This is a genomic window from Weizmannia acidilactici (assembly GCF_008974185.1).
Lineage (GTDB): Bacteria > Bacillota > Bacilli > Bacillales > Bacillaceae_C > Weizmannia > Weizmannia acidilactici.
The window spans coordinates 1-57328 of the sequence record NZ_BKZP01000010.1 but is presented as its reverse complement, the minus strand read 5'-3'; the positions used below and the strand labels follow the sequence as shown (position 1 = coordinate 57328).

The 57328-nt window shown below is 46.4% G+C and carries 56 protein-coding genes, 2 tRNA genes, 3 pseudogenes and 1 riboswitch (1 of these 62 cut by a window edge); of the genes and pseudogenes, 39 read left to right on the top strand and 22 right to left on the bottom strand.

Translation table 11 applies throughout. From position 1 onward, the window contains the following. From BpJC4_RS06275 to prpB, 6 genes are all read left to right on the top strand, one after another. Positions 1-345, top strand: the final stretch of a protein-coding gene (locus tag BpJC4_RS06275; RefSeq protein WP_151681265.1) for a PTS mannose/fructose/sorbose transporter subunit IIC. It extends 465 nt beyond the left edge of the window; only the last 345 of its 810 coding nucleotides appear in the window; the start codon falls outside the window, past its left edge; the stop codon is at positions 343-345. A 19-nt stretch (positions 346-364) separates the two neighbouring features. Next, positions 365-1276, top strand: a complete 912-nt coding sequence (locus BpJC4_RS06270; RefSeq protein WP_151681264.1) for a PTS system mannose/fructose/sorbose family transporter subunit IID — start codon at positions 365-367, stop codon at positions 1274-1276. A 218-nt stretch (positions 1277-1494) separates the two neighbouring features. Beyond that, entirely contained in the window at positions 1495-1875 is a 381-nt protein-coding gene (locus BpJC4_RS06265) for a DUF956 family protein (protein WP_151681263.1), read from the top strand. A 300-nt stretch (positions 1876-2175) separates the two neighbouring features. Continuing rightward, entirely contained in the window at positions 2176-3297 is a 1122-nt protein-coding gene (mmgD, locus tag BpJC4_RS06260; protein ID WP_151681262.1) for a citrate synthase, read from the top strand. A 26-nt stretch (positions 3298-3323) separates the two neighbouring features. Then, positions 3324-4772 carry a 2-methylcitrate dehydratase gene (prpD, locus tag BpJC4_RS06255; RefSeq protein WP_151697660.1) on the top strand — a complete coding sequence of 483 codons (1449 nt, stop codon included), beginning with the start codon at positions 3324-3326 and terminating at the stop codon, positions 4770-4772. A gap of 15 nt (positions 4773-4787) precedes the next feature. Beyond that, positions 4788-5702, top strand: a complete 915-nt coding sequence (gene prpB / locus BpJC4_RS06250) for a methylisocitrate lyase (protein ID WP_151681260.1) — start codon at positions 4788-4790, stop codon at positions 5700-5702. Positions 5703-5714: 12 nt separating this feature from the next. Here the strand turns inward: prpB and BpJC4_RS17075 are convergent. Both BpJC4_RS17075 and BpJC4_RS17070 read right to left on the bottom strand, forming a co-directional pair. Then, a pseudogene (locus BpJC4_RS17075) lies at positions 5715-5984 on the bottom strand (YsnF/AvaK domain-containing protein); the annotation flags it as partial. A 105-nt stretch (positions 5985-6089) separates the two neighbouring features. Further along, positions 6090-6233, bottom strand: a complete 144-nt coding sequence (locus BpJC4_RS17070) for a general stress protein (protein ID WP_172967534.1) — start codon at positions 6231-6233, stop codon at positions 6090-6092. A gap of 117 nt (positions 6234-6350) precedes the next feature. On the opposite strand from BpJC4_RS17070, the gene BpJC4_RS06240 reads away from it, so the two are divergent. The 6 genes from BpJC4_RS06240 (at position 6351) to BpJC4_RS06215 (ending at position 11635) form a co-directional block, all read left to right on the top strand. Further along, complete coding sequence (locus tag BpJC4_RS06240; RefSeq protein ID WP_151681258.1) at positions 6351-7841, top strand: amidase; 1491 nt, start codon at positions 6351-6353, stop codon at positions 7839-7841. Positions 7842-7923: 82 nt separating this feature from the next. Then, entirely contained in the window at positions 7924-8556 is a 633-nt protein-coding gene (locus tag BpJC4_RS06235) for an RraA family protein (protein ID WP_151681257.1), read from the top strand. 87 nt (positions 8557-8643) lie between these two features. After that, positions 8644-8747, top strand: a riboswitch (TPP riboswitch). A 75-nt stretch (positions 8748-8822) separates the two neighbouring features. After that, positions 8823-9146 carry an MTH1187 family thiamine-binding protein gene (locus BpJC4_RS06230; protein WP_151681256.1) on the top strand — a complete coding sequence of 108 codons (324 nt, stop codon included), beginning with the start codon at positions 8823-8825 and terminating at the stop codon, positions 9144-9146. Then, entirely contained in the window at positions 9097-9894 is a 798-nt protein-coding gene (locus BpJC4_RS06225; RefSeq protein WP_151681255.1) for an ABC transporter permease, read from the top strand. Before BpJC4_RS06230 ends, BpJC4_RS06225 begins: the two co-directional genes overlap by 50 nt. Continuing rightward, the gene (locus tag BpJC4_RS06220) at positions 9891-10889 is read left to right on the top strand and encodes an ABC transporter substrate-binding protein (RefSeq protein WP_151681254.1); all 999 of its coding nucleotides are present in this window, start codon (positions 9891-9893) and stop codon (positions 10887-10889) included. Before BpJC4_RS06225 ends, BpJC4_RS06220 begins: the two co-directional genes overlap by 4 nt. Next, positions 10886-11635: an ABC transporter ATP-binding protein gene (locus BpJC4_RS06215; RefSeq protein ID WP_151681253.1), complete on the top strand. Its 750-nt coding sequence runs from the start codon at positions 10886-10888 to the stop codon at positions 11633-11635. Before BpJC4_RS06220 ends, BpJC4_RS06215 begins: the two co-directional genes overlap by 4 nt. A gap of 71 nt (positions 11636-11706) precedes the next feature. Here BpJC4_RS06215 and thrB read toward each other — a convergent pair whose 3' ends face one another. The 5 genes from thrB to BpJC4_RS06190 all read right to left on the bottom strand — a co-directional run bounded on the left by thrB (position 11707) and on the right by BpJC4_RS06190 (position 16456). Continuing rightward, positions 11707-12627 (bottom strand): homoserine kinase, encoded by a 921-nt coding sequence (gene thrB / locus BpJC4_RS06210; protein WP_151697659.1) that lies wholly within the window; start codon positions 12625-12627, stop codon positions 11707-11709. Continuing rightward, complete coding sequence (thrC, locus tag BpJC4_RS06205) at positions 12624-13688, bottom strand: threonine synthase (protein ID WP_151681251.1); 1065 nt, start codon at positions 13686-13688, stop codon at positions 12624-12626. The genes thrB and thrC overlap by 4 nt, the downstream gene beginning before the upstream one ends. A gap of 3 nt (positions 13689-13691) precedes the next feature. Further along, the gene (locus BpJC4_RS06200; protein ID WP_151681250.1) at positions 13692-14987 is read right to left on the bottom strand and encodes a homoserine dehydrogenase; all 1296 of its coding nucleotides are present in this window, start codon (positions 14985-14987) and stop codon (positions 13692-13694) included. Between the two features lie 116 nt (positions 14988-15103). Next, positions 15104-15883: an arginase family protein gene (locus BpJC4_RS06195; RefSeq protein WP_151681249.1), complete on the bottom strand. Its 780-nt coding sequence runs from the start codon at positions 15881-15883 to the stop codon at positions 15104-15106. A 153-nt stretch (positions 15884-16036) separates the two neighbouring features. Beyond that, positions 16037-16456, bottom strand: a complete 420-nt coding sequence (locus BpJC4_RS06190) for a DUF4064 domain-containing protein (protein WP_151681248.1) — start codon at positions 16454-16456, stop codon at positions 16037-16039. Between the two features lie 148 nt (positions 16457-16604). Here BpJC4_RS06190 and BpJC4_RS06185 point away from each other — a divergent pair, with 148 nt between their 5' ends. The 11 genes from BpJC4_RS06185 (at position 16605) to BpJC4_RS06135 (ending at position 29349) form a co-directional block, all read left to right on the top strand. Beyond that, complete coding sequence (locus BpJC4_RS06185) at positions 16605-18059, top strand: NAD(P)H-hydrate dehydratase (RefSeq protein WP_151697658.1); 1455 nt, start codon at positions 16605-16607, stop codon at positions 18057-18059. Positions 18060-18124: 65 nt separating this feature from the next. Further along, positions 18125-19009, top strand: coding sequence for a UTP--glucose-1-phosphate uridylyltransferase GalU (gene galU / locus BpJC4_RS06180; protein WP_151681246.1), 885 nt, complete (start codon positions 18125-18127; stop codon positions 19007-19009). A 191-nt stretch (positions 19010-19200) separates the two neighbouring features. After that, the gene (locus tag BpJC4_RS06175; RefSeq protein WP_151681245.1) at positions 19201-20316 is read left to right on the top strand and encodes an AbrB family transcriptional regulator; all 1116 of its coding nucleotides are present in this window, start codon (positions 19201-19203) and stop codon (positions 20314-20316) included. 8 nt (positions 20317-20324) lie between these two features. Then, the gene (locus BpJC4_RS06170; RefSeq protein WP_151681273.1) at positions 20325-20597 is read left to right on the top strand and encodes a YhdT family protein; all 273 of its coding nucleotides are present in this window, start codon (positions 20325-20327) and stop codon (positions 20595-20597) included. After that, positions 20594-22042, top strand: a complete 1449-nt coding sequence (panF, locus tag BpJC4_RS06165; protein WP_151697657.1) for a sodium/pantothenate symporter — start codon at positions 20594-20596, stop codon at positions 22040-22042. The genes BpJC4_RS06170 and panF overlap by 4 nt, the downstream gene beginning before the upstream one ends. Before the next feature lie 102 nt (positions 22043-22144). Then, positions 22145-22217 (top strand) — tRNA-Lys (locus BpJC4_RS06160). Between the two features lie 353 nt (positions 22218-22570). Beyond that, on the top strand, positions 22571-23512 hold the full coding sequence (locus tag BpJC4_RS06155; RefSeq protein ID WP_151681243.1) for a magnesium transporter CorA family protein: 942 nt from the start codon (positions 22571-22573) through the stop codon (positions 23510-23512). Between the two features lie 387 nt (positions 23513-23899). Beyond that, positions 23900-26512, top strand: a complete 2613-nt coding sequence (gene adhE, locus BpJC4_RS06150; protein WP_151681242.1) for a bifunctional acetaldehyde-CoA/alcohol dehydrogenase — start codon at positions 23900-23902, stop codon at positions 26510-26512. 122 nt (positions 26513-26634) lie between these two features. Further along, a complete protein-coding gene (locus tag BpJC4_RS06145) occupies positions 26635-27741 on the top strand; it encodes a DEAD/DEAH box helicase (protein WP_151681241.1) in 1107 nt (368 codons plus the stop codon). 78 nt (positions 27742-27819) lie between these two features. Next, complete coding sequence (locus tag BpJC4_RS06140) at positions 27820-28848, top strand: IS1595 family transposase (RefSeq protein ID WP_151697656.1); 1029 nt, start codon at positions 27820-27822, stop codon at positions 28846-28848. Positions 28849-28911: 63 nt separating this feature from the next. Continuing rightward, positions 28912-29349: an HIT family protein gene (locus BpJC4_RS06135; protein ID WP_151697655.1), complete on the top strand. Its 438-nt coding sequence runs from the start codon at positions 28912-28914 to the stop codon at positions 29347-29349. Positions 29350-29792: 443 nt separating this feature from the next. Here the strand turns inward: BpJC4_RS06135 and BpJC4_RS06130 are convergent. Both BpJC4_RS06130 and BpJC4_RS06125 read right to left on the bottom strand, forming a co-directional pair. Next, positions 29793-30550, bottom strand: a pseudogene (locus tag BpJC4_RS06130) (creatininase family protein). A 572-nt stretch (positions 30551-31122) separates the two neighbouring features. Then, the gene (locus BpJC4_RS06125) at positions 31123-31566 is read right to left on the bottom strand and encodes a C40 family peptidase (protein ID WP_151680800.1); all 444 of its coding nucleotides are present in this window, start codon (positions 31564-31566) and stop codon (positions 31123-31125) included. Positions 31567-31849: 283 nt separating this feature from the next. Between BpJC4_RS06125 and map the strand changes: the two genes are divergently transcribed. Beyond that, positions 31850-32593: a type I methionyl aminopeptidase gene (map, locus tag BpJC4_RS06120; protein ID WP_151680799.1), complete on the top strand. Its 744-nt coding sequence runs from the start codon at positions 31850-31852 to the stop codon at positions 32591-32593. Here the strand turns inward: map and BpJC4_RS06115 are convergent. Next, positions 32574-33155, bottom strand: coding sequence for a biotin transporter BioY (locus BpJC4_RS06115; protein ID WP_151697654.1), 582 nt, complete (start codon positions 33153-33155; stop codon positions 32574-32576). The two genes, map and BpJC4_RS06115, sit on opposite strands and share 20 nt — an antisense overlap. A gap of 327 nt (positions 33156-33482) precedes the next feature. Between BpJC4_RS06115 and BpJC4_RS06110 the strand changes: the two genes are divergently transcribed. From BpJC4_RS06110 to BpJC4_RS06095, 4 genes are all read left to right on the top strand, one after another. After that, the gene (locus BpJC4_RS06110; protein WP_151680797.1) at positions 33483-33869 is read left to right on the top strand and encodes a MerR family transcriptional regulator; all 387 of its coding nucleotides are present in this window, start codon (positions 33483-33485) and stop codon (positions 33867-33869) included. After that, positions 33866-35389, top strand: a complete 1524-nt coding sequence (locus BpJC4_RS06105) for a class I adenylate-forming enzyme family protein (RefSeq protein ID WP_151697653.1) — start codon at positions 33866-33868, stop codon at positions 35387-35389. The genes BpJC4_RS06110 and BpJC4_RS06105 overlap by 4 nt, the downstream gene beginning before the upstream one ends. Continuing rightward, complete coding sequence (locus BpJC4_RS06100) at positions 35373-37022, top strand: acyl-CoA dehydrogenase family protein (protein WP_151697652.1); 1650 nt, start codon at positions 35373-35375, stop codon at positions 37020-37022. The genes BpJC4_RS06105 and BpJC4_RS06100 overlap by 17 nt, the downstream gene beginning before the upstream one ends. Positions 37023-37093: 71 nt before the next feature. Further along, positions 37094-38020 (top strand): SDR family oxidoreductase, encoded by a 927-nt coding sequence (locus tag BpJC4_RS06095; protein ID WP_151680794.1) that lies wholly within the window; start codon positions 37094-37096, stop codon positions 38018-38020. A 137-nt stretch (positions 38021-38157) separates the two neighbouring features. Here BpJC4_RS06095 and BpJC4_RS06090 read toward each other — a convergent pair whose 3' ends face one another. Continuing rightward, the gene (locus tag BpJC4_RS06090; RefSeq protein WP_151680793.1) at positions 38158-38988 is read right to left on the bottom strand and encodes an AAC(3) family N-acetyltransferase; all 831 of its coding nucleotides are present in this window, start codon (positions 38986-38988) and stop codon (positions 38158-38160) included. A gap of 106 nt (positions 38989-39094) precedes the next feature. Between BpJC4_RS06090 and BpJC4_RS06085 the strand changes: the two genes are divergently transcribed. Together BpJC4_RS06085 and BpJC4_RS06080 are read left to right on the top strand one after the other, a co-directional pair. Continuing rightward, entirely contained in the window at positions 39095-40423 is a 1329-nt protein-coding gene (locus BpJC4_RS06085; RefSeq protein WP_151680792.1) for a polysaccharide biosynthesis protein, read from the top strand. Positions 40424-40484: 61 nt separating this feature from the next. Next, a complete protein-coding gene (locus BpJC4_RS06080; protein ID WP_151697651.1) occupies positions 40485-41210 on the top strand; it encodes an MBL fold metallo-hydrolase in 726 nt (241 codons plus the stop codon). A gap of 27 nt (positions 41211-41237) precedes the next feature. Here BpJC4_RS06080 and BpJC4_RS16895 read toward each other — a convergent pair whose 3' ends face one another. Together BpJC4_RS16895 and BpJC4_RS06070 are read right to left on the bottom strand one after the other, a co-directional pair. Continuing rightward, on the bottom strand, positions 41238-42365 hold the full coding sequence (locus BpJC4_RS16895; RefSeq protein ID WP_151680790.1) for a thermonuclease family protein: 1128 nt from the start codon (positions 42363-42365) through the stop codon (positions 41238-41240). A 117-nt stretch (positions 42366-42482) separates the two neighbouring features. Then, positions 42483-42555: transfer RNA gene (locus BpJC4_RS06070), tRNA-Arg, on the bottom strand. 370 nt (positions 42556-42925) lie between these two features. On the opposite strand from BpJC4_RS06070, the gene BpJC4_RS06065 reads away from it, so the two are divergent. Both BpJC4_RS06065 and BpJC4_RS06060 read left to right on the top strand, forming a co-directional pair. Next, a complete protein-coding gene (locus BpJC4_RS06065) occupies positions 42926-43105 on the top strand; it encodes a hypothetical protein (protein WP_151680789.1) in 180 nt (59 codons plus the stop codon). Between the two features lie 88 nt (positions 43106-43193). Beyond that, positions 43194-43883, top strand: a complete 690-nt coding sequence (locus BpJC4_RS06060) for an N-acetylmuramoyl-L-alanine amidase family protein (RefSeq protein WP_151680788.1) — start codon at positions 43194-43196, stop codon at positions 43881-43883. Between the two features lie 66 nt (positions 43884-43949). On the opposite strand, the gene BpJC4_RS06055 is transcribed toward BpJC4_RS06060, so the two are convergent. The 3 genes from BpJC4_RS06055 to BpJC4_RS06045 all read right to left on the bottom strand — a co-directional run bounded on the left by BpJC4_RS06055 (position 43950) and on the right by BpJC4_RS06045 (position 45612). Further along, positions 43950-44294 carry a FlxA-like family protein gene (locus BpJC4_RS06055; RefSeq protein WP_151680787.1) on the bottom strand — a complete coding sequence of 115 codons (345 nt, stop codon included), beginning with the start codon at positions 44292-44294 and terminating at the stop codon, positions 43950-43952. 242 nt (positions 44295-44536) lie between these two features. Next, positions 44537-44893, bottom strand: coding sequence for a response regulator (locus BpJC4_RS06050; protein WP_151697650.1), 357 nt, complete (start codon positions 44891-44893; stop codon positions 44537-44539). A gap of 155 nt (positions 44894-45048) precedes the next feature. Then, positions 45049-45612 carry a beta-class carbonic anhydrase gene (locus BpJC4_RS06045; protein ID WP_151680785.1) on the bottom strand — a complete coding sequence of 188 codons (564 nt, stop codon included), beginning with the start codon at positions 45610-45612 and terminating at the stop codon, positions 45049-45051. A gap of 161 nt (positions 45613-45773) precedes the next feature. Between BpJC4_RS06045 and BpJC4_RS06040 the strand changes: the two genes are divergently transcribed. From BpJC4_RS06040 to floT, 6 genes are all read left to right on the top strand, one after another. Then, a complete protein-coding gene (locus BpJC4_RS06040) occupies positions 45774-46427 on the top strand; it encodes a class I SAM-dependent DNA methyltransferase (RefSeq protein WP_151680784.1) in 654 nt (217 codons plus the stop codon). Continuing rightward, on the top strand, positions 46420-46893 hold the full coding sequence (locus tag BpJC4_RS06035) for an S-ribosylhomocysteine lyase (RefSeq protein ID WP_151680783.1): 474 nt from the start codon (positions 46420-46422) through the stop codon (positions 46891-46893). Before BpJC4_RS06040 ends, BpJC4_RS06035 begins: the two co-directional genes overlap by 8 nt. Positions 46894-46907: 14 nt before the next feature. Continuing rightward, positions 46908-47825 (top strand): PLP-dependent cysteine synthase family protein, encoded by a 918-nt coding sequence (locus BpJC4_RS06030; RefSeq protein ID WP_151680782.1) that lies wholly within the window; start codon positions 46908-46910, stop codon positions 47823-47825. A 106-nt stretch (positions 47826-47931) separates the two neighbouring features. After that, complete coding sequence (locus BpJC4_RS06025) at positions 47932-49062, top strand: bifunctional cystathionine gamma-lyase/homocysteine desulfhydrase (RefSeq protein ID WP_151680781.1); 1131 nt, start codon at positions 47932-47934, stop codon at positions 49060-49062. 367 nt (positions 49063-49429) lie between these two features. Next, a complete protein-coding gene (locus tag BpJC4_RS06020; protein ID WP_172968300.1) occupies positions 49430-49984 on the top strand; it encodes an NfeD family membrane protein in 555 nt (184 codons plus the stop codon). 12 nt (positions 49985-49996) lie between these two features. Further along, positions 49997-51517, top strand: a complete 1521-nt coding sequence (gene floT / locus BpJC4_RS06015; RefSeq protein ID WP_151680779.1) for a flotillin lipid rafts scaffold protein FloT — start codon at positions 49997-49999, stop codon at positions 51515-51517. A gap of 30 nt (positions 51518-51547) precedes the next feature. Here floT and BpJC4_RS06010 read toward each other — a convergent pair whose 3' ends face one another. The 5 genes from BpJC4_RS06010 to BpJC4_RS05990 all read right to left on the bottom strand — a co-directional run bounded on the left by BpJC4_RS06010 (position 51548) and on the right by BpJC4_RS05990 (position 56188). Continuing rightward, positions 51548-51769 carry a hypothetical protein gene (locus tag BpJC4_RS06010; protein ID WP_151680778.1) on the bottom strand — a complete coding sequence of 74 codons (222 nt, stop codon included), beginning with the start codon at positions 51767-51769 and terminating at the stop codon, positions 51548-51550. A gap of 296 nt (positions 51770-52065) precedes the next feature. Beyond that, positions 52066-53076 (bottom strand): rod-share determining protein MreBH, encoded by a 1011-nt coding sequence (mreBH, locus tag BpJC4_RS06005; RefSeq protein WP_151697649.1) that lies wholly within the window; start codon positions 53074-53076, stop codon positions 52066-52068. 278 nt (positions 53077-53354) lie between these two features. After that, on the bottom strand, positions 53355-53870 hold the full coding sequence (locus BpJC4_RS06000) for an acyl-CoA thioesterase (protein WP_172968346.1): 516 nt from the start codon (positions 53868-53870) through the stop codon (positions 53355-53357). Between the two features lie 174 nt (positions 53871-54044). Continuing rightward, complete coding sequence (locus BpJC4_RS05995; protein ID WP_151697648.1) at positions 54045-54806, bottom strand: TraR/DksA C4-type zinc finger protein; 762 nt, start codon at positions 54804-54806, stop codon at positions 54045-54047. A 125-nt stretch (positions 54807-54931) separates the two neighbouring features. Further along, positions 54932-56188, bottom strand: coding sequence for an MDR family MFS transporter (locus tag BpJC4_RS05990; RefSeq protein WP_151697647.1), 1257 nt, complete (start codon positions 56186-56188; stop codon positions 54932-54934). Between the two features lie 194 nt (positions 56189-56382). Between BpJC4_RS05990 and BpJC4_RS05985 the strand changes: the two genes are divergently transcribed. Further along, positions 56383-56748, top strand: a complete 366-nt coding sequence (locus BpJC4_RS05985; RefSeq protein ID WP_151680774.1) for a DUF488 domain-containing protein — start codon at positions 56383-56385, stop codon at positions 56746-56748. Between the two features lie 14 nt (positions 56749-56762). Here the strand turns inward: BpJC4_RS05985 and BpJC4_RS05980 are convergent. Beyond that, positions 56763-57190, bottom strand: a pseudogene (locus BpJC4_RS05980) (Rrf2 family transcriptional regulator). Positions 57191-57328 lie beyond the last annotated feature (138 nt).

The window sequence follows — 57328 nt, the reverse complement described above, 5'->3', positions numbered from 1 at the left end:
ATTCCGGCTGCATTAATTCTGGCGATTGGTGCAGGACCGGTTAGAGGCTTGCTTGAAGCAATGCCAACCTGGCTGACAGACGGTTTATCCATCGGCGGGGGCATGGTCGTAGCCGTTGGTTATGCAATGGTTATTAACATGATGGCGACACGGGAAGTATGGCCGTTCTTCATTATTGGTTTTGTATTAGCGACTGTTTCTTCGATCACACTTATCGGTCTTGGCGGTATCGGTATCGCACTCGCTCTCATCTATTTAGCGCTTTCGAAACAAGGCGGTTCAGGTAATGGCGGCGGAAACGCAAACATCGGCGATCCGTTAGGCGATATTATTGACAATTACTAAGAAGGAGGCGGACAGGAAAATGGCTCAAGAATTAAAATTATCTAGAAGAGATCGTATTTCTGTATGGTGGCGTTCAACTTTCATCCAAGGTTCCTGGAACTATGAACGTATGCAAAACGGCGGCTGGGCATATACAATGATTCCTGCCATCAAAAAATTATATAAAACAAAAGAAGATCGTGCTGCTGCACTGCAACGTCACCTGGAGTTCTTTAATACTCACCCTTACGTTGCTTCACCGATTATTGGTGTAACGCTGGCACTTGAAGAAGAACGTGCTAATGGGGCACCGGTTGACGATGTAGCCATTCAAGGGGTTAAAGTCGGTATGATGGGGCCTTTGGCTGGTATCGGGGACCCGGTTTTCTGGTTCACAGTTAAACCAATCCTTGGTGCGTTAGCAGCTTCTCTTGCAATTACCGGTAACATCCTTGGCCCGATCATCTACTTTGTTGCTTGGAATATTATCCGTATGGCATTCATGTGGTATACACAGGAATTTGGTTACAAAGCCGGTTCCAGAATTACGGAAGACTTGTCCGGCGGAATACTTCAGGATATTACAAAAGGTGCATCTATTCTTGGTATGTTCATTCTGGGTTCATTGGTTAACCGCTGGGTATCGATAAAATTCACGCCAATTGTATCTAAAGTTAAACTCGATAAAGGCGCGTATATTGACTGGGATAATTTACCTTCCGGAGCACAGGGAATTAAATCCGCGCTGGAACAACAAGCTGCCGGACTTTCATTGGATTCCACGAAGGTAACAACTTTACAAGACAACTTGGACAGCTTAATTCCTGGCCTGGCTGCACTGCTGTTAACACTTCTTTGCATGTGGTTGCTGAAAAAGAAAGTATCTCCGATTATCATGATTCTCGGGTTGTTCGTGGTTGGTATCGTCTTCCACTTAATCCACTTGATGTAACAAAAAATGCCTGGGCTTTTGCCCGGGCTTTTTCAAAATCAAATAATAATGGATGGTGGAAACCGGCTTGTAAATATGTCCTGAAAACACGGTACGAAGCGAATTATGATGAATACGGTATTAGCGGCTGCCCAGCACTTTTTCCGGTATCTTTTGCTTAAAGCATTAACCCGCTTTATAATAAATAATGATTAAAGGTAAGAAATGGAGTAGATCAAATGGTCCAATCAATCAACACAAAAGTCGATTTAGTCACGAATGCAACCTCACATATGGGACTTGCAGATTATGGTAAGATCATGATTGGAGATAAAGGATTTGAATTCTACAATGACCGTGATGCACGAAAATTTATTCAAATTCCGTGGGAAGAAGTGGATTACGTGATCGCATCCGTCATGTTCAGAGGAAAATGGATTCCCCGTTTTGCGATTAAAACGAAGCGAAACGGGATGTTTACTTTTTCTTCCAGGGATCCAAAAAAAGTTTTAAGAGCGATTCGTGAATACGTTGACCCAAATCATATGGTTAAATCATTAAGTTTCTTTCAGGTTGTGAAACGCGGCTTGAAGCATCTGTTTAAATTTAAAAAGAAATAGTTTTTTATATGAAGACAGGTTGAAACTTGTCTTTTTTTATCTGCCTGAGACGGCATGTTTGTCGTGGAACCAGATAATAAACGCCGGCTGTTTTTATCCGGTACTGGAACGGGTCCGCTGCCCCTGTCAGCGGTTTTTTGACCTGGAAAAAGCGGATGCAGCCCCCGGAACGTTGTAATTTTGCAAATGTTATGATATGTTTTTTATGAAAGGCATCAGGGATTTTGGCAACAGCGCATCTTTTTTTGTACCAAACTGTAAGTGCTTACAGTTTGACAAATTGTTGAACGGAGGATGGATATGGGAAATACAATGCAATTTGTCCCGGGGCTTGAAGGTGTTGTCGCTGTTGAAACGGGAATCTCTTTTCTCGACACGGTCGAAAGTGAGATTGTTTTAAAGGGGTATGACTTAATCGAATTGTCAAAGTCAAAAGGCTATTTAGACATCGTGCATTTGCTTATGGAAGGCTCGCTTCCGAATGAAGCCGAGAAAAAAGCGCTGGAAGAAAGTTTGAAGAAAAACTATCACGTTCCGGAAGCCGTGATGGAAATGATAAAGCTGCTGCCGGAATCCACTCATCCAATGGACGCACTCCGCACAGGGGTTTCAGCACTTTCCGGTTATGATAAAGATATTTTGGATCGCTCCCATGAGTCGAATTTAAACCGTGCGTACCATTTGCTCGGAAACGTCCCGAATATCGTCGCAAACAGCTACCATATTTTAAACGGCGAAGAAACGGTCGAGCCGCGGCAGGATTTGTCGTACAGCGCAAACTTTTTGTACATGATCACCGGGAAAGTCCCGTCCGAAATGGAAGAAAGGATTTTTGACCGCTCCCTTGTCCTGTACAGCGAGCATGAACTGCCAAATTCCACCTTTACGGCAAGGGTCATTGCATCCACGCTTTCCGACTTGTACGGCGCATTAACAGGCGCAGTGGCTTCGCTAAAGGGGCATCTGCACGGCGGTGCCAACGAAGCAGTCATGGAAATGCTGAAGGAAGCTGGCACGGTGGAAAAATTTGAAGAATTGCTGTATACAAAACTGAAAAACAAGGAAAAAGTCATGGGCTTCGGCCACCGTGTGTACATGAAAAAGATGGATCCGCGCGCCCTCATGATGAAAGAAGCGTTAAAAGAACTAAGTGAGGCGAAAGGGGACAATACGCTCTTTGAAATGTGCGAGGTCGGCGAAAAAATCATGGCGCAGGAAAAAGGGCTTTTCCCTAATTTGGATTACTACGCCGCGCCTGTTTATTGGATGCTCGGCATTCCGATCCCGCTTTATACACCGATTTTCTTCAGTTCAAGGACAGCCGGACTAAGTGCGCACGTGATGGAGCAGCACGAAAACAACCGCTTGTTCCGCCCACGTGTAAACTATAGAGGCCCACGCGGTTTGCATCCAAACGACTAAACATGCAGGAAAGGGGAAAACAAAAAATGGCCGGTACAACAGCAGCAAATGAAAAAGTTGATAAAAGAGATGCATTGGTTGAAGAAATTGCACGTTATGTTTATGAAACGGAGATTACAAGTCCGGAAGCTTTTGAGACAGCGCGTTACGGGCTTTTGGACACGCTCGGCTGCGGTATCCTTGCCCTCCAGTTCCCGGAATGCGTAAAAATGCTCGGGCCGGTTGTGCCGGGAACGATTGTGCCGAACGGGACGCATGTGCCGGGTACTTCCTACGTGCTCGATCCAGTGCAGGGCGCGTTCAATATCGGCTGCATGATCCGCTGGCTCGATTATAATGATACTTGGCTTGCCGCGGAATGGGGCCATCCTTCCGATAACTTGGGCGGCGTCCTCGCAGTCGCGGATTATGTAAGCCGGACACGCGTGGCAAACGGGAAAGATCCACTAAAGATGCGCGATGTGCTCGAAGCTATGATTAAAGCCCATGAGATCCAGGGTGTGCTGGCTTTGGAAAACAGCTTAAACCGCATCGGGCTTGACCATGTATTATTTGTTAAAGTGGCAACGGCCGCTGTCACGGCAAAAATGCTCGGCGGGGGACTGGAAGAAATTATGAACGCCGTTTCCCATGCCTGGATTGATAATGCGCCTCTCCGCACATACCGTCATGCGCCGAATACCGGTTCACGCAAATCATGGGCAGCTGGTGATGCGACGAGCAGGGGCGTTGCACTTGCCCTCATCGCCATGAAAGGGGAAATGGGCTATAACACGCCGTTGTCCGCACCGGGCTGGGGCTTCCAGGATGTCCTCTTTAAAGGGAAAGAATTGACACTGGCACGGCCGCTCGGCTCCTATGTCATGGAAAATGTTTTATTCAAAGTATCGTATCCTGCCGAGTTCCATGCGCAGACAGCTGCGGAAGCTGCGGTAAAGCTCCATCCGCTGGTCGCCGAAAGGCTGGATGACATCCAGAGCATTACGATCACGACGCATGAGTCCGCGATCCGCATCATTGACAAAACAGGTCCGTTACGTAACCCTGCCGACCGCGACCACTGCATCCAGTATGTTACGGCTGTCGGTTTGATCAAAGGCAATATTACGGCCGATGACTATGAAGACGATGCAGCGAAAGACCCGCGCATCGATGCACTAAGGGAAAAAATGAGCGTAGTGGAAAACAAACAGTACAGCATCGACTACCTCGATCCGAACAAGCGCTCAATCGCCAATGCAGTGCAAGTCTTTTTCAAAGACGGCACGAGCACGGAAAAAGTCGAGGTTGAATATCCGCTCGGCCACCGCTTCAGAAGGGAAGAAGCGATCCCGAAAATCATCTGCAAGTTTTCGAATAACCTGGCGACCCATTATTCGGCCAAGCAGCAGGAACGGATCAAAGCAGCTTGCCTGCAGGGGGAAACGCTTGAAAAGATGAACGTGAATGAGTTTGTCAATCTATTTACCTTGTAGAAAGGGTGTTGCACCATGGTTTGGATTGTCAATCAGCCGTCTTCGCAGGAGGTGCTTGCAAAGCGGTTTAAAGAGCTGATGCAGGCGCCGGGCATTTTGCAAATCCCGGGCACACATGATGCAATGGCAGCATTGGTTGCGAAAAATACGGGTTTTGAGGCGCTTTACCTGTCCGGCGCCGCTTATACCGCCAGCAAAGGGATCCCGGATCTCGGCATGATCACATCGAGTGAAATGGCGGAGCGCGCGCGTGATATTGTGCGCGCGGCCGATCTCCCGGTGCTTGTCGATATTGACACCGGGTTTGGAGGTGTGCTGAATGTTGCCCGGACAGCGCGTGAAATGGTTGAAGTGGGGGTTGCGGCCGTGCAAATCGAAGACCAGCAGCTGCCTAAAAAATGCGGCCATTTGAACGGGAAACAGCTTGTTGAAGCGTCGGAAATGTGCGAAAAGATCAGGGCGCTGAAAGAAGTGGCTCCGACGCTTGTTGTCGTTGCCCGTACGGACGCAAGGGGTGTGGAAGGCGTGGAACAGGCTTTGGAGCGTGCAAATGCCTATGTAGAAGCAGGGGCGGATGCGATCTTCCCCGAAGCATTGCAATCTGCCGATGAATTCCGGATGTTTGTGGAAAAAATCAAAGCCCCACTTCTCGCGAATATGACAGAATTTGGCAGAACCCCGTATTACACCGCGGAAGAATTCGCGGATATGGGCTATGCGATGGTCATTTATCCGGTCACATCGCTGCGCGTCGCCGCAAAAGCATATGAACGGGTATTTGAAAAGATCAAAAACGAAGGCACGCAAAAAAATGCCCTTTCCGATATGCAGACAAGGAAAGAACTGTACGGCATCATTTCTTATGATGAGTTTGAAGCGCTCGACCGGTCGATTGCCAAGACGATTCTTCCGGTCACACCGGATAAATGAACATAAACCAGCCTAGAAAGGTTCTCCTTTCCGGGCTGGTTTTGCTGCTTTAATATTACCCGTTTGTCTTTTGTCCACTTTGCCTGTCCCTTTTTGCCTGACGTGGGCTTCCTCTTTTTTCACCGTTTCAGATATATGTTCAGTATCTTCGACAGTGCGTTTACCGATGACGATTTCTTCTGTTTTCCCCGGTTTTTTGGTCACTTCTACCCGTTCTTCTACGATCGGCACTTTAATCGTTTCCGAACCGTCAACAGCTACATCTGTTTTTCCATCTTCCAATAGTAATCAGTGGTAAAGAAATCTTTGATTTATCCCAAAGCGAACCGTTTTGTTCTTTTTGGAGTGTCGCCGAATGATCAACATTGCGCCGGTCCGGTTTTCTAGTTAACCAGTATCATTTCCATTCGTAATGACTGAAATATTGGAATTGCTGTAGCCTTTTGTGGTTAACCGGTCCACTGCATCAATCGTATCCTGCAGAGTTGGGGAAATGCCGACAACTTTTTTGATACGTCTATCTTTCTCCATTGAGATGATATTGGACTTTTACTCGGTAGAAATAGGAGTAACCAGGTTTCATAGACTTTGACAGGAACAGAAAATTCGGCAAATATAGAAATGAAAGCGAAAAATGGAGGGAAAACCATGGAAGAATCAGTCTACCTTTCCCAAGATGCCGTTGGGCTGGCCCAACTGATCAAGCGGAAAGAAGTGGATGCAAAAGAAGTGCTGGAAGCGGCAATCGACCGTATTGAAAAAACAAACCAGGGCTTGAATGCCGTAATCCGGACGCGTTATGAAAAAGCAAGGGCGGAAGCAGAACAGATCAATTTGGATCAACAGCCGTTTGCCGGAGTACCGGTGTTATTAAAGGATATTTCGCAGGCGGTAAAAGATGAACCCCTTGCATCCGGCTCGAAATTGCTGCAAGGAAACCTCGCCAGGGAAGATTCCTATTTTACGGCAACATTAAGAGAAGCAGGTTTTTTGATCCTCGGCCATACGAATGTGCCGGAATTCGGGCTGAAAAATATTACGGAACCCGAGTTGTACGGGCCGGCAAGAAATCCGTGGAACCCCGGGCATTCGCCGGGCGGATCAAGCGGGGGCGGGGCGGCTGCCGTCGCATCAGGAATGGTGCCGGTCGCAGGTGGAAATGATGGCGGCGGTTCCATCCGCATCCCGGCTTCTTTTACGAGTTTAATAGGATTAAAACCGACGAGGGGGCGGACGCCGGTCGGGCCGGGAAGGGGACGGCAATGGCAGGGTGCCGCGGTTGATTTTGTGCTTACACGGACGGTCAGGGACAGCGCAGCGCTTCTTGACGTACTGCAAACGTTCCAGCCGGAAGCCGCATTCCAAACACCGCTTTTTTCGGGCAGTTATTTACAAGAAATCGAACGCAGCGGCGTGAAGAAGTACCGGATCGCCTTCTCCGTTGAATCCCCGGTCGGAACACCCGTCAGCCGCGAAGCAAAGCAGGCTGTCTATGAAACGGCCAAATGGCTTGAAACGCAGGGGCATGAAGTGGAAGAAGCGGAAAACGGTGTGGACGGCAGGCGGCTGATGGAAAACTATTATTTGATGAACTGCGGGGAAATGGCCGCTGAAATGATAGACTTGGAAAAAGCAATGGGGCGCCTGCTTACAGAAAAAGACATGGAAATCGTTTCATGGGTGCTGTATCAAGCCGGAAAAAATGTAACAGCCGCCGAATATGCACGCAGCCTTGCCGAATGGGACACAGCCGCAGCACAAATGGCCGAATTCCATCAAACATACGATCTTTTTATGACGCCGGCCACCGCTTTTTCGGCACCGAAAATCGGGGAACTGACGCAAACTTGGGAGGAAAGGGAAAAACTGCTCCGGGTTACCGACCTGCCGAAAGAAAAACAGCAGGCCCTTGTCTATGAAATGTTTGAGCCGAGCCTGACATTTTCCCCGTTTACACAGTTGGCGAATTTAACCGGACAGCCGGCTGTCAGCGTGCCTGTCCATTTAACGGCAGACGGACTTCCGATTGGTGTCCAGTTGATTGCTCCAAAAGGAAATGAGCACTGGCTGTTTGATGTGTCCTGTGCGATTGAACAGTCCGAACTTTGGGTTGGGACGCAAGAAAATCTGAATTTTTGAAACCGATGCCAAAACAATATTTTCAAAGGTGTTTTTTCGCGGTACAATATAGTAAGAATAATCAAACAAAGGGAGCATGAACATGGAGATGATGATTGAACAGTTTTTACATTTGCCGACAACCTGCATATCCGATGCGATGAATGGAATGAACAACCTCGATCCGGAGATCAAGCCTTTAAACGATGGTTTTAGATTAGCCGGCCGGGCTTTTACAGTGAAAATGCCGGTCGGGGATAATCTTGCGGTGATTCAGGCAATACGGGAAGCAAAACCGGGGGATGTGCTGGTGATTGATTCAAAAGGCGATTTATACCGGGCGATTGCCGGTGATTTTGTTCTCGGGATGGCGAAAACGCTCGGCATCCAAGGTGTTGTCGTTGACGGCGTGATCCGCGATATTAAAGGAGTTTTGGCGTTGGATTTTCCGGTCTTTGCAAAAGGTACAACCGTTGCAGCCGGCGGAAAGGCGGGAAACGGCAAAGTGAATGTCCCAATCTCTTGCGGCGGCGTACCGGTACGCCCCGGGGATATCATTGTCGGGGATGCGGACGGGGTTGTTGTCGTGCCCCGGGAGAAAGAAGAAGAAGTCTATCAAAAAGCGGCGAATAAGCTGAGAAAAGACGAAGAGCGGGAAGCAAAGGTAAGCGGCAACCGCGAAGAGATTTTGAAATACTTGGACAAGATGCTGCAAAAAGCAGGGAAAACGGTGTAAACAATTTTTTGTTGTGCAACCGGGATTTCATGTTACAATAATAAACAGAAGGATTTGGTCCGCATTGATGATGAACAGAGCCGAATAGGAAAAGAGCAGGGGAGCCGGTTTGGCTGAGAGGATGCGGTTTGGCATCGACCCTTTAACCTGATCTGGATAATACCAGCGTAGGGAGCCATATAAAGAATCATGTTTTGGGAATGACTGGCTTTCTTGCGCACGCAATGAAAGCCTTTTTTATTTATTGACCAAAGGAGGAGAAAATCATGGGAAAATCAAAGCAAGTAACCGTTTCGTTTTCGGTGGTTCCGCATATCAAAACCGATGACTTATATGGTGTCGTCGACCGCGCGATTGAAGTGGTCCAAAAATCCGGCGTGCGTTATGAAGTCGGCGCGATGGAAACCACGATGGAGGGCGATTTGGACGAACTGCTTGAAATCATTAAAAAAGCGCAGGATGCCTGCATCGAAGCCGGGGCCATTGATGTGGTCACCTCGATCAAGATCCATTACCGCCCAAGCACCGGGGTGACGATTGATGAAAAAATTGCAAAGTACCGCACACAAGCGCCGCAGCCCGTTCGTTAACGCTTGCCTCACTGCTGCCTGGCTCGTCTTTCTGCTTTTTTTATGGCAGGCGGTTACGACAGGGTTTCATGTTAGTGAATGGATGCTGCCGAAGCCGACGGAGGTGTGGCAGGAAATGGCAGGCATGAAAGGGATGATTTGGCCCAATATTTGGCAAACTTTAAAAGAAGTACTGATCGGGCTAACCTTTTCCATTGCCATCGGTGCGGCCATTGCTGTCTTGATGGACATGGTTCCCATTTTCCGGGCGTTCATCCAGCCGCTGCTCGTGGTCTCGCAAACGGTACCGATTGTGGCGATTGCACCACTTCTCATCGTCTGGTTTGGTTTCGGCCTGCGCCCAAAAGTGATCGTTGTGATTTTGGTCTGCTTCTTTCCGCTGGCGTTAAGCATTTTGGAAGGGTTCCAAACCGTGGACAAGGATCTGATCAAACTTTTAAAGACGATGCATGCGACAAAATGGCAAGTGTACCGGAAAGTCAAATTTCCGGCTGTGCTTCCCTATTTTTATTCCGGCTTAAAAATCGCCGTTACATATAGTGTGATGGGCGCCATTATCGGCGAGTGGCTCGGCGCAAGCGAAGGGCTCGGCGTCATGCTGACAAGGGCAACGAAATCTTTTATGACCGCCCGCCTGTTTGCCATCTCGGCCATCATTGTAGCACTGACATTTCTTTTATATGGCGCCGTTGAAACGCTGCAAAGATTATCTGCGCCATGGTTTTACAGAAAGGAAGACGATCAATGAAAAAAATTTGGATTGTGCTATCTGCTGTTATGCTGCTTCTTGCGGCGGGATGCTCCGGCAGCGGGAAGAAAAGCAGCAGCAAAAAAGCGCTGCAAAAAGTGACGGTTGTACTGGACTGGTACCCGAACACAAATCATACCGGCCTGTATGTGGCCAAAACGAAAAACTACTATAAAAAACAAGGCTTGAATGTAAAAATCATCCAGCCCGGCGACAATATTACCGCTGAACAAATGGTTGCATCCGGCAAAGCCGATTTCGGGATCAGCTACCAGGAAAATGTGACAACAGCCCGGGTGGAAGGTATTCCGATTGTTTCGATTGCCGCCATTATCCAGCACAACACATCGGGTTTTGCTTCCCTGAAAAAGGACAATATCACCTCGCCGAAAGATTTTGAGGGGAAACGTTACGGGGGATGGGGCTCCCCATCTGAAGAAGCTGTGATTAAAACAGTCATGGAAAAATACGGTGCCGACTACAGCAAAGTCAAAAACATCGTGCTCGGGCAGACGGATTTTTTCAAATCGATCGGGCGTGAAGCCGATTTTGAATGGATTTATTACGGCTGGGACGGCATCCAGGCAGAGCGTGAAGGGAAAAAATTGAACATTATCCTGGTGAAAGATTTGGATCCTGCACTTGATTATTACAGCCCTGTCATTATTACAAGCGAAAAGCTGGCGAAAGATGATAAAAAACTTGTCAAATCTTTTATGAAAGCTACTGCGCAAGGATATGAGTTTTCGATTAAGCATCCGGAGCAGGCGGCCGATATTTTTATCAAAGACGTGCCGGATACAAATAAAGGCCTGATCCGTGCAAGCCAAAAATGGCTGAGCACAAAATACCAGGATGATGCGAAGGAATGGGGGGTTCAGAAGGAAGAAGTGTGGAGCAGGTATATGAACTTCCTTTATAAACATAAGGTCATCAAGAAAAAAATTGACATCAAAGCTGCCTACACAAATGAATTTCTTCCTGGACAGCCATGATGTACTTGCAAATTGACGGCGTTTCGAAAACGTTTGGGGGAAATAAAGTATTATCCGATATCCGCGCCGACATCCGGGAAGGCGAGTTTTGCGCATTTGTCGGCCCGAGCGGCTGCGGGAAAAGCACCTTGCTGAATATCATTGCCGGCATCGAAAAGGCGGACAGCGGGGAAGTGAGGCTCTGCAGCCGGCCGTCAGCTGTTCAGGATGCGATTAGTTTTATGCCACAGCAGGATTTGCTTTTGCCATGGCGGACCGCACTGCAAAATATCGTCCTTCCGCTGGAAATGAAGGGTATGCCGAAACGGGATCGTATTTCCAGGGGAAGGGATGTGCTTCGGCAATTCGGGCTGGAAGATTATGCGGACCACTATCCTTCTTCTTTATCCGGAGGCATGCGGCAGCGGATCAGTTTTTTGCGGACGTATTTGTGTGAAAAGCCGCTCATGCTGCTGGACGAGCCGTTCGGAAAGCTTGATGCTTTTACGAAAATGGATGTCCACCGCTGGCTTCTCGATTCATGGGAGAAAGGGAACCAGACAATCTTAATGGTGACCCATGATTTGGATGAAGCGATTTTGTTATCGGACCGCGTCTTTGTGATGTCGCAGCAGCCATCGTCAATTATCCACGAGCTGAAAGTGAACCTGCCGCGGCCGCGCAAACTGGACATGCTCGCTTCAGAAGAATTGAAAAAAGATAAGGATGAACTGTTAAGTGAACTTGCTTCCTTTTTAGGAAGGTGACAAGAATAAGCGGAACTGGCAATGTCGAATGATGAAAAAAGGTGTTGATGCTTGGGCATCAACACCTTTTTTTAATGATTCAGCATATTGAATGCCGCAAATTTTTCGACGACAAGGCCTGTATGGTCAATTTTGGCTGCTTCTACTGACATATGGGGAAAATGCGCCTGAAGCGTTTCCGCCATTGCTTCTGCACGACCGAACGGCACCAACGAAATGATCGTCGGGCCGGCGCCGCTGATCACAGTGCCGTATGCGCCGAGCGATTTGGCCAACTGCCGGATTTCCATAAATTCCGGAATTAATTTGATCCTGTACGGTTCATGAAAACGGTCCTGCTCCATCATTTTGCCGGCCAGTTCATACTGCCCGCCGATGAGTGCGGCGATGAAAAGATTGCTGGCTGCGCTCCCCTTTACAGCTTCTTTCCTAACATAAAATTCAGGGAGCACTTTCCGCGCGTCTTCTGTTTTCAGTTCATAATCCGGGATAAACAGCAGCAAATCGGCCATAATGTCAAAAAATGGTACAACTTCGAATCGTCCGTCCCCATGCTCCGCCGAGACAATCAGCCCGCCAAATAACGACGCAGCAACATTATCGGGATGCCCCTCAATCTTGGAAGCGAGATCCAGTTTCTCCTGCGGGGAAAGGCCGAGATTTCCGGCGTAGTTGGCCAGTTCTATTCCGGCGACCACAGCCGAGGCGCTGCTTCCGAGCCCGCGGGCGAGAGGGATTTCGCTGTCTACAACCACTCTGCACGGGGCAAGAGAAGCGTGATGCAAATCAGCGGTTTGCCGTGCAATTTTTAAGATAAAAGGATCACCGTCTGCCGGCAGCGGCGGCAAAAGCGGCGAAACCTGCTCAAAAACCCATTCATCATGATCATATACTTCGAGCGTCAAAAAGCGGTTAAGCGCCATCCCGACAGAGTCAAATCCGGGCCCGAGGTTTGCCGTGCTGGCGGGCACGCGGATTGTCAACCTGTTCATACATGGATCACATTTGAAAGATAGTCCATCACGGCTTTTTCATTAGCCGGCAGCACGGCAGGCCGGACATTTACTTGTGACATGGCAGTTTGCGGATCTTTTAATCCGTTTCCGGTGAGGACGGCAACAACCTTGCTTCCTTTTTTGATCTGTCCCGTTTTCACCTGCTTGATCACACCGGCGATTGAAGCGCATGAACCGGGTTCGGCGAAAATCCCTTCATTGCGGGCAAGCAGCTGGAAAGCTTCCAAAATTTCCGGGTCTGAAACCGAATCGATGTCACCGTTGGATTCATCGCGGGCAGTAACAGCCAATTTCCAGCTTGCCGGATTGCCGATGCGGATTGCCGTTGCAACGGTTTCCGGATTTTCGATGACGCGGTTTTGGACAATCGCCGCGGCGCCCTCCGCCTCAAAGCCGTGCATTTCCGGCAACCCTGTCCGGAACTTTTCATGGAATTCTTTAAACCCTTTCCAATAAGCACTGATGTTTCCGGCATTTCCGACCGGGATCGCAAGCACATCCGGCGCCGAACCGAGCTGTTCGCAAATTTCGAATGCGGCCGTTTTTTGGCCTTCCAAACGGTAAGGGTTGACGGAGTTTACAAGCGTGACCGGCGATGTTTCGCTCACCTTCCTTACGATTTTCAGCGCTTGGTCAAAATTGCCTTCAATTTCTACAATTTCCGCTCCGTACATCACTGCCTGGGCTAGTTTGCCGAGTGCGATTTTTCCGCTCGGAATGACGATAATCGCGCGGATCCCCGCTTTGGCCGCGTATGCAGCAGCAGAAGCCGAGGTATTTCCGGTTGAAGCGCAAATCACCGATTTGCTGCCGTTTTCGATCGCTTTGGCGACGGCCACCACCATACCGCGGTCTTTAAAAGATCCGGTCGGGTTTAAGCCTTCAAATTTTCCGTACAGTTCCACGCCGAGTTTTTCCGAGAGGCGCGCAAATGGAATGAGCGGTGTATTTCCTTCATATAAAGTCAGTTCCGGTGTCTTGTCTGTTACGGGTAAAAATGCTTCATACTGTATTAATAATCCTGGCCATTGATTCATATTTTACGCCTCTCCTTCAACAAGGTAATAGCTGTTCACTTCTTTAACGACAGGCATTTCGTTTAATTGCAGCAGTACTTTTTGGAAACGGTCAAGCGAAACTTTATGGGTTACAATGATGATTTCCGCAAGTTCATCCCGTTTATCAGGCGTCTGCAAAATCCGTTTAAAACTGATGTCCAATGCACTGAACGCAGAGGTAATTTTTGAAAAAGCGCCGACCTGATCCTTTAAATGCAAGCGGATATAAAACTGACCGTAGCGCTGATCGAGCGGCATCAATTTCCGTTCAAAGCGCGGGCCCCGCAAATTCCTGCCGTTCACACCGAGCTGCATGTTTTTAATGGCGGCGACCACATCGCTCACCACAGCTGTTGCAGTTGGCATGCTTCCGGCGCCCGGACCGTAAAACATCGCCTCTCCGATTGCTTCCCCGTTGATATAGACGGCGTTGAATTCATTTTTGACTGAAGCGAGCGGATGATTTTGGGCTACAAAAGTCGGCTGCACGCAGACTTCGATTTGCTCATCCTGGCACTCCGCCACACCGATCAGCTTCATCGTATAACCGAGCGTTTTCCCGTAATGCAAATCTTCCGATGATAGATTCGTAATCCCTCCCACCTCCACATCTTCCAGTTTTACATTTGTATAGAATGCAAGCCTTGCCAAAATCGCCATTTTCCTCGCCGCATCGAGTCCTTCCACATCCGCGGTCGGGTCGGCTTCGGCAAATCCAAGCGCCTGCGCATCTCTTAGCGCTTCTTCGTACGAAACACCTTCATCCATCATTTTCGTCAAAATGAAATTCGTTGTTCCATTGACAATGCCCATTACTTTTTGGATCCGGTCGGAAACAAGTCCGTCAGTCAGTCCCCGGATAATCGGGATCCCGCCGCCGACGCTCGCTTCATACAGTAGGTCGCATTGGTTTTTCCAGGCAAGTTCCTGGAGTTCCGGGCCGTATAAAGCGATTAAATCTTTATTGGCGGTGACAACATGCTTTTTATTTTCCAGCGCCTTTATAATGTATTGGCGAGCTTCGTTGACGCCACCCATCACTTCGACCACTACATCAATTTCCGGATCATTCAATATGTCATCGGGATTTAAGGTAATCGAGGCGGGATCAATTTCTATATCGCGGTCTTTTTCGATGTCGCGCACCAATATGCGTTTCACCTTCACTTCATATCCAAGCTGATGGACTAGTTCTTCCTGATGCTGGCGGATTAGTTTGACGACGCCGCAGCCGACGGTCCCTAAGCCGAGCAAGCCGATTGAAACGTCCGTTTTCATTTGATCACACCTCTTTATGTATTTTTGAAGAGAACAAATGTCTTTGTATAGTAGACATTAAAACATGATTAAAGAGGAAGATCAAGACTTTCTTTTTAAAAAAGTAGGAAAAATTTTTATGCACCAACAACGTGTCGGGGTTCCGCCTGCAGGCACAGTGCCAATATTTCTGCGTTGACCGCATCATTTTTACGGATGATGCCGGAAGCATGCGGCAAAAAGCGTTCGGCTGGTGAGACTGGGGTTTCCCCGCATATATCAATGCCGAAAACCTGTTTTTCTTCGAGAATAGCTGCTATATACGAAAATAGTTCCTGCTTGTCCATTACGCCCTGGTCCCAGTTTGTTTCGGCAAAATCCGGATCAAGGACATCTTTATCAATGCTGATGTAGGTCATATCGGTATGGATGGCTGATAAAACCAAATTACGGTCTTCATGATGCTGTTTCGTAAAAGGGAAAATTTGGACGGAATACGGAGGGCGAAAGTGTGCTTGAATCGAAGTCGGTCCGATCATGACCACTTTTTCAAGAAGCGGGTTGGTTTTCAGGGCGTAAGAGACCCAAGACCCGCATGAGAGCATTTTTTGTTCAAAACCGTTATCCATGTCGGGATGATTGTCGAACAGCACAAGGGTGAAAGGCTTTGGCGCCTCTTTTAAAAGCAGAGAAGAAACATAGTGGTAGTTGCCGCTGCCGAGAAAAGTAATGCCCCTTTGCGTACGGCGTTTCAGTGCGGCTTCAATTTTGCGGAGGGAATCTTCTTCGCAAAAAAGATTCGTATGGTGCAAGTTTTTTAGATTAATGGTTTCATGTGTAAAAGACTGGACTGTTTTCTGGTCGTCGTACGTTTCATCAAATGCCAAAATCGTTACACCTTTATGCAATAAACCCATCTTTCTCCATCTCCTTTAAGAATAATCGATCGGCTGCAAACAGGTTTCCTTGATGGCGGAATATTGAAACGATATTTGTTTCTATTCTATCATATTTGCCGGGGAATATGGAAAAAAGCCTTTCCCCTTTAAGAAAGAAAGGCTTATGTCCCGTTAATCAATTGCTTTCGGCACTTTTCGTACAAGGCTCATAGTGCCGGCGATCAGATAAAGCAATGCCGGAAGCCAGCCGATCCCGATGGAAAAAAAGAACATGAGCAAAGCCCCGATAATCAGCAAAATGCCTGCCAGTTTTGGGCCTTTATTGCCCCTTAGTTTTACAGCTGCAACAATGCCGAGCACCATGCCGATGGCAAGGATTACCGCAAGGCCCCAGCCGAGTGCCTGGAACGTATCCAATGCTTTTTGAACGTCGGCTTGCTGCAAAGCGGGTTCGTTATTGATTTCCTTTTGAAATTGGTTTACAAAATCCTGGTTTTTCAGCACAGCCGCGACAAAAATCACCATCAGCGCGGCAAGCCCGTTTAAGATCGCCCCAATCACACTCAGCACGATTTCACCGGTCCGTTTCATTCATTGCACCCCTTTTCTAAAATCTTATCAAAAGCATTCCTTCAAATACATACGTACAAAACAAGAAAAGGATTCTAAAATCGCAAATTTTATGTTCCTGCGCGCTGCCAGTGTTACAATAAAACTATCGGGATGGAGGTGTGTACTGATGTATATTTATACAAGCAGGGAACTCAAAGAGGCGGATCAATTGGCTGCTTCTTTAGGAATGGAAACGTTTGCGTTGATGGAAAATGCCGGGAGCGGCTTGTACCGGGAACTCGCCCCGTTGCTTTCGAAAGAGGAAGACGTTGCCATCCTTTCCGGCGAAGGAAACAACGGCGGCGACGGGATCGTGCTTGCTCGTTATTTAAAGCTGAACGGATACAAAGCGGACTTGATTTTTCCGTTAGGGCTGCCGCAAACAAAAGAAGCTTCACAGCATTTTTCCTATTTTAAAGCGTGCGGCTTTGAAGAGACCCCTTTTGGCCAAGGAAAAAAATACGACTGGATCATTGACGGGCTGCTCGGCGTCGGTGTGAAGCTTCCGTTAAGGGGGGAGCTAAAGGATGTCACAAAATGGATCAATGCGCAAGGTGCGAAAGTTGTGGCGATTGATGTGCCGACGGGTGCGGCGAGCGATACGGGCGAGGCGGATGAACACGCGGTTCGTGCGGATTACACATTTTCGCTACACGGGTTTAAGCCGTCAAGTTTTTTATTCCCTTCTTCCGATTATTTTGGGGAGACCCGGGTTATTGATATCGGTTTGCCGCAGACTTCCACATGGAAGGTGTGGACGGAAGAGGATGTTGCCCGCACGCTGCCGAAACGGGACGGCAATGTACATAAAGGTACATACGGCACAGGGCTTTTGGTTGCCGGGAGCGATGATATGCCGGGCAGCGCGGCACTGGCTGCAATCGGCGCCATGCGGATGGGCATTGGAAAGCTGTCGGTATTTACGGAAAGCGGCGCCAAAAATGTAATCGCCGCGCTCGTACCGGAAGCAACTTATATTCAAAGGGATTTTTCAAAGAAAATCGGAGACCTTGGCCAAAAATTTGCCGGGATTGCCATCGGTCCGGGGATTGAACCGAATGAGGCGTTTGAAGCCTTTATTGCTGCTGCATTTCAAGAACCGTTGCCGGTCGTGCTTGATGCAGGGGCGTTAAGCAAAAGGACGTACCCGAAAAGGACGGCACCAGTGATTGTAACGCCGCACCCGGGAGAATTTTCGCGTATGATAGATATACCTTCTAAAACCATTGCGGCCGACCGGATCCGGCTTGCTTCAGCTTATGCACGGGAACAGGGCGTTGTTGTCGTATTGAAAGGACAGTACACGGTTATTGCTTTTCCGGACGGCAGCGGCATTGTAAACCCGACCGGCAACGGCAGCCTGGCAAAAGGTGGAAGCGGAGATACACTGACAGGCATGCTCTTGGCAAATATATGTACGCATGATAACATCAAAGAAGCGGTTGCGAATGCCGTTTACATACACGGCGCCTGCGCAGACCTTTGGATCCGGGAAAACGGCGCTGCAACGCTCACAGCACATGATTTTTCCCAACTGCTCCCAAGAGTCATGCATAAATTGGAAAAGCTTTGCGTAAATTAGTCTGAAAAAGAGAAGCGCCACCCCATTCGAAAGTGGGGATTGTTTAACAAAGAGGTGATAGAAATATGCAGAAAATCAAAAAGGCGATTATCCCGGCAGCCGGTTTAGGCACACGTTTTCTGCCTGCAACAAAGGCGATGCCGAAAGAAATGCTTCCGATTGTCGACAAGCCTACGATCCAATATATTGTGGAAGAGGCAATAGACTCGGGCATTGAAGACATCATCATCGTAACCGGGAAAGGAAAACGGGCGATTGAAGATCATTTTGACCATGCTTTTGAATTGGAAGATAATTTGATTGCAAAAGAAAAATTCGATCTGCTTGAAAAAGTGCGTCAGCCTGCCGAAGTGGATATCCATTATATCCGGCAAAAAGAACCTAAAGGGCTGGGGCATGCCATTTGGTGTGCGCGCAAATTTATCGGGAATGAACCGTTTGCGGTGCTGCTTGGCGACGATATCATTCAGGCCGAACCGCCTTGTTTAAAACAAATGATAGATGTATTTGAAGAAGTCCAGTCAAGTGTGATTGCGGTCATGGAAGTGCCAAGGGAAGAAACGGACCGCTACGGCATCATTGACCCGCTCGGCCAAAAGGGTCGTTTGTACGACGTGAAAGGCTTTGTCGAAAAGCCGAAAGTGGAAGAGGCACCGTCCAATGTGGCGATTATCGGGCGCTATATTTTAACGCCGGAAGTCTTTAATTTCCTAGAACTGCAGCAGGTCGGCTCCGGGGGCGAAATTCAGCTAACCGATGCCATTGAAAAACTGAATGGCATCCAAAAAGTGTATGCTTATGCATATGATGGGAAGCGCTACGATGTCGGAGAAAAGTTCGGCTTTATCAAATCAACGATTGAAATGGCGCTCACCCGCGACGATCTGCGGGATGAACTGCTCAAGTATCTCGAAGATTTACAGTTGAAAATCAAAAACCATCTTATATAAAGGCTATGGATTGTTATCCGCCGCTCATCCTGCGGTTTTCCCGGTAACCGATCGGCGCCTGTTTTCGGCAGTGCCAGCATCTGCCGAAAACAGGCGCTTTTTTGATTTTACATGTCCAATTTTGGTTAGAATTGAAAAAATCGCCAACAAGTTTTAAGATGAAAACAGAAATAGAATGAAAGAGTGATGGAATGAAATCGCTGTATTTCAACGGGGAACATCTGGCGGCAAGGATCCTTTTCACGCTTGCCTGGTCACTTATAGGCGGTTATTTGTTCAGCCTTATCCATCTGCCGCTTCCGTGGTTGCTTGGATCTTTGGCCGCCGTCATGGCCGGTTCGCGGATCGGAAAGGTGAGGCTGTACTGGCCGCAACAGTTGCGTAATGCAGGGCTTATTATTGTAGGCTATACGATCGGGCTGTCTTTTACGAAGCAGGCGATCAAGGAAATGGTGCTGCAGCTGCCGCTCATGCTTTCCGTTACGGTGCTTTTGCTGCTTGCGAGCGCCGCTTTTGCCTGGGTGGTGTCGAAAGCGACCGGAATCAACTATCCGACGATTTTAACCGGCAGCATACCGGGCGGCTTATCACAAATGGTCACATTGGCGGAAGAAATGAAAGGCATTGACCTGACCGTGGTGACCTTTATCCAGGTGACAAGGCTGCTCATGATTGTGTTTTGCATCCCGCTCCTTGTGTTTAGCCCGCTTTTTCATGGCCCGGGCACAGGGGAAGCCGTTCGGCATACAGCTGGCAGCTGGCATGACCTGTCCCCGAATATTTTCCTTTTTGCCGTTATGTGCACCGTCTTCGGTATGCTCGGGAAAAAATTGAAACTGCCGACACCTTTCCTGCTCGGGCCGATTCTTGCCACCTGCCTGCTGAATCTCGCCGGGGTCGGTGGAAGCCGTTTGCCGCAATTGTTCATTGATATTTCACAAATCTTAATGGGCGCTTACCTCGGATTGATGATGAAACCGGAACAATTGAAAAATAAAGCAAGGGTCAGTTCCCTCTCTATCTTAACGGGCGCCGGGTTAATCACGGCTTCATTTTTTCTCGGATTTATTCTTGTAAAATTATACGGAGCGTCAGTGGTAACAAGTTTCCTGAGCGTTGCGCCAGGGGGGATGGACCAGATGGGGCTTTTGGCGCAGGAAGTCCATGCGAATCTATCGGTTGTTTCATCCTATCAAATGTTCCGGATTTTCTTCATTTTAACAGCGGTGCCGCCCGTATTAAGGTGGCTGTTTAAGCGCAGGCTACCGGCGGCTAAACAAGTAAATGGAAAGGAAGGCACACCTTGAAAAAAAGACTGGAAACAGAAGATAAAAGATTTAAACAGGCGCACAAGGAGGCTCTAATCGGCGTCGGGCTTGTCGTGTTTAATTTTTTATGGTGGTACGGTTTTGCTTACGGGCTCGGTTCGCGCCCCGTAAAATCGTTCCATTATGTGTTTGGGATGCCCGCATGGTTTTTTTACAGCTGCATTGCCGGATACATCGTTGTCACGCTGCTTGTCATCGTACTGGTCAAATTCTTTTTCCGTGACATTCCTTTTGATGGCGAAAAGGGGGGCGAGCCATGAATTGGCCGGTCATTACCCCATTGCTTATTTTTCTTATTACCATTTTTGCCGTTGGTTTCTGGGCCAATCAATACGTCATCAAAACACACTCCTTTGTACAGGAGTATTTTCTCGGGGAACGGCAGCTAGGTGGTTTTATCCTCGCAATGACAATGGTGGCAACGTACGGAAGCGCGAGCAGTTTCATCGGCGGACCGGGCGTGGCATACACGCAGGGGCTCGGCTGGGTGCTGCTAGCCATGGCGCAACTTTCAACAGGCTATTTCGTCCTGATGGTGCTCGGGAAAAAATTTGCTATCATGGCGCGTAAATACGAAGCGGTCACGTTGATTGATTTTTTAAAAGGGCGTTACCAGAGCGATGCGGTTGTTATTTTATCGGCTTTAAGCATCATCATTTTCCTTTTTTCGTCCATGACGGCGCAGTGGATCGGCGGCGCGCGGCTCGTTGAATCGCTGACCGGTATGTCGTATACGGCATCCCTGTTGATTTTTGCCGCTTCGGTCACTTTATTTGTGATTGTCGGCGGATTCAGGGCTGTCGCGGTTACCGATGCGGTCCAGGGCGTTGTGATGTTTACGGGGACATTGATTTTACTCGTGGCTACGGTCAAAGCGGGCGGCGGCATGGACCATATCATGACCAAGCTAGCCGCGCAAAATCCGGATTTGATTACCCCGTTCGGTGTTGGCCATGGGCTCAAGCCTGTATACGTATCGTCCTTTTGGATTTTGGTCGGAGTCGGTGTGGCCGGTTTGCCGCAAATTACGGTGCGCGCAATGTCTTATAAAAATTCACAGGCGATGCACAGGGCAATTATCATTGGAACCATTGTCGTCGGCTTCATCATGCTCGGCATGCATTTAATCGGTGTTATGGCGCGTGCCGTCATGCCCGGCGTGAAAATACCGGATACGGTGATGCCGCTTTTGTCCATGAAGGTGCTGCCGCCATTTTTTGCCGGTATTGTCCTCGCCGCCCCGATGGCTGCCATTATGTCGACTGTTGATGCCCTACTGATTTTGGTCAGCTCCGCGCTTGTGAAGGATATTTATTTAAATTATGTGAAACGAAACGCTTCCATCAAACATATCAAGGCGGCCAGTTTCGGCGTGACCGCGGCGATGGGGATCATTGTTGTACTGCTCTCCCTCAGCCCGCCGAACCTGATTGTGTGGCTCAATTTGTTTTCCTTCGGCGGATTGGAATCCGTATTTATTTGGCCGGTGATATTCGGGCTGTATTGGAAGAAAGGCAACAAATACGGCGCCGTTGCTTCCATGGTGCTTGGCATGGGCTCTTATATTTTGTTTGACCGGCTCCATCCGAACCCGTTCGGCATGCATACGGTCGTGCTGCCGATTTTGATTTCATGCGCAGGATTTATCGCGGCAAGCCTCTTGTTCAGACATAAAGCAGCCGCCATTCCGGTAAAAACGGAGTGAGCCTTAAATAGTGAAAACCCATTTCACACCTGTTGGCGGGCAGGAAAAATTTTATTCTTGCCCGCATCCAGAAATTGTGCTAATATATCTATTGTCATCAGCGGGACATTAGCTCAGTTGGGAGAGCAGCTGACTCTTAATCAGCGGGTCGTGGGTTCGAGCCCCTCATGTCCCATAGCAAAGCAATATAATCGGCATGATGTGCGGTTATATTGCTTTTTTTATACTTAAAAAAACTTTTCCTGGACGTGGAGTACGAAAAATTGTCCAGCAAAAAAATAACGGGCGGACATATTCACGCATACTATATTGTGGTATAATAAGGTGGTTGCGGAAATCGGCCGCAAATCATCATACAAGGAAAAAAGGAGATGATAACTTATGGATTCAGACGCGCATCCGAGGTCGTACATGAAACATACGCAAGAGGAAGTCTTCATACTGACCTCATCAAATCCAAAAGGTTATCAATCTCTGGAAGAGTAAAGTATGCATGAGCTTCCTCAAAATACAAGAGGAGGTGGCTGCATGTTAAATATATATTTAACGAATGAAAGCGGCAAACTGCAAGAAATAGACACCTTGTCAAAAGGGTGCTGGATGAACCTTGTGAATCCGACAGAAGAAGAAATCAATTGGGTCGTACAACAAACCAATATTCCGGTTGATTTTATTAAAGACCCTTTGGATGTTGACGAACGCTCACGTATTGAAAAAGAAGACGATGATATTTTAATCATTGTCGGCCTTCCTGTAAAGGTAAAAGACGATGTGGACTCCGCGCTGTATGATACCATTCCGCTCGGGATTATCGTCACGCCTTTTTATTTCATTACCGTTTGCCTGCAGGAAAATCCGATAATCGGAAAATTTATCCACAGGCGGGTACGGGGATTTTACTCCTACATGAAAACGAGATTTACCCTTCAAATCCTTTATGAAATTGCAAGCTATTATTTGAATTACTTGAAATATATTGACCGCCGATCGAGCCTGATCGAACGCGAACTGCACGAGTCGATGCGGAATGAAGAACTTTTTGAACTTCTGAGCCTCGAAAAAACGCTCGTTTATTTTACCACTTCTCTGAAAGCCAACAAAATTGTGATGGAAAAAATGACGCGGCAGCATTTCTTGAAAGTGTATGAAGATGATATGGATCTGCTGGATGATGTCATGATTGAGGTCAAACAGGCGATTGAAATGTGTGAAGTGCACAGCAACATTTTAAGCGGCATGATGGATGCGTATGCGTCAGTCATTTCCAATAACGTGAACGCTGTAATGAAATTTTTGACAACCTTCACGATTATCCTGTCACTGCCGACGATGGTTTCCAGTTTTTTCGGCATGAACTTGCAAGGCATGCCATGGCATTCAAGTGCGCACGGTTTCTGGATGGCTTTCCTGACCTCATTGATACTTTCCTGTGTAACGGCTGTCATTTTTTGGAAGAAAAAATATTTTTGAAACAGTTAGCTGTGGGGAGATGTTTTTGCATAAAATTCATCTCCTTTTTTATTTTTCATTGTGAATGCGCATTTTTCACAAGTGAGATCTTTGTATATATGTGCATATTTATTCATCAAAAATGAAAGCACTTACAACAGTGAAATAATAAAAACATTTATTTTAATTGAACCTAAGCAGCAAAGCAATATTTTTTGAAAAAGGATTATTAATCTTTTATTCATTTGTCACAAATCAGACACAGTTATATTATGTGAAATCGTTTATAATGGAGTCAAGAGGAAGAGATGCCTCACAACACATATTTGTGAACTCATTCACAATTATATTTTTTTGGTTTTGCATGTGAAAATTTTCACAAAACCTTTTTGAATGGAGGCCACGATCATGGCGGATGATGAAAAAGTTGTAGACAAATCAGCTCAAATTACGGAAATGGTGGATTCGCTCGTAGCCAAAGGGCAAAAAGCGCTGCGCGAATTTATGGAGTTAAGCCAAGAACAAGTGGATCACATTGTGAAACAAATGGCACTGGCAGGTTTGGAACAGCATATGGTGCTGGCAAAAATGGCAGTCGAAGAGACGAAACGCGGCGTCTACGAAGATAAAATTACGAAAAACCTATTTGCGACGGAATATATTTACCACAACATCAAATACAACAAAACCGTCGGCATTATTGAAGAAAATGAAAATGAAGAAATTGTAAAAATCGCTGAACCGGTCGGCGTCATTGCAGGGGTTACACCGGTTACCAACCCGACTTCAACAACAATGTTTAAAGCTTTGATTTCGATTAAAACAAGAAATCCGATCATTTTTGCGTTCCATCCGTCCGCGCAAAAATCAAGCAGCTATGCGGCGAAAGTGATGCTCGATGCAGCTGTTAAAGCGGGGGCGCCGGAAAACTGCATCCAATGGATCGAAAAACCGGCCATTGAAGCCACACAGCAATTAATGAACCATCCGGGCATCTCGCTCATTCTTGCAACGGGCGGATCGGGCATGGTGAAATCCGCGTACTCGAGCGGCAAACCGGCTCTCGGCGTCGGACCCGGCAACGTTCCTTGCTATATTGAAAAAACCGCAGATATTCAAAGGGCCGTCAACGACTTAATATTATCTAAAACGTTTGACAACGGCATGATCTGCGCATCCGAACAAGCGGTTATTATTGACAAAGAAATTTACGATCAAGTGAAGAATGAATTGATCGCAAACAAATGCTATTTCTTAAACGAAAGCGAAAAGAAAAAAGTCGAAAAAACCGTGATCAACGAAAAAACGCAATCGGTGAACGGCGCGATTGTCGGCAAACCGGCCTATGAAATCGCAAAAATGGCGGGAATCGATGTTCCGGAAGATACAAAAATTTTAATTGCGGAACTCTCCGGCGTTGGTCCTGACTATCCGCTTTCAAGGGAAAAACTGAGTCCGGTTCTTGCCTGCTTCAAAGCAAACAGCACGAAACAAGGTTTTGAATTTGCGGAAGCGATGCTGGAATTCGGCGGCCTTGGCCACTCAGCCGTCATCCATTCGCAAAATGATGAAGTGATCAAACAATACGGTTTAAGGATGAAAGCCGGCCGCATTATCGTAAACTCTCCGTCTTCCCAAGGGGCAATCGGCGACATTTACAACGCCTACATGCCTTCTTTGACACTGGGCTGCGGCACATTCGGCGGTAACTCTGTTTCTACAAACGTCGGCGTCATCAACCTGTATAACGTAAAAACAATGGCAAAACGGAGAGTCAATATGCAATGGTTTAAAATTCCGCCACGCGTCTATTTTGAAAAGAATTCGGTACAGTACCTGGAAAAAATGCCTGACATCTCGAGCGCTTTTATCGTCACCGACCCGGATATGGTAAAGCTTGGCTATGTCGATAAAGTATTGTACTATTTAAGAAAACGCCCGGACTATGTCCACTGTGAAATTTTCTCTGAAGTAGAGCCGGATCCTTCCATTGAAACGGTACGCAAAGGCGCAGCGGCGATGGAAAGCTTCCAGCCGGACGTAATTATTGCGCTGGGCGGCGGTTCTGCGATGGACGCGGCCAAAGGCATGTGGCTGTTCTATGAACATCCGGAAGTCGACTTCAATGAATTAAGGCAGAAATTTATGGATATCCGCAAACGGGTTGCAAAATTCCCGAAACTCGGCCAAAAAGCGCAGCTTGTATGTATCCCGACAACGTCCGGAACCGGATCTGAAGTAACATCTTTTGCCGTTATTTCGGATAAAAAGAACAATATGAAATACCCGCTGGCGGACTATGAATTGACGCCGGATGTAGCGATCATTGACCCGCAATTCGTCATGACGGTGCCGAAATCGGTCACTGCGGATACCGGGATGGATGTTCTGACGCACGCGATTGAAGCATACGTTTCGAACATGGCCAATGACTATACGGACGGCCTGGCAATCAAAGCAATCCAGCTTGTCCACGAATTCCTGCCGAGAGCGTATGCGGACGGTAATGATGCGTTGGCGCGCGAAAAAATGCACAATGCATCGACCCTGGCAGGGATGGCATTTTCGAACGCATTCTTGGGCATCAACCATTCTCTTGCCCATAAAATCGGCGCCGAATTCCATATTCCGCACGGCCGCGCCAATGCCATTTTACTGCCGCACGTGATCCGCTATAATGCGGTGAAACCGAAAAAATTTGCGGCATTCCCGAAATACGAGCATTTCACAGCCGACAAGCGCTATGCAGAGATCGCAAGAATCCTCGGCCTTCCAGCCAGTACAACAGAGGAAGGCGTAGAGAGCCTCATCCAGGAGATCATCCGGATGGCGAAAATGTTCAACATGCCGCTCAGCCTTAGAGCAGCCGGCGTGAAAAGGGCAGACTTCGAAAAACGCGTTTCCCTGCTTGCAGACCGTGCATTTGAAGACCAATGCACGCCTGCTAACCCGAAACTGCCGCTTGTCAGCGAATTGGAGGAAATTTTGCGCAAAGCTTTTGACGGTGTTGAAGAAAAGTAATCATGATACAATCAGCCCGGTGCCGGCTCCCGTTTTGAAGGGCTGCCGGTCCGGGTTCTTTTCTTTTCCGGCCGGGGTAGTGTATGATAAAAGCACTGAAAAACAAATGTTAGGAGAAAAAAATGGGAAACACTATCGTTCATTCGCTACAGACTTTTTTGCGGCAAAATTGGGACAAATCTTCGTTTGAACACCTTACGGGCGTGCAGGAAAAAACAATCCCGCTTGTTTTAGATGGCCGGGATGTGATCGCGGAATCGCCGACAGGATCCGGAAAAACGCTCTCCTATCTGCTACCGGTGCTCGAGCGTATCGAAACCGGAAAGAAAAATGTCCAGGCCGTGATTTTGGCCCCATCAAAGGAACTCGTCATGCAAATTACGGCGGAAATCGGAAAATGGGCGGAGGGAAGCGGCATCCAGGCTGCTTCGCTGATCGGCGGTGCAAATGTGAAAAGGCAGATTGAAAAACTGAAAAAGCACCCGCAAATTGTGGCCGGCACACCCGGGCGCATCCTGGAACTGATCCGGCAGAAAAAATTGAAAATGCATGAAGTAAGAACGATTGTGCTCGATGAAGGGGACCAGCTTCTTGGGAAAGAATACAGCGGCACAGTTGGAAAAATTGTCAAATCCGCTCTGCGGGACTGCCAGTTGCTGCTTTTTTCGGCGACTTTACCTGAAGCAGTCGTCCAAAAGGCAAAAGAACTGATGAAAGATCCGATGCTTGTCCACGTTAAAGTAGATCATGCGGCACAACCGGTAGAGCATGTATATATCGTAACCGGCGACCCCCGCGATAAAATCGAACAGCTGCGCAAAATTGCCCGTATGGGTGGTGTCCGGGCGCTTGTATTTTTGAATGACAGATGGGATGTTTCGGTTGCGGCGGAAAAACTGCGATATAAAGGAATTGTTGCTGCCGAACTGCATGGCGATATGCGGAAGGAAGAACGGGAAAAAGCGGTCCGGCTGTTCCGGAACGGGGCTGCTCCGCTCCTTTTGGCAACAGATGTGGCTGCGCGCGGTTTGGATATTCCTTCGATTACCCATGTGATCCATTTTGATTTGGCGGAGGATGTTTCCCGGTACGTGCACCGTTCAGGGAGGACAGGCCGGCTCGGATCCATTGCAGGCACCGTTATTTCCCTCGTTACGCCAAAAGAAGAAACCGTTTTGAAAAAATATGCAAAAGCGAGGGATTTGGATTTAAAAAGAAGGCTCTGTTAAAGAACATTGTTGATATTTGAAACGCAACCAAGTTCTTGCTATAATTACAATTAGAACAAAGGTTCGGGAGTGTTAATGATGGACAAAGCGTTCAGTAACCTATTAAAATACATCGACAAGTTACCCCATACTAAAAAGGAACGAGTATATCAATGGGTAAAACGTTATGTTGACCCGACCTCTTCCGTTGGTGGTAGATTGATTAACGAAATGAGGGAAACTCGTTTTAAAGATGGTTTCGAGTGTCCCCATTGTACATCTGAACACGTTGTTCGATTCGGAAAAGTCAAGGGTCGTCAACGGTATCGTTGTAAAAGTTGCCTTAAAACCTTTACGGATACGACTAACCCCGTTCTTTTTCGCACCCGAAAAGGTGATGAATGGATTACATTTGTGGATTGTATGTTCAAAGGCTACTCCCTGCGTAAATCGGCTGAAATCGTAGGGGTTACTTGGGTTACACTTTTTTACTGGAGACATAAACTGCTATCCGCCTTAAAGCAAATGGATTTTGACCATTTTGAAGGTATCGTTGAAGTTGACGATACCTATTTCTTGTACTCTCAAAAAGGGCAACGTGGCATTACAGAACGGAAGCCTCGAAAACGTGGAGGAAAATCCAAACACAGAGGAATCAGCCACGAACAAGTATGTGTTCTTGTTGCAAGAGACCGTACAAAAGCAACCGTCTCCAAAGTATCTTGTATGGGGCGTATTGTAAAAACCAAAATTGAAACTATCATTGGTACTAAACTATCGTCTGACAATGTGCTTGTTACAGATGCTTGGAGAGCATACAAAACCTATGCAAAAGAAAAAGGGTTAAAGCATTACCGAATCAAATCCGATGATGGAAAGCACGTTATAAAAGGCTTATATCACATTCAAAATGTCAACAGTTTTCATTCTCGGATGAAGAAGTGGATTGACCGTTTTAAAGATGTGGCTACAAAATATCTTGATAATTACCTTGCTTGGTTCTTGTTTATAGATAGTCGCAGTAATGAAAGCACAAAACACAATATCAAAGAGTTCCTACTATCCTCATTTGTATTTGAAATGACCGATACTTATGATAGTTTACGTTTATCTAAATTCAGTGTGTAATTTATGAATAAAGTTTTCTTTTCCGACTAACTAAACAGATTACGAAGAAAAAGGGGGAAACATATGCCACAAGAAAAGTATTGTTTAGGAAGTGAATTAGCAAACAAAAAACTACCAGTTTATGTTGTGTACGAAGATGAGTATGTGACTTGTATCTTAGACCACGCTCCCTTTAATGATGGACATACTTTGATACTACCAAAGAAACATTTTAAAGACGTGGAAGAACTCAATGTGGATACAGCAAATGCAATTATGAAGGCATCTATACTTGTTTCAAAGGCTATTAAGTTATTGTATAAACCTGATGGTATTACAATTTGTCAAAATGGTGGTATTTTTAATGAATTAACCCATTATCATATGCATATTGTACCAAGATACGAAAATCAGTCTTTTTCAGATTTTTACTTAGAAGATGAGACAGAAAATGATAATAAAGTAAAAAATCTTAGGGACGTAATGTTAAAATTACAAGAGGCAATATACGCTGTTAAATAATAATCTGTATCAGCTAACGATGGCGTTATTTCAAGAAAAGAAGAACTTTCTTAACTCCGAAGTTCCTAAATTTTTGTGCTATATCAACATTAACCTTTAACACAGCCAAATACTTAAAACCGTTTCAACCTGTTCTGGAGTTAAACACTTCTAAACATCGTTCGACAATTTTTCTCCTTACATACAATGCATCTTCACTAATTTTAAGATTGTTCGACTCGCGCATTTCTGCCATGTCGCAACACTCCTTTTCTGATTTTTTGAAAGGCTTTGTTATCGTTAATTGCTAATTTTCGACCAAATGAAAAGCCACCTTATGATGATAAGGTAGCTTTTTTTGTACTTGTTCTATTCAACTCTCGCACTCATTAGTTCATTAAGATTGAATAAGATTTAATTAATACAATCTAAAAATCCTTCCATCTAAGGAAGAGATTTTTTAATTAACTTCGGCTAGTCTTTTTGCGATAGGCTTCTTCCAATACTGATTTTAAACCTTCACATTTTTTTGAAATAAATGTTGTCCAGAATTTCTTACCTTTTTCTGCAAGTTCTTCAGGAGTAAAACTATTTTCATCAAATTTTCCCCAACATCCATCCTTCGTCAATTTATCCCAGAAGATATAATCAGCGTATATTCGATTTTCTGTTGGAACATCCGAACCCATAGATTTTAGTTTTACAAGTTCAGGACATAACCACATTGCGGTACATACTGATAATAAACCACCGTGCATCTCATTAAGTCCTTCTAATCCAGCTGCTTTAATAGCTTCTTCCCAAGGAGTACGACCGTTATGATGAGGGGTTATAACAATCAAATCTTGATACTTATAGTTGATATGCTTGATAAACGCTGCTTCCCAGTAGGAACCCCCGTGACCACAACAAAGAACGAACTTTTTAAAACCCTGCCTATTTAAATTAACTATAATCTCTTCTAACATATTAGTAATACATTAGGACTTACAGTAACCGTTCCTTTACAGTTAGCGTGTTCTTCAGATGTATTAAAAGGAAGAGTAGGTAATACGTAAGCATTTAACTCTTTCCCATAGGCTTCAGCATATAATTCTGCAATTAAAGTATCCAAATGCATCGGTAAATATGGACCGAATTGTTCCGTGGCTCCAACAGATAAAATAGCTGTATCCGTGCCACTTTCTAATAATTCTTTTGTAGAATTTTTATAACTAAGCATATAAATTCCTCCATATTGTTTATTAATTTTTATCTTATCGGATTTTTGTTCATTCCAACTCACTCCTATCATTAATCTCCAATCATTTAATTCAACAAGGACTAAATAATTCCTTTTAAATCAATAACCAACACCCTCAGCTTATTTAACTAAACTGCTCCGTTAGTTAAATAAAAATCAACATGGAAATTTAACAGAGCCAAAAAGAAAAGAATTTGTACGCGGGAAAATGGTTGAACAAGGAAAAAGTAATCGGAAATAATCCGGTTGCTTTTTTTACAGGCAAGCGTCCACCGCTGCACGAAAGTTTGTTTGCCCATCCATGCAAATATTTTGCAATGCCGGGCTTTGCGAAGGAAAGAGTAAATGAGAAAAATAACCCGTATTTCGAACGGCTTGAATAAGAAACCAAAAACCGCCGTTGTAACGGTAAACCATAAGCGGTGTTTTTTCCGTGGGGTAAGCACCATTGGTAAACAAGCAAGATTGTCACTGGAATAATGGAAGCAACCAGTGGAAAGCTTCATAAAAAAGCAAAAAAATATCGGCAAAGGTCCCTAAAGTTTTGAGGGTTATAGCCTTTTTGCGCCGATATAACGTGGTTTCCAATAAGGATTATTCAGGCTGTCGATTTTTACCCCTTGCGATACGGAATGGATGACTTGGTTATGGCCAATATAAATGGCAACATGCGATACTCCTCTTGTATAGGTATGGAAGAAAACCAGATCTCCCGGTTTTAATTTCGATTTGCTGACTTTTTTGCCTTTTGTATACATGGCGGCTGCTGTTCTTGGGAGGGTTTTTCCGTTCTTTTTGTAAGTATATTTTACAAATCCTGAACAATCAAAACCGGATGGAGTAGTTCCGCCCCATTTATACGGCGTGCCAATGTAATGTTTTGCTGTTTTTACAACTTTTGCCGGTGAGTATGTAGCGGCTTCCGTTTGTTTAGATGGAAGCAGAAAACCAAAACCTAACATACAAGAAAGCAGTATTGGAGCTATCTTTCTCATTTTTCCACCTCTATCTCGTAATCACGCAAATCCAATATACCAATTTTTGTCGAATTTTTGGTTACGCTAACATTAAATAATATTACAAAAACATTACATAAACGACAAAATTTTAAATGAGTGGCACTGTTCTGTCTTAATAAACAGAGGGTTCAGTTGCCAATCTTTTTTGTTTGTTAAGGGGAGTGCCGTTCAAACTGGCAGAATTATGTCTAATTTTGAATTAAAAATTTATTTTTATATAATGGAAGCATGCACTCCACTATTGAAAGGAACGATCTCGATGATTGTCAGGTCAGAAGAAGATTTGGAAGGATTAAAAAAAATCGGCCGGCTCGTTGCGGCGATCCGCGACGAATTAAAAGAGAAGGCAAAACCCGGCATCTCGACGAAAGAATTGGATGAATTGGCAGGTAGAAGATTTGAAGAAAACGGGGCAATTTCAGGCCCAAAAGGAGAGTATGATTTTCCGGGTTACACATGCATCAGCGTAAATGAAGAAGTGGCACACGGAATCCCCGGAAACAGAGTACTGCGCGAAGGGGATCTTGTGAATGTCGATGTATCGGGATCGTTGAACGGATATTATGCCGATACGGGGATCTCTTTTGTGGTTGGAAAAGGGGATTCGGAACTTTTCGCCCTTTGCGAATGTGCGCAAAGGGCGTTCGACCGGGGCCTTGAAAAGATCAGGGCTGGGAAAAAACAAAACCAAATCGGTCGGGCGGTTGAAAAAGAAGTGTACAGAAGCGGATTCGAGGTGCTGCTGAATTTGACGGGCCACGGTGTAGGAAGGGCGCTGCATGAAGATCCGGAGTATATTTTAAATTATTACGATCCGGAAGATACAGATTTGTTACAAGACGGTATGGTCATTGCATTTGAACCGTTTGTGTCGACCGGCGCCGATGAAGTGGTCGAATCAGGTGACGGATGGACATATGTGACGCCGGACGGGAGTTTTGTGGCGCAAGTGGAACATACCGTCATTGTAACAAAAGGCAAGCCTATCGTTTTAACGCGATGACTGGGGAAACCGCCCGGATACGGTGTGCCAGCCAGCCCGCAAACAGCGATAAGATGATGTCTTTCGGAAGCGGCACAGCCATCCAAAGCCAGGCCATTTTGTAACTGAACGCCTGCGGGGCCTGTGCCCAAATTTTATAGGCAGCGTACATCCAGTTGGTTCCTATGAAATAATTGAGAACCAGACCGATGATGGCAGCGATGAAGTACGCTGTTAGATTTTGGCGCTTTTCAATGACTTTGCCGGTTGCATATGCGGCTGCAATAAAACTGAGAATGAATCCGAATGACGGGCTTACGACGGTTTGGAACCCGCCGCTGAACTGCGCAAAAACCGGCGCCCCCAATAAGCCGATCAGCATATAAGCAACCATTGATAGGGCCCCGAGCATGCTCCCGAGTACTGCCCCCGCCAGCACGGCAAAAAAGGTTTGTAATGTAATCGGCACCCCTCCGACGACAAGAAACGGCGCAATTGATGTAATATTTGTCCCAATCGCCATCAGCGCGGCAAACATCCCCGCATAACACAAGTCAATGGCACGGAATTTTTTTGCTGACATTTATTCCACATCCCTTTTTCTTGTTTTGTATACTAATAGATTAAAAAAACAGTAAATATATGTCAACTTAAATTTTAAATAGGTTTACATATAAGCCGGTTTGTTTCAAAATGAGCGGTTTTAGCACTAAAGTGTGGAATGGAATATAGTTGAAGTTTTGGTTCATTCCAAAATGGGGTTGTGCGTTCCCATTTGAAGTTGTTCCATCCCCCGAAAAAGCAGAGATCTAATGGAATTTCGCAAATGCAAAAAGGAATCTGTATTATCATATTGAAGTTAACGTTAACGTAAATAGTATGATAGTTCAAAAGACAGGAGGGGAGTGAGGTGCCTTATACCACATCCGAATTGGCGGGCGAGTTCGACGTGACGACCCGGACGATCCGCTACTACGAAGAACTCGGCCTGCTTAAACCAAAACGCGCTCCGAACGGCAGAAGATGTTACTCCAAAAAAGACTACACAAGGCTAAAACTCATTTTCCGCGGGAAACAATTACACTTTACTCTCGAAGAAATCAAAGAAATGATTGAGCTGTTTGACCGCGACCGCACCGGTATCAAACAATTGGAAAAAACGATTGAATACGGCGAGCAGAAACGGCAGGAAGTCATCCGGAAAATTCAGGAACTTCGGGAACTACAGGCCGAATTGGAAAAATACTTATCTGACTTTCAAACACGCTTAAAAAAGCTAAGGGAGGAGCAGGGATGAACATTCCTGAATTATTGGCACGAAATGCACGAAAGTATCCGTTCCAGGAAGCCGTTGTTTCACCGGATGAACGGCTGACGTACCGGGAACTGGACAAAAAAGTGAACCGTTTGGCGAACGCTCTTCAAAACCGCGGCTTCCGGCCGGGCGCCGGAGCGGTAATCATGATGCCGAACACTGTTGAATTTGTCATTTCTTATTTTGCCGTACTCCGCCTTGGCGGCATAGCGGTACCGATCAATGCTAAATCAAGCCGTGCTGAACTCGAATATATTTTAGAGCACAGCGAAGCATCCGCGTTTTTGGTTCATGAACGGCTTTTTGACGGCATAAAAAAGGCGGAGTTTCCGGAGCAACTTTTGAAAATAAAAACCGGTACTGCTGCATCCAGTTGGCAAACTTTTACAGAACTGATCGGGAACGCGACCGATACGGAAATCCGCTGCCTTTTAAAGGAAGACGATGATGCATCCATTCTCTACACTTCCGGCACGACAGGGAAACCAAAAGGCGTGCTGTTTACTTGCCGTAATATTTTGACTTCCGCTTGGATGATGTGTGTAGAAATGTCGATGAAACCGGAAAGCAGAATTTTGCATATGATGCCACTCAGCCATTCGGCACCGTTGCACCTGTTTTTGGTTGCGGGCACGATTGTAGGTGCAACCCATGTGCTTTCGCCTGTTTTTACGCCGGGAGCGCTGGACGAAACGGTCGAACAAGAACGCATTACCCATTTCTTTGGTGCCCCTGTTGCTTATTTGTTTACGGCAAAACTGCCAAATTTGAACGATTACGATTTATCCAGCATGCAATATTGGGTGTACGGCGGCGCACCGCTTTTAAAACAGGAAGTCGAAATGGTGCAGAAAGCTTTTCAAACAGACCGACTTGTATGCGTTTACGGTCTGACAGAAGCGGGGCCAAGTGGAACCTTGCTGCTACCGGAAGAACACAAAGAAAAAGCGGGAAGCATAGGGAAACGCGCAGCCCTTGGAACGGAAATCAGGCTTGTGAATGATCAAGGGGAAGAAGTGGGAATGAAAGAAGTCGGTGAAATCGCGTTATATGGGGAGAGTGTGATGAAGGGTTATCTCCGCGATCCCGAGGAAACAAACCTCGTCTTACAAAACGGCTGGCTGCTCACGGGTGATCTTGCAAGAAAAGATGAAGACGGCTTTTTCTGGGTAGTAGACCGAAAAAAAGATATGGTCATCTCAGGCGGCGTCAATGTGTATCCGAAAGAAATCGAGGATGTGTTGATTAACCATCCGAAAATAAAAGAAGTTGCGGTCATCGGTGTATCGCATCCGGAATGGGGCGAAACTGTAAAAGCTTTTCTCGTGTTGGAGGAACCGATCGGTGATATTGAAGGAGAATGCAATCGCTTCCTATCTGGAAAACTTGCCTCCTATAAAATTCCAAAACTGTATGAAGTAATCGATGAGCTGCCGAGGAACGCCACGGGCAAAATTCAAAAACAAGTGTTGAGGGGGATGACGAATGAACTTTTATCTTGACGACCCGAATTTAGGACGGCTGCTGCAAAAATATTTAGATCCGCAGTTTTTTGAGTGGGCTGAAAAAGAATGCACCGAATTCGGGGCGATGTGTGCGGAGGAGATCGATGAGCGTGCGGCGCACACCGACCGCGAAGGCCGGCCGAAACTCATCAAATACAACCGTTACGGGGAAGATGTGTCAAAAGTATGGGTGAATGAAGGCTATTTAAAAACGGTTGAGCAGGTATACAACAAAGGAATTGTCGGCTATGTCCATAAAAACATTCCAGATTTGGGCCGTAGAGGCAACTATGTGTATGCGTTTACGCAAGGCTATTTGTTGTCGCAGGCGGAACCCGGGTTTTACTGCCCGGTAACCTTGACGGCGGCGGCTGCATTTTTGCTCGACCATTACGGAAGCGAAGAACTCAAACAGGCCTATTTGCGGCAGCTCATTTCAACGGGGGAAGTTGAGCGTTTTGAAGGGGCGACTTTTTTAACGGAACGGCAGGGCGGCTCTGATGTCGGCGCCAATGAAACGAGGGCAGTTGCAGAAGGGGGCCATTACCGGCTTTACGGTGAAAAATATTTTGCCTCCAATGCAGGGATGTGCGGCGTGGCTATGGTATTGGCAAGGCGTGAAGGGGTGCCGTCCGGAACGAAAGGCTTAAGCTTATTTTTAGTGCCGTGGGAAAAAGAAAACGGTGAAAAGAACGGCATTTATATCCGCCGCTTGAAAGATAAACTCGGCGTGCGCGCGGTGCCGTCCGCCGAAGTCGTGTTTGATGGCGCGAAAGCTTATCTCGTGGGGGATCCTGCGAAAGGTTTTTACTATATGATGGAGGCGTTAAACCTTTCGCGCGTCTGCAATGCCGTTGCTTCAATTGGTATTATGCGCCGGGCTTACAGGGAAGCACGGGCATATGCGCTAAGAAGAACGGCATTTGGCCATAGGCTTGCCGATTACCCGATGGTGAAAGAAACGCTTGTCAAAATGGCGGCGAAGCAGGAAGTTGAAACAAGTGCCGTTTTCAGACTTGCCCGACTTTTTGACCGGACTGCTTTCGGAAAAGCGGATAAAAAAGAACAAATCATGGCGCGCCTTCTGATTGCACTCTTAAAAATGGAGACGGCCGAGCAGGCGATCCATTTTGCGCATGAAGCGATCGAAATGCACGGAGGGAACGGCTATATTGAAGACTTTGTCACACCAAGGCTTTTGCGCGATGCACAGGTGCTTACCGCCTGGGAAGGGACAGCCAATATTCTCGGACTTGAAGTGCTGCGCCTGATGCGGAAATTCAACGCCCATGAAATGTTCATTAAAGAGATGAAAAGAAAAACTTCTGTCTTGCAGGCGGGAGCCTTGTTATCTGCCGGGATTGAACAGCTGGAAGAAACTTGCCGGTTTGTCATGGAAGCGAAAGACGAGGCAGCCCAAACTTACCATTGCAAACGGATCGCCAAGCAAATGGTGAAAATTTTCGAAAGCGTGGTCGCGTTGGAAGATGCAGGGACCGGGGAACGTCAAAAATCCGTTGTCGAAGCATTTCTTCAGTTAACATGGCATGATCCGCTTTGTATCGACCCGGAAATGGCTTTCGTAAAAAATTTTGATGAAATTGTATTGGAAACGGTTCTGGGAAATTAGTGCGGCTGTCACGGAATTTCTTATGGCGAATACACTAAATGGAAAAAGCCTGGATAAAGAGGTGATCCATTTTGTATTGGCAGCAGCCTTATGCATATTTTTATCCGCCACAGCATGAACCGGTTTCACGGCATCACAGGCCGAAATATACGTTTCCGCCGCAGCATCAGCCGAAACAGCCGGGGATCGAGAAGCTGATGAACCCGCGCCCGTTGGTGGAAGATCTATCGTATTCGGGATCGGGCAAATTGAAAAATAAAATGGCAATTGTGACCGGCGGGGACAGCGGAATCGGGGCGGCCGTTGCGATTGCTTTTGCCAAAGAAGGCGCAGATATGGTAATCCCGTATTTTTACGAGTACGAAAACGAAGATGCCGAGCGCACGAAACGGAGAATTGAAGAGCTGGGGAGGCGGTGCCTGCTTATTCCAGGGGATTTGAAGGAGCCGGCTCATTGCCGGAATGTGGTGAAACAAACGATCGACACTTTCGGGCGCCTGGATATTCTTGTCAACAACCATGCGATGCAGTTTACCCAGGATAACTTCCTCGATATTACAAACGAGCAGTGGGATTTGACGTTTAAAAACAATATTTACAGCTTTTTCTATATGGTAAAAGCCGCGCTGCCTTATTTGAGAGCGGGCAGTTCGATCATCAATACAACATCGGTTGCTGCTTATGAAGGGCATAAATCTTTGATTGACTATGCCTCGACAAAAGGAGCGATTGTGGCATTCACAAGGTCGTTGTCGCAAAATCTTGTTAAGAAAGGGATCCGTGTAAATGCGGTGGCGCCCGGTCCGATCTGGACGCCGCTGATCCCGTCGAGCTTCAGCGCTGAGCAGGTTGCAAAATTCGGACGCGACGTGCCGATGAAACGTGCCGGCCAGCCGTATGAACTGGCGCCGGCTTATGTATATCTTGCATCCGGTGATTCCAGCTATGTTACCGGGCAGGTTCTTCATGTTAACGGCGGCACGATTACCGGATCATAGAAGTTAAGATATCCACATAAATCGGGGATTCGGAACATGAACGCGTGTGAATTTTGCATGAAAAAAAGCTGAACTCGCATGAATCTGCGTAGCAAATCTGCATGAAGTGTAAGCTGCGTTCCAAAAAAGAAGATAACTTACTCGTTATCTCCTTCATCATGCTTCTGAGAATTATCCAAAAATTGTTCGGTGAAATCGACCAGCGCCCGCTGTTTCATCAGCCTGGACAGGGCCGCGCCGACAAAACCGGTTTTCACTTTGTGGCTGCGTTCAAAAGCGCGGCCGATTTTATTGAACAAATCGGAGTTTTCTTCATAATCTTTGTATGACTTCCATACCCTTTTGCCGTTTACCATCATGGCGCAGCTCTGTTTAAATACGGTTGTGTACCGCGACGAACGGTATTCGCCAAGGTGCATCGAAGTATTGGAAAGATAATCAACCCCGAGCAGCAAAATATACCCGTTCTTATCGTAAATGCGGGCGAGCGGGGATTTTTCCCCGAACGGGAAGTCAAGCGAGTGGCCTTCCACAATATATTTTGCGTCACGGCCCCATGCTGTAAACGAACAGTTTGGGTGATTGCTCCTTAAAACGCCCGGGAATGTCCGGAAAAGTTCAGCAATCCGGCCCATCCCATAAGTGGGGGTAATCCGCGGATCGAAGGCCGGTATGGATTTGCGGATCTCATCCCACCATTCTTCCGGGATAGGCGGATTTTCCCAATAAGCCGGATCCGAATTATTCGTTGTTTGCGCCGGCATCACAATGGTCCCTTGATTGGTAATGACTTCCATTAATGCTTGGATTACGGCAACTTCTCCCCCGCAAACCCAGCCAATCGAGCTTAAAGAAGAGTGGACGATCACGGTCATGCCTTCCGCAAGCCCCAGTTTGCGGAAATCTTCCATAAGCCTTTCTTTTGTGACCAAGATATGTTTTTTGCGGATGACTTGTTCTTCTGACATACAGGCTTCTCCAATCTTGCATATTTTTATTGTAATGTTTCTCCGGGCTTGCCTCATATCCTTTAATATTGAAAAAGTTTTCCAAGATAAGGAGAAGAGGCAGAACATGGCAGTGTTTTTTAAAGGAGCGCTGATTCTGATCGGTGTCGCTTTTATAGGAGAATGCATTGAATTTTTGACCAATATGGTGCTAGCGAACGAACTCGGGGCACATGGCATGGGTTTGTATATGTCGATTTTGCCGGTGATTTTTTTAATTGTGACGATTGCCAGCATGGAACTGCCGATCTCGATTTCAAAATTTATTGCTGAAAAAGAAGAAAAATACCACCGCGGCATGCTGCAGTATACGATCCGCCTGACGATTCTGTTTGTGCTTCTTTTGATGGCAGCAGCCGTTTTGTGGCTTCACGCACTGCCGGTTTTCCGGCATTACCATCCGTATATCCGTTGGCTGATCGTTGCCCTTATCCCGATTATAGCATTTTCCTCGATCGCAAGAGGGTATTTTATGGGTGTCCAGCAAATGGGAAAAATTGCCGTCGCCAATTTCCTGAGAAAAATCATGCAACTCGTTTTGCTTGTTTTTCTATTCCATTGGATTCAGTTTGATTTGGAGCTGTCCATTTTCATTGCGCTGTGCACGCTTGTCGGGAGCGACCTGATTGTGCTGCTGTATCTTTTCCATATGTTTGTGCTACAAATGAAAATGCTGAAGAAAAAAGAACAGGCGGAGATGGGCGGGAAAACGATCCGGAGAAGTTTGCTTGCAGTTTCCCTGCCGACAACTGGCATGCGCGTCTTTCATTCGATTACAAACGCCATTGAGCCATTTTTTATTAAATGGGTGCTCGTCAAATCGGGTATGACGGAAACAATGGCGAATGAACATTTCGGGCTGATGGCGGGCGTAGCTTTTACGATCGGTTTTTTCCCGGCTTTTATTGCCCACTCCTTATCAACGGTGCTGATTCCGACCGTTTCGGAAGCATACGTCAAAAAAGACGGCTTGAAGCTGCAAAAACTGTTGCAGCAGGTCATGATGATGACATTCGTTTACGGGTTGCCGGCCGTAGTGATCATTTATCTATTCGCTGTTCCACTCGCTGCGCTGTTTTCACATTCTGCCGCCGCGGCCGTTTATGTGCAGCTTTTATGGCCGTATTTTTTGTTCCATTATTTTGTCATTCCGATGCAGGCGTTTTTAATCGGGCTCGGGCTGGTCAGGGATGCATTGGCGCATTTTGTTTGGTCAACGGCCGTGATGTACTGTCTGATTTATTTTCTCGGCGTCAATCCGCAGTATCAAATGGCGGGTGTCATGATCGCAATGAATACGGGGACGCTTCTTGTAATGATGATGCATTATTTAACGATTTGCAAAAAAATTGAAGTTTCCCTCATTTTGCGGAAGCCGATGAAACACACATTTTAACGCGCTTATGGACATGCGGCATTCCTTACGTTTAAAATGGGGGAAACAAGGAGGGATGATGATGCTTGAATTTATTGGCTGCGGCAGCGCTTTTCATACGGAACTCGGAAACAATAGCGCTTTTTACATAAAAGGCCAGACGCTTTTTCTCATTGACTGCGGGAGTAGCACATTTGCAAGGCTGCGGGAATCAGGGATTTTGCAAAAAGCGGACCGAATCCATGTCGTTTTGACCCATACGCATGCCGACCACGTAGGATCGCTTGGGGATCTGGTGCTTTATGGTTATTGGATCATAGGGAAAATGGCGGAGCCGGCTGTAACGGTCTATGCGCCTAAAGACTTAAACATCCGTATGCTATTGGACATGATGGGCGCGGAGGAAAAAACGTATATCCTGAAAGAATTCACTCCCGGAGAAGAGATTGAAATTCCAGAACTTTCTATCCGGTTTGAAGCGGTTCCGGTCAGGCATGTTCCCGAACTGCACTGTTTCGGCTATGTGCTGAGGATTCAAAACGAGTTGATTTATTACAGTGGCGACTGTTGTGAAATTCCCGCGTCTATTTTAGAAAAACTAACCGGCGGTGTATTTGGCGCTTTTTATCAGGATACGTGCAAAGCGGATTACGAAGACAATGTGCACTTGTCGCTCCGCAAATTGGCAGAAATCATCGGCCCGGCATTCAGGGATAAAGTGTACTGTATGCACCAGGACGAGGGTTTTGACAGGGATGAAGCTGAAAAACTCGGTTTTCAAGTTGTAAAACCATACGGAGAAAAGTAAAAACACAAGGGCATGGTACCCTTGTGTTTATTTGGAAGGCCTGTACCCGGCTTTTTTCGCCTGCGCCTCTGTACAGAACCATACAATATTGTCCTTTGTCCGGTTGTAATATGGATTCCCCGGTAAATGATAAATTTTGCTGTTTGCATTGCCTTTAATTTTTCCTTTGCAGACCATGTTGCTTTCCTGGTCATCTGCAGGGTTGTTTTGGTATGCACTTGAGCTTCCGGCCCCGCCCGTACCGGACTGCTTTGCGGATGATGATTTCGCAGCGGCAGTTGATTTCGAGCAGCCGTTAAATCCGGAATCGGTGGCATATCCTTTTTGAGACCAAATATGTAAGTGCTTGTTTTCTGCAATCTTTTCGTCTTTTTCGTATTTTGACAAATATTTGTACGGCGGATGATAAATATAAGCGACCCGGGCATAACCGTCTTTCAGCAATTCTTCCTGCACCGATTTTCCATTTACATACACATAGGCAAGAAGACGGCCGTATTTATCGCGGGTATCGCCGTTTGTTTCGAATTCCAGCGTCAACTTGCCGCTGTTGACCAATTGTTTATTTTTGTTATAGGCACTCACGGCATACGGCTGGACGCAGGTACCCGGTTTTTTCTCTTCCGGTGTATCCACCAGCAAATAGCGCACTGTTTTTTCTTTCCCTTTATAGATGACTTTGATTGTATCCCCATCAACCGTTTCTACCAATGTTGCGGCATGCTGGTTGGATGGAGTGGAAATTTTTTTATGTTTTTTTACTGCAGGTACCGCAGCCTCAGCCGGTTTGCTTTTATCTTCTTTAGGATTGCTGCCGGACTTGCCGGCGGTGTTTTTCGCTTTGGTAGCAGCTGTTTGATAATCACTCTTTTGATGCGTTGTATCCTGTGTTGGTGCCGTGATTCCGAAAAGAATGAAAAAAATGATGGCAAGGATGAAATATCCCGTACTGGAAGAAAACTTTGTTTTTTTCTTTGCCCAAAAGCCGAGGCGCGGGAAGAAAAAACTTAAAAAAGCAAAAAGCAAGGACAGGAATGCGAAAGCCAGGAAAAAGCCGTTAATATGTGAAAACAAAAATTTAACGGCATTTATGACAACAGCGATGACCGCCAGAACGACAAAAAATCCAAGGCAACCAAAGCCAGCTTTTTTCATTTTATAATCCCCCTTAAAATTTCCACGCAATGACATCCTGAAAGCTTTGGAGCCATGGGAAACGACATGATAAAAAGCACAAGGGCAACCTTCCCTTGTGCTTTCTCTCTATATAAGCGGCCCCGAGAGGACTCGAACCTCCGACGCACGGTTTAGGAAACCGACGCTCTATCCACTGAGCTACGGAGCCATATCTGTGTTGTTAAAATGAACAGATATTATTATATACGAAAAAGTTGTTTTTGAAAAGCCTTTTTGCATTTTTCGGCGGATTTGTTGCAGCTTTACTAAGGTATCCAGGCGAGGACGGTTTTCTTCTGCACGTAGAGAAATAAATTTGTGATCCATCTTGCAATGGCACCGATGTTGTTTTATATCTTTAGTAATATATTAATCAATTTAACCGTAATAAATTCAGTTTAAAGCACTTCCAAATCTTTATTTTTTGTGGAGGATAAAGGCAAATTTTCCTGCCACGAGATTTCCCGCTTCTAATTCTAACCCCTTGAATAGCATATGGAAAAGGGGGACGGTATATGTAAGACGTCTATCAGGTTGGCATGATCCCAATCATCATGGGCTTGGGGGAAATGTTCAAGCGGATCGGGTTTCCGGCAAAATATTTCCCGCTTCTTGCCGTTATTTTCGGCCTCGGGTTCGGAATTTTTTATACCGGAAGCAATTTGAAAGAAGGGATCATCAAAGGGTTTATGCTCGGGCTGTCAGCGAGCGGATTGTAAAGCGGCGCGAAACATATGGCGGGAAAGTGACCGGAATTCAGTTTAAAAGATATGTAGGGAGTGAGGGAAACGAAAAGGGGTGAAGAAAATGTTTAAACTTTTTCTTGATCCCGGGCATGGAGGAAAAGACCCGGGCGCAACAGGAAACGGGCTGGAAGAAAAGGATATTACTTTGGTGATTGGCAAAAAAATCCGGACCATTTTAACAAATGATTACGAAAATGTTTCCGTAAAAATGTCGCGGACGACCGATACATTTATTTCCTTGGAAGACCGCACCGATACAGCGAACAGCTGGGGTGCTGATTACTTTCTCTCGATCCATATTAATTCAGGAGCGGGGACGGGATTTGAAAGTTATGTTTACCCCGATGTCTGCTCCCCTACCACAACATACCAAAAGACGATCCACCAGGAAGTGCTGAAACTCAATGATTTACAGGACAGGGGCAGAAAAGAGGCCGACCTCCATGTGCTCCGGGAATCGCGCATGCCGGCGTTGCTGACGGAAAACGGCTTTATTGACCGGGCAAGCGATGCGGCAAAAATGAAACAAAACAGCTGGATAGAAGATGTCGCGCAAGGGCATGTCAACGGGTTGGCCAAGGCGTTCGGCCTGAAAAAGAAGAGCGGGGCAACGTACCAGAAAGTGGTCAAAGGGGATACAGTCTATTCGTTAAGCAAAGAATATGGTTCCAGCATCCAGCAAATCAAGGAATGGAATAATTTGGATGATGACTATACGATCTATGTCGGGGAAAGATTGCGCGTAAAATAAGAAAAAAGCAGGGGCTATCATCGGCGCCTGCTTTTTTCCATTGAATATGTTCTCTGTGTTTTTCCATTACTCCGATGCCGGGTTTGCTTGCAACTGGTTATACAGCGCATAAGCCGCGTTGCTGATCGTCACCTCGTCCTGCGATTGGGCTTGTGCCGCCGCAGGAGTTGAATCCGACTTGCTTTCGGCTTCCAATCTTTGGATTTCCACTTCAATTTGCTGCAATTGCGTCTGCAGCTGCTTTAACTGCTGAGAATTGTCCGTGGATCCCGAAGAAGAAGCACTCAATTGTTTAATTTCCGCTTCCAGTTCTGTTTTTTGCTTTTGCAATTTTTCCAATTGGGATGAAGAACTGGATGAAGCTGCTGCCGTGCTTGTAACGGTTTGGAAAGAAACTGAACTGATTTGCATCAATGTCACCTGTTTCGTAAAAAATTTGAATTCCCTGCCATTATAGCCTTTCGTATCTTAAAAAAGGCTTAAAAAACCGGCGCTAAAGGCCGGCTAAAAGAAAGGGGGGTAAGACAAATAGGGCAATTTGTCCAGCGTGTTTGCTTGCTGCTTGTCCTCGCTACACCGTTTATGATAAAGGCCAAATCCTAAAGCGCTGTGAAAAAAATATAATATTTTAATGAGGATTCCATAAGATTGGGTTAACCCAGATTCTCCAAAACGGGGATCAGGTTGTCGAAAAAAGGCTTTACAATAAAATCTTTCGCTCCGCTTTGAAGAGCTTCCAGCATGAGCGACTTTTGCCCGAGCGCAGTGCACATGACCACATTGGCGTTTTCGTCGATTTTCATCAATTCTTTTAACGCCGCGACCCCATCCATGTGTGGCATCGTGATGTCGAGCAGGACAATATCAGGGCGGTATGCCGTATATCTTTCCACCGCTTCCAGGCCATCACTGGCTTCGGCAACAACCTGGTAACCGTGCCTCTCCAGCAATGCCCTCAGTTTCATCCGCATAAACATCGAATCATCCACAAGCAAAACGTTTTTTTTCATTGGAGCCACCGTCCTTTTTCCAGGTGTACATTCATGATGTTTGGCCGGCCAAGCCGTCTAATTTATTTTACCATGGAAGTGTAGGAAAATTGTCATGTGACAAAGGTACTAAAAAATAGGAAAAACTGGGCGAAGCAATCTCTCAGGTGAACGTTTTAATTTTCATAGCCGTTGATGACAAGATCGAGCTTCCCTGTTTCCGGGTCAATCACGAGGCCGTGTACCGGCACTTTTTTGTCCATGAGCGGATGATTTTTAATGATACCGACGCTTTTTTCGACACTGTTTTCCACTCGGTCAAAACCGCTCAGCCATTCGCCCAGGTCGATCCCAGCGTTGGTGAGCGTCTCAATGGTTTTTTCTTCTACCCCGCGTTTTTTCATATTCGTAAGCACAGATTCCCCTTTTAAACCAGTCATGCCGCAGTCATAGTGGCCGATGACGAATACTTCATCCGCCTTCAACTGGTAGATGGCGACAAGCAGGCTCCGCATCGTGCTGTCAAACGGGCTTGTCAGGATGGCCCCGGCGTTTTTCACGATTTTCGCATCGCCGTTTTTAATATTCATCGCCTTATGTAATAATTCGATAATCCTTGTATCCATGCAAGTAAAAATTACCATGCGCTTGTCCGGAAATTTGGAAGTGGTATAAGGCTCATACTCTTTTTTCTCCACAAATTCCTCATTGAAAGCCATAATGTTATCCAATAATGTCATCACATCTCATCCTTTCCAGAATATTTTAAAATACAACCGCCATGAATGAAAGTAAAAACGTTTAAAATGGTGATTAATATTCAGTCCCAAAGTTTGCAAAAAATAATAATACGTGGTACATTTAATTCATAGTTATTTTATAGGAAATGGAGGGATTAAGATTGGGCAGAGAATTTGATGCGCTGTTCGATGAATGGTCCCACTCTTATGATCAAACAGTTTCCGGCAAAGATTCCGAATACGGGGAAGTATTCTTTCAATATGATAAAATTTTGGATGCTGTCGCTGGCCGTGCGGAAGGGTTTGTTATTGAATTTGGCCCCGGCACCGGGAATTTAACGGGAAAACTGCTGCAGAGAGGGCTGTCTGTAATTGGCATAGAACCTTCTGCCAATATGAGAAAAATTGCACAACACAAGCATCCGAGTGTTAAAATAACAGATGGGGATTTTTTAAATTTTACAGTCCCGAAAAAAGTGGATACGATTGTGAGCACCTATGCTTTTCACCACTTGACGGATGCAGAAAAGCGGTATGCCATTTCCTTGTACCGGGGGTTTTTAAACCCTGGCGGCAAAATTGTTTTTGCAGATACCGTTTTTAAATCAGAGGAAGCAAAGCGGGAGATGATCCAGGAGGCAAAAAACAGAGGGTTCAGCCGGCTTGCAAAAGACTTGGAAAGCGAGTACTACACGACGGTCCCTGTGCTAGCTTCTATTTTCAAAGACAATCATTTTGAAGTTTCGTTCGATCCATTAAACCGTTTTGTATGGTTGATTGATGCAAAATTGAAAGGAGTGCATGACAATGGCTGAAATGCAAAAAATGAATGTAGAAAGTTTTAATTTGGACCATACGAAAGTAAAAGCGCCATACGTGCGCCTCGCAGGGGTGAAAGAAGGAATTCACGGCGATGTGATCCGCAAATACGATATCCGTTTCTGCCAGCCGAACAAAGAGCATATAGAGATGCCGGCACTTCACTCACTGGAACATATGATGGCGGAATTCGCCCGCAATTATACAGACAAAATTGTGGATATCAGCCCAATGGGTTGCCAAACCGGTTTTTATTTTTTGGTCATCAATTTGGACGATTATAACCAGGTGCTCGATATCATTGAAAAAACATTGAATGACGTGCTTCAAGCAACCGAAGTGCCGGCGTGCAATGAAACGCAGTGCGGCTGGGCGGCGAGCCATTCATTGGAAGGCGCGCAGGAGATTGCAAGAAAGATGCTGGCAAAACGTGATGAATGGGCACAGGTTTTTGCCGAATAACGGGGACGCTTCAGATGAAGTTTGCAAAAAATGTCCATGAACTGGTCGGCAACACGCCGTTGGTGGAAATTACGGCATTTGATCTGTCGGAAGATGTCCGCCTGTTTGCAAAGCTTGAGTATTTAAATCCGGGCGGTAGCATCAAGGACCGGCTCGGCGCATACCTTTTGGAGCGAGCGTTTAAGGAAGGCAAACTGAAGCGCGGCTGGACGATCATTGAACCGACCGCCGGCAACACGGGGATCGGGCTTGCGCTGGCTGCGATCCGGTTCGGTGTGCGGGCAGTGTTTGTCGTGCCGGAAAAATTCAGCATGGAAAAGCAGACGCTGATGCGGGCGCTCGGAGCGGAAGTCATCAACACGCCGACTGCGCTCGGCATGGAAGGTGCGATTGCGAAAGCGAAAGAACTCCTTGCCGAAACGCCGAATTCTTATTTTCCGGGCCAGTTTGAAAATCCTGCCAACCCGGAAACCTATTATAAAACGCTCGGCCCTGAAATTTGGGATGCGCTCGACGGCCATGTCGATGTTTTTGTGGCGGGCGCCGGCTCCGGAGGCACTTTTATGGGCACGGCCCGTTTTTTAAAGGAGAAAAATCCGGATCTGAAGGCTGTGGTCGTGGAACCCGAGGGCTCGATTTTAAACGGCGGCGAGGCGCACGGCCACCGCACGGAAGGGATCGGCATGGAATTCTTGACGCCGTTTATGGATCGCTCGTATTTTGATGCGATCCACACGATTTCGGACGATGCGGCTTTTAAGCGGTTGGCGGAAGCGGCCCGCCTTGAAGGCCTTTTGATCGGCAGTTCTTCGGGTGCCGCATTAGAAGCGAGCCTGCGGGAAGCACAGCGGGCAAAACCGGGCACCCATATCGTTACGATTTTCCCGGACAGCAGCGAACGGTATATCAGCAGCGGGATCTATTCTGGTTGATTCGTCCATGTAATTGTATTACCGCGTATTTTGGAATTTCTGCGGAAAAGCGAACAAGGCAGCCACGGATTGTCTTGCGGAAAGATATAAAAAAGGAGATGGATCGATGCGTAAAAAAACAAAATTCATTCACGGCGGCATCAGCCGTGACCCATATACAGGTGCCGTTTCCGTGCCGGTTCACCATGCGAGCACATTCAAGCAGGACGGCGTCGGCAATTTTAAATATGAATACGCAAGGACCGGCAACCCGACGCGCGAAGCATTGGAGAAACTGATCGCCGATATTGAAGAAGGCACGCGCGGTTTTGCATTCGGCTCCGGAATGGCGGCCATTACGGCAGTTATCCAGTTATTTTCGGCCGGCGACCATATTTTGGCGACCGATGATGTGTACGGCGGCACTTTCCGCGTGCTGACAAAGGTGATGAACCGCTTTAATATTGATGTGACATTTGTCGATACAAGCAATTTGGATGCGGTGCGGGCAGCGATCCGGCAGAATACAAAAGCAATTTATGTGGAAACGCCGACCAATCCGCTGTTGAAAATTACGGACTTGCGGGCGATTGCTGGTGTGGCGCGTGAAAACGGGTTGAAATTTATTGTGGACAATACATTCAGCACACCGTATTGGCAAAATCCGCTTGTTTTAGGAGCGGATATTGTTGTGCACAGCGCGACGAAATATCTCGGCGGGCATAGCGATGTTGTTGCCGGACTCGTGGTTGTAAAAGATGAGCGGCTGGCCGAAGACCTGCATTTTATCCAAAATTCAACAGGCGGCATTCTCGGCCCGCAGGACAGCTGGCTTTTGATCCGTGGCATTAAAACACTGGGCGTGCGCATGGAAGAAATTGAAGCAAACACGCGGAAGATTGTTGAATTTTTGGTGGCGCATCCTGCGGTTGAAAAAGTGTACTATCCGGGCCTTGCGGATCATCCCGGACATGAAGTGCACCGTTCCCAGGCCGATGGGTTCGGCGGTATGATCTCTTTTACGGTGGAATCCCAGGAAAAAGCGCTGGATGTTTTGAATCAAACCCGCTATTTTACTTTGGCGGAAAGCCTGGGCGCGGTGGAAAGCCTGATTTCGATCCCATCGCTGATGACCCATGCTTCGATTCCGCGCGAACGCCGGCTTGAACTCGGCATCGAAGACGGCTTGATCCGCATCTCAGTCGGAATTGAAGATGCAGAAGATCTGCTTGAAGATTTAGGGAATGCATTAGATTAGAATTTAAGCCTGCTCTCGTTGGGGAGCGGGTTTTTTGTTTATAAAAGAGCAATTAAATGTATTAGCAGGAAAAAAAGATAAGTACGCACATTCTGATACTCTAAAAGTGATTCACTCATCATTGAATCAAGGATTCCATATTATGAATTGAGATGGTTTCTTCAAATCTAATCTAAAAATATTGCTTACAATCTCCTCACCTCCCTCAACCATCCATACACCAGAAATGGAAAATACCGTAAATACGACCTGAGCATATTGTAAAAATTTTTTCCACTTTATGAAACCTGTGCCATTTTAAACCGTAATAAAAGTACATAAAAAAATTGATGAAAGGGGCCCGTGCAATAGAAGGGATGTGTTGCATATGGAAGTGTTTGGCGTGCCGATTGAGACGGCATATTTGGCTGTATTGATCACGGCAGGCTGTTTGACGGTGCTTTATTTGCTGTTTAACGATTTGCTCGGCAGTATAGCGGATGCGGTCAATTTTATCCATCCTGCTCTGATCCTGGCATTTTTCACCTTTTTCTCGGCAGGCGGGTATATTTTGGAAAAACTGACACCTCTTTCCCATCTGCTCATTATCACGATTTCAATTGTTATTGCCTTGATATTGGATACATTGCTGAACGTGTTTGTGTTCGTTCCATTGTCCACTGCTGAAGAATCGCTCGCCTACACGGAAGAGTCTTTGAAAGGAAGGGTTGGAAAAACGATTCTTTCGATTCCGAAAGGCGGGTTTGGGGAAGTCGTGATTGACAGCAAAACCGGAACGATTTCAAAACCGGCTGCCAGCGTGCAGGACACGCAGATCGAAGAAGGGACGCAGGTGCTGGTCATTGAAGTGAAAAATGGCGTGCTGTATGTCGTGCCTTACGAAAATTACCGTTTGAATCATGAAACATTTTATCAATCATAAGGGGGGAACCGCATGTTTGCAAGCGGAATAATGGGCATTTGGATTATCATTGGCATTGTTGTATTTTTGGTGATTGCACTGATTGGCGTATTTATTACAAAATACCGGACGGCGGGCCCGGATGAAGCATTGATCGTCACCGGAAGTTTTTTGGGCGGCAAAAACGTCCATGTCGACGAAGCGGGAAACCGGATTAAAATCATCCGCGGCGGAGGGACATTCGTATTCCCGGTGTTCCAACAGGCAAAACCGCTCAGCCTGTTATCGAGCAAACTGGAAGTCACAACGCCGGAAGTCTATACCGAACAAGGCGTTCCGGTTATGGCCGACGGGATTGCGATTATCAAGATCGGCGGATCGATCGGGGAGATTGCCACAGCTGCCGAACAATTTCTCGGGAAATCAAAAGAAGACCGTGAAAATGAAGCGAGGGAAGTGCTGGAAGGCCATTTGCGCTCCATTTTAGGTTCCATGACCGTTGAAGAAATCTATAAAAACCGCGACAAGTTTTCGCAGGAAGTCCAGCGTGTCGCTTCCCAGGATTTGGCGAAAATGGGGCTCGTTATCGTATCCTTTACAATTAAAGAAGTAAAAGATAAAAACGGTTATCTCGATGCGCTCGGAAAGCCGCGGATTGCCCAGGTCAAACGGGATGCTGACATTGCGACCGCAGAAGCGGAAAAAGAAACGCGGATCCGCCGGGCAGAAGCGTTAAAAGAAGCAAAACGCGCAGAACTCGAGCGGGCAACAGAAATTGCGGAAGCTGAAAAGTTCAACCAATTAAAAATTGCCGAGTTCCGCCGCGAGCAGGATATTGCAAGGGCGAGGGCCGACCAGGCGTACGATTTGGAAACGGCCCGTTCCAAACAGGAAGTGACGGCACAGGAAATGGAAATTAAGATAATCGAACGGCAAAAGCAGATCGAACTGGAAGAAAAGGAAATTTTACGTCGCGAACGCCAATACGACTCCGAAGTGAAGAAAAAAGCGGATGCCGACCGTTATGCTGTGGAGCAGGCCGCGATTGCGGAAAAAATGAAGCAAATCGCCGAAGCCGATGCCCATAAATACCGCATTGAAGCAATGGCAAAAGCGGAAGGGGAACGCGTCCGCATCGATGGTACGGCAAAAGCGGACGCCCAGCGCGCCCAAGGGGAAACCGAAGCGGAAATTATCCGCCTGAAAGGTTTGGCGGAAGCGGAAGCAAAAAGAAAAATTGCGGAAGCATACGAACAGTTCGGCCAGGCTGCTGTACTTGACATGATTTTGAAGGTGCTGCCTGAATACGCGAAACAAGTGGCGGGCCCGCTTTCCAATATCGGCTCCATTACAGTTGTCGATACGGGCAGCGGCACAAATGGGGGTGCGAACAAAATCACCGGTTATGCCACCGACCTGATGGCAACACTCCAGGAAACGTTGAAAGCATCGAGCGGCATCGATATCCGCGAAATGCTCGAAAGTTTATCCGGAAAACAGCAGGCACAAGTCCCGCAGCCGGAACCGGTTTTGATGGAACAGGAAGTAAAATAGGGTACGGCAAGTGCCTTTCCATTTTTGACTTTACCGGATAAACCCCTTCTGGTAGGTCAGAAAAAAGTAACGGAATTCATCAAATAAGAGTTGACGGTAGGAAGAAAAATCATACACTTCCAAAAAAGCTTCCAAATCTTGGCGAGAGAAGGAGTCCAAAATTCCGGAAAGTTCAATGGGTGTACGCAAATGCTGATACAGCTGCCCGAGCCCAAAATATTCGAACGTGTCGGCAATTTGTTCGTTTGTCATCAAAACACCTGCTTTTTCTATAGTATATTCTATTGTTCACCACCGATAGAAAATCAAACACAAAAAAACGGCTGGAACCGCGCATTACCCGATTCCAGCCGTTTTATCATCCTAGGGGAAAATCCTGCGTACTGTGCTAATCCTGTCCCCAATGTGTTTTCCAAAATCGCTGCACTGAAACTGTGGCAAAGGCAGTCAATTCTGCAGCCGCGCCCCTTTCGAATCTTCAGCCAGCTTATTTCTTGGTGATGGTCAGCAAGTTTTTGACTCCGGAAAACTCCCGGACCTGCAAAACCTTATTTCGCTGCGTCTGCAGTCATTTTGTTGATGAACTGGAGGGAGCGGCCTGCGCCGACAACGACGGATTGCAGCGGATTTGGCGCCAGGTGCACAGGCACGAAAATTTCGTTGCTCATCCATTCCTGCATGCCTTGCAGAAGGGCGCCGCCCCCGGTTAACACAATACCGCGGTCTACGATATCTCCGCTCAATTCAGCCGGGCAGTCTTCCAACGTTGCGCGAATCGTTTCCAAAATTTGCAGAAGTGAGTCGCGCAATGACTCTTGGATTTCATAAGAGCTTAATATCACGGTTTTCGGCAGGCCTGTCACAAGATCCCGTCCGCGGACTTCAATTGTCTGTTCCCGATGGTCGACTAAAGCATGGCCGATTTCCATTTTGATTTGTTCCGCGGTCCGTTCGCCGATTAAAAGGTTGTACGTTTTTCTAACATGCTGCATAATATCATCATCCATTTTATCGCCGCCGATCCGGATCGTATTATACGTGACAACGCCGCCGAAAGAAATGATGGCGACTTCTGTCGTGCCGCCGCCAATATCGACAACAACATTCGCGATCGGTTCATCTACAGGCAGATCGGCGCCGATTGCGGCGGCAACCGGTTCTTCAATTAAATGGACAGCTTTGGCCCCGCTGTTTTTTACCACATCTTCAATGGCACGGCGCTCAACCGATGTTGCGCCGGATGGGGCACATACAATGACATTCGGCTTGCGGATGGAGATGCCGCTTTGTTTATTGATTTTTTTCATAATTTGTTTCAACATTTCTGTCGTCATGTCAAAATCGGCAATTACGCCGCCTTTTAGCGGGCGGACAACCGTAATTTTTTCCGGCGTTTTGCCGATCATGGCTTTTGCCTCATGCCCGAAGGCGAGCACTTGTTTTGTTTGGTTATCTATTGCCACAACGGATGGCTCGTCCAAAATCACGCCTTCTTTTTTAGAATACACCAAAACATTCGCAGTTCCTAAATCGATTCCAATTTCGTTCCCTGAAAACATGTATTATGTCACCTAACCTTCATGATCTTTTAAAGCATAGTATGGTACCATAGTCATTCCCATTCAGTATAGCTTTTTTTGTCCGTGCCGTCGGTAGCACTTTCTTCCAATCCATCACATTACAAAAACATGTCGCGGCAATTCCTTAAAAATCTGTAAAAAGGCTGCAGCTACCATACAAAATTAATCTTTTTGTAAAATTTTTCACAATGGAGGAGAAAGGAAAAATTCCTTTTGTGACAAAAAGGAATTTTTTCTGCAGAACAGGTTCTTCAATCTTATAACATGGCGTTTGAAAAATAGCGCGCCATTTCCTCACTTTGTTTTTTTCGCAGCAATCTTTGTTCGGCACGCTGTTTTGCCGTTTCATTTAACCAGCGCTCCTCATCTGTTTCCGGAACGACTTCGGGCACCGGTGTCGGTTTCCCGTTCTCATCAAGCGCCACAAAGGTTAGAAAAGAAATGGCGGCAATCGATGTTTCTTCTGTTTTTAAGTCTTCCGCACTAACCTTTACAAAAACTTCCATTGAGGTGCGGCCAGTCCAGGTCACTATCGCTTCAACTGTGACGACATTCCCGACGCGGATCGGGGCAATAAAATCGACAGAGTCGGTCGAAGCCGTTACAACGGTGCATCTGGCCAGTTTGGCGGCCGCAATCGATGCTGTATCATCAATATAAGCCATTAATTTTCCCCCGAATAGCGTGCCAAGGTGGTTTGTATCCGGCGGAAAAACATAGCTTGTTTTCACTGTGCGGGTTTCACGCATATATTTTTTTGGTCTGTTTCCCAAAAATCTCACTCCATTATGTTGATGCCGCTCGTGGCGGCGGTTTAACTTTTCCTTTTATCATATAAAAAATTATAACAAAATCGGCTGTAATATACGAACAAAAACGTAAAGAAAAAAGGCTTCCATCCGGAATTTTTTCAAAGAAAAATCAGGTTCAGCAAATAAACCTGATTTTTATTTCCGATTTTTTTCATTTTCTTCCACATATGGATTTTTTTCATTCCGCGGCAGATCCTCGAATGGTGTCATCATGTCCACTTCGTCCAGTTCTTCTTCGTATTCTTTATTTGGATAAATTTTTACATGTTTGCCGGAAATGTCGTTACCTGAGAAATTTTCAAAGTCTTCCACATAGCCGTCATGATCGTCCGATTCCGTGTACATTTCGTTATAGCTGTCCGGTGGGGTTTCAAAATCGGAAGGTGATTCAGAAGTGCCCCATTTCGCAACAGCCTGCCAGGAATCTTCCGCATCAAAGACAACCGACTCATCTTTTGAATCGTCGAAATTGAATTTTCCCCACGGCGGATTGAGCACATCTTCTTCAACGGACCGGTGCCCCGGGATCGTAGAATCCGGGCTGTGCTCTTTGCAGTACAGCGTTGACGGGAGTGCCTCCAGCCGCTCGATCGGGATGTCCCTGCCACATTTTTTGCATTTTCCGTATGTGCCGTCTTCCATTGCTTTAAGAGCTGCCCTGATTTTTTCCTCTTCATATTCGGCGTGGTTATTCAGAGCAATATCTTTTTCCCGTTCATACAGTTCAGTTCCGGTATCGCCAGGATGGTTGTCGTAACTCGAAAGTTCTCCGACGGAATCATAAGGGTGCGCGGATTCTAATTGATAATGGTTATTTTGGTCCAATTCTTTTTGAAAGCCGTCAAGTTGCGACTTTAAAATCGTTCGGAAATGGTCCAGTTGTTGTTGTGTAAGCATCTTTCACCACTTCTTTCTTTACAAAGGTGTGTTGATGATTTTTACTACCGAAGCAAAGGGCACAAACTTTTCAAAAGTAGTATGGATCAAAATGCCGCTGTTCATGAAAAAAAGTCTGCCCGGTTTCATGTACCGGACAGACGTCTTTTTTCATATTGCCGGAACATCACGATATACATGCCAGCACTCGCAACAGCTAAAACAGCCAGGACGGCAAACGTTCCTTTGTAGCCGATCATGCCGGCCAAGGGGATCGATATCGGTGCAATTGTTCTGCCGAGTGTGTACCGCAGGCTTGCAGCTGCAAAATATTGGGCACGCATGTCAGGAGGCGAGAGCTTGGAGACAAAGTTTTGCTGGATACCCGTTACAACCAGTTCGCCGAGTGAAAACAGGAGCATCGAGAAGATAAATCCAAAGCTTGATATCCAGACGCCGAATAAATAAATGGAAACGGCATAAAGCAGCGAAGACAGCACAAACACGTCCCGTTCCCTGTATCTCGCCATCCATTTCGTAGCCGCTACGGAGAAAAGGGCGACAATCAGGCCGTTTTCGGATAAAATAAAACCGAACAGTTGCTCTCCGGTAAAATGGATCAGGTTGAAAAAATCGGCTTCATCGAAGGCTTTTTTCGTATAGACCGGCAAGATGAGATCAAGCTGCATATACGTCTGGGCGACGAGAATGCCGGCAAAGATAAACAGCATAAAAATTTTATCCTTGATGATGACCTGGTAGCTTTGGGCCTGCTCCACAAGGGAACTGTACCATTTTTTCTCTTTTTGGGGATGACCGTTTGCAAAAAGCGGTGCTGTTTCGCGTGTGTATCTTACGAGCAGGATGCCGAGCACTAGGCATGAAAGGGCTGCGAAAACTAGCAGTTCGAAACGGTAATGCGCAAAGAAAATCCCGCCGATCACCGGCCCGACGACGACTGAGATATTGACGGATGTGTAAAAAACGGCAAATACATGGCTACGGTTTTTTTCATCGACAACATCGGCAATCATTGCCTGGCTCGCCGGATAATAAAGCGAACCGAATACGCCGGAGACGGAAAAACAAATAAAAGCCACAAGAGCAGAGTCGAACCATGGCGAGTTGGCAAACCCAAAAAACAAAAAGGCGATGCCCTGTCCGAACGAAGAGAGCACCATCATTTTTTTTCTGCCGAAGCGGTCGGCATAATAACCGCCGAGCAGGTTGGCAATGGCGGAAAAAACTTGCGAAACAATTAAAAGGGTGCCTGCAAGCCCCGTACCGAATTCCTCGGTGAAGTAAATGGTCAAAAAGGGGAAGAACATCCAAAAGGTGAGATTCATTAATGATTCCCCGAAAAGACGGACTTTTAAATTTTGGTCCCAATCGCGTATTTTCATAAAAATGTCCTCATTTGTCAGAATAGACGTCAAAACTATCATACACAGAAAAATTTTGAAAAACAACGATTAAATGAAAAGTTAGAGGACTGTTTTTTGGAATGGACCTATGCGAAAATGGAACGCAACCCTGCCAGTTTGGAACGGAAGAAGCGGGCGAAATGACTAAAATACCATGAAAGGAAGCTGTTCGAATGTACGAATTAAAACGAATTTACGAAAAACCGGGAGATGACGGCAAACGGGTGCTTGTTGACAGGATTTGGCCGCGTGGGGTTTCGAAAGAAAAAGCCATGCTGGATGATTGGATGAAAACCGTGGCACCGACGCCCGCACTGCGGAAATGGTTCAACCACGATCCGGAAAAGTTTGCCGAATTTGGAGCCAAATACACGGAGGAACTGGACAACCTGGAGGACCGGACGGAACTGGACCGGCTGATCGAGTGGGGGCAGGCGGGAAACGTTACCTTGCTGTATGCAGCAGAAGATGGGGAGCACAATCATGCGGTTGTGCTGAAAAAGTATCTTGAACAAGCGGAACACCGGGCAAGTGAATAAACCCCCTCCCAGTGTTAGTTTGTTAAAAGCTGTCGGTAGGATAACCGATTTTTGACAAGATCTTCAAGCGTATATTGATCCAAAACACAGAGAAATGCAGCAAGCGCTTCATGCAAAACATGCTTCAATCCGCAGACAGGGGTAATGATACATGCCCCGCCTTCCATGCATTCCACCAATTTAAAGTCGTCTTCCGTGTAGCGGATGATTTCCCGATATTGATCTTGCGGGGTGGTTTAGCAAGGCAAATCCCGCCCCCGCGCCCGCGTACCGTTTTAATGCCCCCGATTTTGCTTAATTCATAAGTAATTTTCATTAAGTGATTTTTTGAAATACCGTAATCATCCGCAATTTCTTTAATACTGGCCAATTTGCCGTCTTCCATCGAAGCCAGGGAAATCAGTTCACGCAGCGCGTAATCTGAGTAATTCGTTAAACGCATTTGTATCCCCCATATACTTGTTTCCGAAAAAAACTGCAGAAAAAGGAGATTGTGACAAATCTTTTAAAGATGTATTTTGGATAATTACTTTGATGAAAAGAAAACACTATCTTAAAGATATATTTTAAATATTACTAT

Bases quoted from the DNA above. Each gene is read 5' to 3' on its own strand.
- map (WP_151680799.1), top strand. From the start codon at position 31,850: ATGATTGTCAGGTCAGAAGAAGATTTGGAAGGATTAAAAAAAATCGGC.
- BpJC4_RS06055 (WP_151680787.1), bottom strand. From the start codon at position 44,294: ATGCAAATCAGTTCAGTTTCTTTCCAAACCGTTACAAGCACGGCAGCA.
- thrC (WP_151681251.1), bottom strand. From the start codon at position 13,688: ATGAATCAATGGCCAGGATTATTAATACAGTATGAAGCATTTTTACCC.
- thrB (WP_151697659.1), bottom strand. From the start codon at position 12,627: ATGAACAGGTTGACAATCCGCGTGCCCGCCAGCACGGCAAACCTCGGG.
- BpJC4_RS06125 (WP_151680800.1), bottom strand. From the start codon at position 31,566: ATGAGAAAGATAGCTCCAATACTGCTTTCTTGTATGTTAGGTTTTGGT.
- BpJC4_RS06195 (WP_151681249.1), bottom strand. From the start codon at position 15,883: ATGGGTTTATTGCATAAAGGTGTAACGATTTTGGCATTTGATGAAACG.
- BpJC4_RS06155 (WP_151681243.1), top strand. From the start codon at position 22,571: ATGTTAAATATATATTTAACGAATGAAAGCGGCAAACTGCAAGAAATA.
- prpB (WP_151681260.1), top strand. From the start codon at position 4,788: ATGGTTTGGATTGTCAATCAGCCGTCTTCGCAGGAGGTGCTTGCAAAG.
- BpJC4_RS06265 (WP_151681263.1), top strand. From the start codon at position 1,495: ATGGTCCAATCAATCAACACAAAAGTCGATTTAGTCACGAATGCAACC.
- mmgD (WP_151681262.1), top strand. From the start codon at position 2,176: ATGGGAAATACAATGCAATTTGTCCCGGGGCTTGAAGGTGTTGTCGCT.
- BpJC4_RS06270 (WP_151681264.1), top strand. From the start codon at position 365: ATGGCTCAAGAATTAAAATTATCTAGAAGAGATCGTATTTCTGTATGG.
- BpJC4_RS06085 (WP_151680792.1), top strand. From the start codon at position 39,095: ATGGCAGTGTTTTTTAAAGGAGCGCTGATTCTGATCGGTGTCGCTTTT.
- BpJC4_RS06105 (WP_151697653.1), top strand. From the start codon at position 33,866: ATGAACATTCCTGAATTATTGGCACGAAATGCACGAAAGTATCCGTTC.
- BpJC4_RS06185 (WP_151697658.1), top strand. From the start codon at position 16,605: ATGTATATTTATACAAGCAGGGAACTCAAAGAGGCGGATCAATTGGCT.
- BpJC4_RS16895 (WP_151680790.1), bottom strand. From the start codon at position 42,365: ATGAAAAAAGCTGGCTTTGGTTGCCTTGGATTTTTTGTCGTTCTGGCG.
- BpJC4_RS06235 (WP_151681257.1), top strand. From the start codon at position 7,924: ATGGAGATGATGATTGAACAGTTTTTACATTTGCCGACAACCTGCATA.
- BpJC4_RS06030 (WP_151680782.1), top strand. From the start codon at position 46,908: ATGAAGTTTGCAAAAAATGTCCATGAACTGGTCGGCAACACGCCGTTG.
- BpJC4_RS06225 (WP_151681255.1), top strand. From the start codon at position 9,097: ATGAAAAAATTGCAAAGTACCGCACACAAGCGCCGCAGCCCGTTCGTT.
- BpJC4_RS06010 (WP_151680778.1), bottom strand. From the start codon at position 51,769: ATGACAAACGAACAAATTGCCGACACGTTCGAATATTTTGGGCTCGGG.
- BpJC4_RS06050 (WP_151697650.1), bottom strand. From the start codon at position 44,893: ATGAAAAAAAACGTTTTGCTTGTGGATGATTCGATGTTTATGCGGATG.
- BpJC4_RS06100 (WP_151697652.1), top strand. From the start codon at position 35,373: ATGAACTTTTATCTTGACGACCCGAATTTAGGACGGCTGCTGCAAAAA.
- adhE (WP_151681242.1), top strand. From the start codon at position 23,900: ATGGCGGATGATGAAAAAGTTGTAGACAAATCAGCTCAAATTACGGAA.
- BpJC4_RS05985 (WP_151680774.1), top strand. From the start codon at position 56,383: ATGTACGAATTAAAACGAATTTACGAAAAACCGGGAGATGACGGCAAA.
- BpJC4_RS06230 (WP_151681256.1), top strand. From the start codon at position 8,823: ATGGGAAAATCAAAGCAAGTAACCGTTTCGTTTTCGGTGGTTCCGCAT.
- BpJC4_RS06045 (WP_151680785.1), bottom strand. From the start codon at position 45,612: ATGACATTATTGGATAACATTATGGCTTTCAATGAGGAATTTGTGGAG.
- BpJC4_RS06060 (WP_151680788.1), top strand. From the start codon at position 43,194: ATGTTTAAACTTTTTCTTGATCCCGGGCATGGAGGAAAAGACCCGGGC.
- BpJC4_RS05995 (WP_151697648.1), bottom strand. From the start codon at position 54,806: ATGCTTACACAACAACAACTGGACCATTTCCGAACGATTTTAAAGTCG.
- prpD (WP_151697660.1), top strand. From the start codon at position 3,324: ATGGCCGGTACAACAGCAGCAAATGAAAAAGTTGATAAAAGAGATGCA.
- BpJC4_RS06200 (WP_151681250.1), bottom strand. From the start codon at position 14,987: ATGAAAACGGACGTTTCAATCGGCTTGCTCGGCTTAGGGACCGTCGGC.
- BpJC4_RS17070 (WP_172967534.1), bottom strand. From the start codon at position 6,233: ATGGAGAAAGATAGACGTATCAAAAAAGTTGTCGGCATTTCCCCAACT.
- BpJC4_RS06190 (WP_151681248.1), bottom strand. From the start codon at position 16,456: ATGAAACGGACCGGTGAAATCGTGCTGAGTGTGATTGGGGCGATCTTA.
- BpJC4_RS06215 (WP_151681253.1), top strand. From the start codon at position 10,886: ATGATGTACTTGCAAATTGACGGCGTTTCGAAAACGTTTGGGGGAAAT.
- BpJC4_RS06220 (WP_151681254.1), top strand. From the start codon at position 9,891: ATGAAAAAAATTTGGATTGTGCTATCTGCTGTTATGCTGCTTCTTGCG.
- BpJC4_RS06240 (WP_151681258.1), top strand. From the start codon at position 6,351: ATGGAAGAATCAGTCTACCTTTCCCAAGATGCCGTTGGGCTGGCCCAA.
- BpJC4_RS06080 (WP_151697651.1), top strand. From the start codon at position 40,485: ATGCTTGAATTTATTGGCTGCGGCAGCGCTTTTCATACGGAACTCGGA.
- BpJC4_RS05990 (WP_151697647.1), bottom strand. From the start codon at position 56,188: ATGAAAATACGCGATTGGGACCAAAATTTAAAAGTCCGTCTTTTCGGG.
- BpJC4_RS06135 (WP_151697655.1), top strand. From the start codon at position 28,912: ATGCCACAAGAAAAGTATTGTTTAGGAAGTGAATTAGCAAACAAAAAA.
- galU (WP_151681246.1), top strand. From the start codon at position 18,125: ATGCAGAAAATCAAAAAGGCGATTATCCCGGCAGCCGGTTTAGGCACA.
- BpJC4_RS06175 (WP_151681245.1), top strand. From the start codon at position 19,201: ATGAAATCGCTGTATTTCAACGGGGAACATCTGGCGGCAAGGATCCTT.
- BpJC4_RS06025 (WP_151680781.1), top strand. From the start codon at position 47,932: ATGCGTAAAAAAACAAAATTCATTCACGGCGGCATCAGCCGTGACCCA.
- BpJC4_RS06145 (WP_151681241.1), top strand. From the start codon at position 26,635: ATGGGAAACACTATCGTTCATTCGCTACAGACTTTTTTGCGGCAAAAT.
- floT (WP_151680779.1), top strand. From the start codon at position 49,997: ATGTTTGCAAGCGGAATAATGGGCATTTGGATTATCATTGGCATTGTT.
- BpJC4_RS06020 (WP_172968300.1), top strand. From the start codon at position 49,430: ATGGAAGTGTTTGGCGTGCCGATTGAGACGGCATATTTGGCTGTATTG.
- BpJC4_RS06115 (WP_151697654.1), bottom strand. From the start codon at position 33,155: ATGTCAGCAAAAAAATTCCGTGCCATTGACTTGTGTTATGCGGGGATG.
- BpJC4_RS06065 (WP_151680789.1), top strand. From the start codon at position 42,926: ATGATCCCAATCATCATGGGCTTGGGGGAAATGTTCAAGCGGATCGGG.
- BpJC4_RS06035 (WP_151680783.1), top strand. From the start codon at position 46,420: ATGGCTGAAATGCAAAAAATGAATGTAGAAAGTTTTAATTTGGACCAT.
- BpJC4_RS06140 (WP_151697656.1), top strand. From the start codon at position 27,820: ATGGACAAAGCGTTCAGTAACCTATTAAAATACATCGACAAGTTACCC.
- mreBH (WP_151697649.1), bottom strand. From the start codon at position 53,076: ATGTTTTCAGGGAACGAAATTGGAATCGATTTAGGAACTGCGAATGTT.
- panF (WP_151697657.1), top strand. From the start codon at position 20,594: ATGAATTGGCCGGTCATTACCCCATTGCTTATTTTTCTTATTACCATT.
- BpJC4_RS06090 (WP_151680793.1), bottom strand. From the start codon at position 38,988: ATGTCAGAAGAACAAGTCATCCGCAAAAAACATATCTTGGTCACAAAA.